Origin of the sequence: Halovenus anhuiensis (assembly GCF_037080055.1) — an archaeon.
Lineage (GTDB): Archaea > Halobacteriota > Halobacteria > Halobacteriales > Haloarculaceae > Halovenus.
Map to the genome: position 1 here is coordinate 557,749 of NZ_JBAOJI010000001.1, position 45,176 is coordinate 602,924.

The window sequence follows — 45,176 nt, forward strand, 5'->3', positions numbered from 1 at the left end:
TCCAAAGTCGTAGCGGGCACTCAGTTCACGGATGTCAGCTTCGACGGCATCGTCGTCGACGCTGAGTCCCCCGTGTTTGACCGGCTCCCAGCCGAGTGCGATGTTTTCGAGAACGGTCATCGGATCGACGAGGGTGAAGTGCTGGTGGATCATCCCGACACCGCGTTCGATAGCATCCTGTGGTGTCGCGAAGTCGACTGCGTTGCCGTCGATATGAACTGTCCCTGCTGTCGGCTCGTAGAGCCCGTACAGGACGTTCATCAGCGTGGTTTTCCCCGCGCCATTCTCGCCGAGCAGCGCGTGGACCGACCCGTGCTCGACTTCGATATCGATGTCGTCGTTCGCGAGGACGCCACCGGGGAACCGCTTCGTGATATTTTCGAGATGGATTGCAGTGCTCATACCAGGAGTCTCTCGGGTACAGCGAAGCTGTCGTACATGGTTACTCAGGCACGGCGGTTGTGGTCGGCCGGCAGCAACTGACGCGTTCAGGGCAGATCCGGAACGTCGATGTTACCGTCGGCAATTTCCTGAGTGGTGTTATCGGCTTGGTCTTTAACCTCTTGTGGAATCTCGTCGCCGATTTCGACACCCCAGGGGACCTCGAACCCACCCTGACCGGCACCGAGTTCGAAGGTCTCTCCACCCTCGAACTCGCCGTTGACGACGCGTTCGACCGCGTCGATGACACTCTGGTCGACGCCTTTGATGATACTGCCAAGAATCACGTCGGAGAAATCTGAGGCCGTCTCTGACTGGCGAGCGTCGGCACCGAAGGCGAATACGCCACGGTCCTGACAGGCCTGGAACATTCCAGACCCGCCAGCGCCTGCCCCGTGCAGGAGTACGTCAGCCCCGTCATCGATCATCGACCGGGCGGTTTCCTCGACATCGCCAGGGTTGGAGAAGCCGCCAACGTACGCTGTCAACAGCTCGAACTCTTCGTCGACGCTTTTCATGCCGGCCTCGAACCCGGCCTCGAACGTCTGGACCGGCGGAACCTCGATGCCGCCGATGAATCCGAGCGTCTTCTCCGAGGGATCCGTCGAGCCAGCACCGGCAGCGAACTCCTGAGAGGAGAGCGTCGCAGCGGCTTCTCCGGCGACGTAGGCACCCTCGTTGGCCGCGTACACCCAGCTCTCGACGTTCGACTTGTCGACCGTCGCGTCGAGTAGGGCCCAGTTCTGGTCCGGGAACTCGTCGGCGTTCCCTTCCGCATCCTCGCTCCCCGCAAGCGGTGGCACCTGCTCGAATCCCAGACAGATAATGAGGTCGTAATCCGGATTCTCCGACCGGGCAAACTGCGTCTGGAAATCGTCGAACTCCCCGTTATTTTGCGGGCCAGCGTCCTCGAAAGCGATATCGTACATCTCGGCCGCTTCGTTGAGTCCGGCGTTGGCCGCGTCGCTGAACGACTCGTCACCGGTCCCACCAAGCGCGTACACCATCGCAATATGGTATTCCGCATCTTCACTGTCGCGGCTCTGGGTCGAACACCCGGCGACACTGATCGTCACGCCAACACCGCTTGCTTTCAGTACGTCTCGACGTGTGGGCATACGAAAAACTGCAATCGTAATCTCTTATAAGTTGCCTTCTCAACAGATGATACTGTCAATCGCACCTAAATTTTACACAATGCCGTCGCCTCGTGGCTTGAGCTCTGGAACTGCTGTACACGTGTTCACTCTGTTCGCCCCGGCCAGTTCGTACGTCACGAAACGGCTGTAATGCGGAGGTGCCAACCAACCCGATGCGCATGTGAACAACCCACACTATTTTGACGCATCGCCGGGGAGTATCAGACGGGCGAGAGAAACATGACAAAGTTTGAATACGAATACGAGACCGTGCTCGTGACGGGGTCGCTCGGGGGAGTTGGCCGATGGGTCGTTGATCGACTGGCCGACAACGGGACCCGTGTCGTCGGGGTCGATCTCGACCGGCCCGACGGGACCCGCCCAAACGCCGAGTTCTGGGCGGTCGATCTGACGGACAGGGGGTTAGCCCGGGAGACCGTCGACGAGGTCGATCCCGATGCAGTCGTCCACCTCGCCGCGGTCTCGGACCCGGTCTGTAATCCTGATGGCTACGTCTTCGACAACAACATTGCGAGTACGTACAACGTGTTGACCGCCGCCGGTCGTTCCGGGATTGATGTCGTTTGGACCTCCTCGCAAGCGGCCTACGGCGCGCTGTTCGCCGAATCGACGTGGACGCCGGCGTACCTGCCAATCGACGAAGCCCACGAGCGTCGTCCCGAGGATATCTACGGACTCTCGAAGGTCTGTGGCGAGGAGATCGCCCAGACGGTCGTGCGGCGGGACGGGATCTCGGTGACGACGATCCGCCCGGCGACGATCTTCGGTCCCGACAGGACGAGACAACGGCCACACCGTGACGACACGGACCTCTCGGCCGACGCCGCCGGCAGAAACTTCGGCTCGTACGTCGACGTACGCGACGTTGCCCGGATGGTCGAGGCCGCACTCGCAACCGATCACGCTGGACACGAAACCGTCCTCTGTGTGGCCGACGAGAACTACCTCGGACAGCCGACAGCGGAGATCGTCGAGGCGGTGTGTGGCACGCTCCCCGAGGAGTGTGCGCTGGAGGGGAAACAGGCCGCGCTCTCGAACGCGAAGGCCGCCGAGCTACTCGATTGGCGGCCCGAGTACACCTCTACGACTCCCGAGGCCGACGCCACCGGGCCGGACTGGCTGTGACTCGCGAGCCGGCATCCGCTACAGCAGCGTCTCCTGAATTGTCTCGATCACGTCGACGCCGTTCTGTATAAGGACGTACAGCAGCACGGCGATGACCGGAATCCGGAGGACCCAGATCCAGACAGTCGGCAGCGTGCCGTCGCCGCCCAGCCCCTTGCGCAGTTCCCGTACTGCACCTTCGGAGTAGACCCAACCGGCAAAGATAGCGAGCAAGAGACCGCCGAGGATCAACAGAACGTTGTTCGCAATCGCATCGTAGACCGTGAGATAATCGAGATCCAGTGCCGTCGGGATGCCGACGACGAAGATGAGCGCCGCCGAGCCAGCGGTGGCGTACTCCCGGCGGATACCGAAGGTATCGATGACGAAGGAGACAATCACTTCGAGGATGCTGAACGCGCTCGTCAGCGCCGCCAGCAGAAGCATCACGAAGAAGACGGCACCGACGAACTCGCCGGCGGGCAGCCCCGCGAATGCACCGGCCAGCCCGACGAACGTCGTGCCGATCCCACCCGTACCAGGGTCGACGCCCCGTGCGAACAGAATCGGGAAGACGACCAGTCCCGCGAGGATAGCGATGAACGTATCCACGACGACGATGACGAGACTATCTCTGAGCAGGCTCCGGTCTTCGTCAAGATACGAACCGTAGGTGATCATGATCCCCATCCCCAGCGAGAGGGTGAAAAACGCCTGTCCCGCCGCTGCTGGCAGGATGGAAATCGCGTCGCTGGCCAGCGTATCGAGATTGGGCGAGAGATAGTATTCGTAGCCCGCGCCAGCGCCCGAGAGCGTCGCGCCGTAGATCGCAAGGAGAATCATCAGTCCGACGACGCTCGGGATCATGACTTTGGCCGCGCGTTCGAGCCCATCGCGCACCCCGAAGGCAACGATAGCGGCCACGAGCACGACGAAGAGCAGATCGAAGGCGACAGCGTCCATCCCGGTCGAAATCTCGCCGAAGTATGCGGGCGCGTCACCGGTGTACGCGCCGGTCAGGCTTCCAATGATGTACCGGATCACCCAGCCGCCGACGACGCTGTAGTACGAGAGAATCACGAACCCCGTGAACGCTCCGATGACGCCGATAAACTTCCAGGCCCCCTGTCCGATCGTCGGGAACGCATCGACGACGTTCTGTTTCGATTCCCGGCCGACGACGAACTCGACGAGCATCACCGGCAACCCGATGAAGACGACGAGCAACAGATACACCAGGACGAAAGCAGCGCCGCCAGATTCGGCGGTGATGAAGGGGAACCGCCAGATGTTCCCCAACCCGACTGCGCTCCCGACCGCCGCGAGGATGAATCCAATACGCGTCGCCCACGTCTCACGTTTGACCATGTCCGTGGCTGAACTACCCTGACACAAATACATTACTCAAAAAGAGTGGATCTGGGAACGTGTACCGAACCTGAACGGTGATCTGCTGTGAGGAGGGCGACGATAATTCTTTTCAAGCTACCGGACGCGGGGAGAGTATGGCATTCACAGGACCACTGGCCGTCGAACAAGCCTTCGACGAAGTGTTCCGGGGGATCGAGACAGCGATTCCAAAACTGATCACGGGCGCTATCTTCGCGGTCGTGGCGTATGTCCTCATCAAGCTCGCGCTGGGCGTTCTCAGATCGGTCTTCCGGCGCTACTATTCGAGACGGGAGGCACTGGTTGTCCAGTTGCTGGTGACCGTCGTCGGGATCTTTCTGTGGTTCGGGGCGGCGCTGGCCTTTCTGTCGATTGTCGGTTTCGGCGACATTGCGGCGAGTCTCGGAACGGCGGTCGGGTTCATCGCGCTCGGCATCTCCTACGCGCTCTCTGAGATGATCGAGGATACCGTCGCCGGTGTCTACCTCCTGCAAGATCCGGATTTCGAAGTCGGTGATCGAGTCGTCGTCGACAAGACAGAAGGAACCGTCGCGGCGATCGAACTCAGAAAGAGCCGGTTCACGATGGACAACGGCGATACCGTCGTCCTCGCGAACAGAGATGTCGAAGCGGAGTGGACCAAGCGAGCCAAACAGAGCGAAGCGAGCGAGGAGGTCGAGGAGACGGGCTAGCGCGGCCAGTTGCAGTTCCCGCATTTCGTTCCGCTACTTCGCTCGACGCGATCCCTGATTTTCGGCCACTGCGCCTCGATCTGTTCTCCGTCGGGACTGGCACCGCACCCGCGCGCGCCGAGGAGATGCCAGATGTCGGATTTGTCGGTTCGGGCGACTCGCATACCGTGGGTTGGTGAGCCATCAGTAAAACCCCCACCGCTCGGTCCGCACCAACCCGGCGGACCGACAGCCGAAAAGATCGGTTATCCGCGCGTCGAGCGTGCTTCTCGAATCTCCGCCCCTTCCCTGAGTTTATCCTCACAGTTCGGACAGACTCGCGGCCGGTCGAACTGCTCCGGCGTAAATACCCTGACGTACCGTTCTGTCACGAACGACTCGCAGTTCTGGCAGTTTGGCATTCTTTCATAGGCTCTTTTCACGGATTATAAACCTTCTGTACAGGTAGGTAACCGGCAAGAATCGGCCTGCAGATGAAACGAAGGGCAATGGGGCGGACGGAAAGCGCTGAACCGCCGGCCAGCGCGGCCGTGGGCGGGACTCTCGTCGACCGACGACGGGTGGCGGACGCCGGAAAACGAATATAAAACAGTAGCTTTATCACTCGTAGAAGGCCAAGATTCATCGAGATTACTCCCGAGATGACATCGAACAAGCGACCGGAGGTAAATATCGGACTCGTCGGTCACGTCGATCATGGAAAGACGACACTCGTCCAGGCGTTGAGTGGTGAGTGGACGGATCAACACTCCGAAGAGATGAAGCGGGGGATTTCGATCCGGCTCGGGTACGCCGATGCAACGTTCAGACAGTGCCCGGGGCTGGACGAACCCGACTGTTACACCGTCGACGAGGAGTGTCCAGACGGCTCGGAGAGTGAATACCTCCGAACGGTCTCCTTCGTCGACGCACCGGGTCACGAGACGCTGATGGCGACGATGCTCTCGGGGGCATCACTGATGGACGGCGCAGTGCTGGTCGTCTCGGCCAGTGAGGAGGTCCCGCAGGCCCAGACCGAAGAACACCTGATGGCGCTGGATATCATCGGCATCGAGAACATCGTCATCGCCCAGAACAAGATCGATCTGGTCGACCGCGAGCAAGCAGAGGAGAACTACCAGCAAATCAAGGAGTTCGTCTCCGGCACAGTGGCCGAAGACGCGCCGATCGTTCCGATCAGCGCCCAGCAGGGCGTCAACATGGATCTACTGATGCAGGCGGTCGAAGAAGAAATTCCGACTCCCGACCGCGACCCCGACGCGGACGCCGAACTGCTCGTCGCCCGGAGTTTCGACATCAACCGGCCGGGGACGACGTGGGACTCGCTGGTCGGTGGCGTGCTCGGTGGCTCGCTGTCGCAGGGCCAACTCACGGCGGGCGAGGAGATCGAACTCCGACCCGGCCGCGAGGTCGAAGAAGGCGGCCAGACCGAGTGGGAGCCACTGACGACGACGGTTCGCTCGCTGCAGGCCGGCGGCGAAGATGTCGAGACGGCGACGCCGGGCGGGCTGCTCGGCGTCGGGACCGGACTCGATCCCTCCGTCACCAAAGGCGACGCGTTAGCCGGGCAGGTCGCCGGACCGCCGGGGACGCTTCCGCCGGTGCAGGAATCGTTCACGATGGGCGTCAGTCTGCTGGACCGGCTGGTGGGCAGCGAGGAAGGTGCCGGCGAGATCGAAGACATTTCGACGGGCGAACCGCTCATGCTCACCATCGGGACGGCGACGACCGTCGGCTCGGTCACCAGCGCCCGCGAGGGAGAGTGTGAGGTCACGCTCAAACGACCGGTCTGTGCCGAACCGGGCGATAAGATCGCGATCAACCGTCGAGTCGGCGCGCGGTGGCGGTTGATCGGCTACGGAACGCTACAGTGACTGTCGTTCTGGATACGAACGCGCTCATGATGCCCGTCGAATGTAACGTTCGTGTCTTCGACGAACTCGACCGACTGCTCGACGGGCCGGCGTGTCTCACCGCCCAGTCGGTGGTGACAGAACTAGAGAAGCTTGCAGACGGAGCAGGCGAGGAAGCGAAAGCCGCGAGCGTCGGATACGATCTCGCGACCGACCGCTGTGAGATCCGCTCGACCGACGCGGATTACGCCGACGATGCCGTCCTCGAACTCGCGGTCGACGAGGGGGCACACCTGCTCACCAACGACAAGCCGCTTGTAGACAGGGCACACGAAGCGGGCGTATCGGTAATTAGTTTACGCGGGAAGAATAAACTAGGTATCACTCAGTAATCGTCTCAACGGGTATCAGATATGTACAAACGGGTCACACTACGCGATACAGTCGAGGTACCGCCGGAGCATCTGGCGGAGGTCACGCCGGATCTCGTCAAGAAACTACTACAGGATAAACTCGAAGGCCGCGTCGACGAAGAAGTCGGCTCGGTCGTCTCCGTTGTCAACGTTCACGAAATCGGCGAAGGAGCCGTCATACCGAACGAACCTGGCGTCTACTACGAGGCCGAGTTCGACGCGGTCACCTTCGATCCGCAGATGCAGGAAGTCATCGACGGCGAAATCGTCGAGGTCGTCGACTTCGGTGCCTTCGTGGGTATCGGACCAGTCGACGGACTCCTGCACGTCTCCCAGATCTCCGACGAGTATCTGGCCTACGACGGCGAGAATCAGCAGCTCGCCTCGCGGGACACGAATCGAACGATCGGAACTGGCGATGCCGTCCGCGCACGAATCGTCACGAAGAGCATCGACGAGCGCAACCCCCGGGACTCGAAGATCGGGCTGACGGCCAAACAGATCGGGCTGGGCAAACACGGCTGGTTGCAGGAAGACCGGGAGAAACGACAGACACAGGCGGAAGCCGGTGAGAGCTGATGGCGGACCGACTCGTCTGCCGGGACTGTCACCGCATCCAGGACAGCGCAGAGATCGAAGCCTGCGTCGCCTGCGGATCGACCTCACTCACCGAGGACTGGGCGGGATACGTCGTCATCTCCCACCCGGAAGAATCCGACATCGCCGAGGAGATGGAAGTAACCGAACCGGGCCAGTACGCCCTGAAAGTCCGGTAATGGCCGATATCGTTGTCGAACTGCCGAAGGAACTCAGATTAGAACTCAAAGAGCCGCTGGGCCCGATTTACACTGATACCCCGACGCTCGTAGCCGATGCCAGTCAGCCGCTGATCGCCATCGGCGACGTGGTGACACACCATCTCATCAAGGGCGGTGAGACGCCGAAACTGGCGATGGTCGACGAGCGGACCGAGCGCTCGGCTGTCAGTCCCGAAATCGCTGAGACGATCAATTCTTTCGAGGGCTTCGGGACGGTCGAGCAGGTGTCGAATCCCGCTGGGACGCTCAGTGCGGAACTGCTCACCGCGTTGCGGACGGGACTCGAACGCGAGGGCTCGACGCTGCTCGATGTCGACGGCGAGGAGGATCTCGCTGCGCTGCCGACCATCCTCGTCGCGCCCGAGGGCACGAGTCTCGTCTACGGACAACCCGGAGAGGGAATGGTGTTGACAGCAGTCGAGGAGACGGCCCGACAGCGATGCCGGGACATTCTCTCGCGGATGGACGGCGATACCGCCCGCCTCTGGGACCTGCTCGGCGTCGACGCCTGAGTCAGTCCGACTCCCCCGACACCGTGATATCAGAGATTTTTGCCCCATTATCGGCGGACAGTATGACGGAGTCTTGACCGAGACGAGCAACAGCGAGGTAATCAGGATAATACGGTCCGACCCCGGGTCGGAGAGCCGTTTTCCGGGGCGAATGAATCGACACCTCACCGAGACCTGTCGACGTAGACAGCGAACTGTATCGAGCGTGCCCAGCATCCAGAACCAGCAGCAGACGAAGACAGTGAAAAAACCGGTCGCGAGTGTCACGTCTGAGGTAGCGGAAGTGGTTGCTGGTATTAGGGAGTAATGGTAGCGTTTACGGCTGTAGGCGTAGTTAAGAGGGTAGAGCGTCTATGGTGGGATAGGAAGTGTAGGCTACCTGGTCGTCGTTGGCCGGGTACGGTCGCACATATCGCACAATCATGACAGCGAGTTCAAAACATCAGGACGACGAGGAAGAGGAGATCAGAGAGCATCTGCAGGATGTCGAGGACGGATGTGGCTGTGCGGAGATCTGGGAGCACATGTCCGAAGAACGCGACGACTGAACGTGAACGGTCGCAGTCACTTGACGCGGGATGTTTTTGAATCCCCATCCCGTGTATACAGGTAATGACGGACGACGGCTCACGGAAATTTTTCAAAACAGACCGGCAGTCACCCGTCGGGAAGCCGGTTATCCGTGGCGATCCCTCGATCACCGGGCAGGATCCGGACGAGGCAGTGCAGTTCGATCCGGACGACCCGGAGAGCCTCTCGCTCGCCGCCGAGACTGTCGTGGCCTTCGCCTCGAACACAGCGGGGGCCGACGACAACGTCTTCATGCTCCGCGGAGCGGCGGCGTGTGCCGCGTTAGTTCGAGGCGAAGGCTCGTACAAGGCCGCAGCCGAGCGGGCAGGCGACGACGTGACAGTCTCCTTTATCCGCAAGTGGTCACGGGTCCACGATCTCCCGCAGTCGATTCGCCGACAGGTTGCCCGCGGACGGATCGCTCCGACCGCAGCGAAACACATCGCTCGTGTGTCGGGAGCAGCGCGACTGCATCTCGCGTGGGCCGTGCTCGATCACGATCTGACTGTGCGGGAGGTCCGCTCGATTGCCAGCGAGATCAACGACGGCACCGATGTCGCCGACGCGCTCGCAGCCCGAGAGATCACGCTCGGCGAAGTGACGGTGACGCTGGACCGGGATATCTACGGCGAACTGCGCCGCCGCGCCTCTATCGAAGACATCCCGCCCGGAGAAATCATCAACGAGGCGCTGCTCGCACAATTCCGGAATCGAAGAGAGTGATCGACCGATGACGGCCTTCTCCCTCACCCGTCGCCAGTTCGTGACCGCGACGGTCACAGGAGCCGCCGGCACGCTCGCTGGCTGTCTCTCGAACGGCCGTGATCCGGGCGAACAAGCCTCCGGCCAGCCGCTTTCCGTCCCGCTCAAAGGAGATCCCGAGGCGGCCGTGACCGTCAAAGTCTACGAGGATATCGCCTGTCCGCACTGTGCAACGTATCAGACCGAGATCCTCCCGCAGATCGAATCGAAGTATCTCGATTCGGACGAGATCCGCTACGAATTCCACGATATGGTCCTGCCCGTCGACAAGCAAGTCTCGTGGGAGGCGGCCAACGCCGCCCGCTCCGTTCAGAACCGCGCCGACGACTCGGTGTTTTTCCAGTATCTCGGCGCACTCTTCGAGAATCAGGGCGATCTTTCCCCCGAGATGTACGAACAGTTGGCTGCGGAGCTGACGGTCGAAGAGTCGGGGGTCCGGGAAGATGCCACCGAACAAGCTTACGACGAGACGGTCTCACACTACACATCGGAGGCCGAAGACGAGGGCATCGACAGCACGCCGACTGTCGTCGTGAACGGATCGACGGTCGAGTGGGGCGACGAGATTGCCTTCGATCCCGTCGCTGCAGCCATCGACGACGCCCTCCAGTAGCGCGAGATTTTCGAGGTCAGTCCTCTGTCGTATCGGCGGATTCGGCCACACTCAGCCCCGCGTCCGGGTCGCGTTCGAGAGCAGGGGAAACGTCTCGGTCGTCGGCGTAGCCGTCGAACCAGCGGACGATCCGTTCGATCCGGTCGACAATATGTCCCGGTTGTCCGCTCCGAGAGAGTTCGTGGCCCTCGTCGGGATACCTGACGAGGCGGGTGTCGACGCCGTGTTTGCGGAGGATGCGGTGGAACAGTTCGGCGGAACAGATCGGCGTCCGATAGTCGTCGTCGCTGTGCACGACGAGCGTCGGTGTGTCGATTTCGTGAGCGTGGCCCGTCGGCGAGTGCTCCTGCAGGAACGCAGGATCCTCCCACGGCGTCGTGTCGAACTCGTCTTCGACCAGTTTGTACGCCCAATCGGTCGAGCCGTAGAACCCGATCAGGTCGTAGACGCCCCGCTGTGAGACGGCGGCGGTGAACTGGTCAGTCTGACTCACCAGCCAGGCGGTCATGTAGCCGCCGAAACTGCCGCCGGTGAGAAAGCGTTGGTCCTCGTCGACGTACGGCCGCTCGGTCACTTCCTCGACGCCCGCGAGGACATCGCTGGCCGTCACCGCGCCCCAGTCGCGTTCGATGGCCTGCATATACTGTTGGCCGTAGCCCGACGACCCACGAGGGTTCGACCAGAAGACGACGTAGCCGGCAGCGGCGAGGCTCTGGAATTCGTGCCACATCGTCCCGCTCGTCGTCCACATTGCGTGGGGTCCGCCGTGGACCTCGACGACCAGGGGGTACTCCGCTTCGGGGTCGAACTCGGGCGGTGTCAGCACCCAGCCCTGCGCGGTCGCGTCGCTCGCCTGCTCGCCGGCGTCACCGACGAAGTAGCGAAGTTCCTCAGGTTCCTGAACGGCCCGATCAGAGAGATACTCGGCGTTGCACTCGGTGAGTCGGCGCTGTTCTCCGGAGTCGAGGTCAGCCGCGAACAGGTCGCCAGGGTGATCCCAACTGCTCTGGACGTACGCGATTTGCCCGTCCCGGACGTGAAAGCCAGAGATTTCGGACCACTCCTCGCGGACGACCTGCTCCGGTTCGGTCTCGACTGGCTGTGGTGTCTCCGCTGGCTCGGATCGCTCGGGCGCGTCGATGCCCCACAGTGCCGTCGCGCCCTCGTCGGGAGTGCTGAAATACAGCGTCTCGTCGTCCCAGACCGGGGCCGTTTGCCCGACCGAACGGTCGAGCGCGGCGGTCAAGACGTGCACACCGCCCTCGCCGTCGAGAAGGTGCAGTTCCGTCTGGGCCATCGTCCCCTCGTCTGGATCGGTGTAGGCGAATGCGACTCGGTCTCCGCTGGCTGCGAGTTGTGGCTGGAACGCTGCCGTCTCGTGAACGACCGCGGTGTCGCCGCCGTCGAGGTCGTACCGCCGGATTTCGGTCGCCAGCGAGTCGTCGGGGTCTGGCACGTCCCCGTCGCAGGCGAAATACAGCGTCTCGCTGTCCCCCCAGGCTGGGCTGACGTGGTCGCGGTCGGCGGTGGTCACGCGCTCGATGTCGCCGCCATCGGGATCGACGAGATACACCTGGCTGCGTTTGCCGTCGTGATAGCGTTCTGCGCTCCGGTAGACTGTCCGATCGACGACTCGGGGATCCGGCGTTGCTGGCTCGAACTCCTCGGGAACCTCGATATCCCGGTCTTGCTCGCGGTCTTCCTCGGTGACCTGCTGGACGACGGCGATTCGTTCGCCGTCGGGTGACCAGGCGATATCTCCGACGCCGCCGACGACGCTGGTCACCTGTGTGGCTTCGCCGCCGTTGGTCGGCAGGACCCACAACTGCTGGCGGTCGTCGTCGGCCCCGCGAGTCGAGGTGAAGGCGAGGCGGTCGCCGCTGGGACTCCAGCGCGGTTCGGCGTCGACCCCCTCTGCGAGCGTGAACCGCCGCGGTTCTCCCCCGTTGGCGTCGACAATGTGGATGGTCGCCTCGTATTCGTCGTCGTCTTTCGGTGTCTGGTGAAGGTACGCCACACGAGTCCCGTCGGGTGAGAGTCGTGGCGACGCGGCCTGCGTCAGTTCGTGAAAATCCGCAGCCTCGATCCGAGCCATACCTCCCTGTGCTACCGAACACCGAAAATTCTAGCGGATAGCTGTCGTCGAGACAGAACATAGGACACTCTCCATTTCGTCTGCCGGGAAGGCGGTAGGGCGATAGGTTAGATATTTGGTTTATTCAGAGACCACCTGCTGGCAGGGATATGAGCGGTGAACGGGCCTGTCAGTACGCGACTACTACCTGATCACATGTCGGGGGGCATCGTCTCTCGGTCCTCGCCCCTCAACAATTATTTCTCGTCCTCGGTGGGTCGCGCCTGAGAACGTAATGCCCCACGAGAAGAACGTTTCAAAATCAGCAGGGTCGTTTTCGTCTACGACATCTGCAGCAGCCTCTGAACTCGGATACTGTAATCGGTTCGTCACTGAGACGTCTTCTGAACTCGTTTCTCCGGTGTGTGTGATAGTCCGCTCCGGAGAACGCGACAGGGTCGCGCCGTCTGGGAGGCCGACCTGTGCTGATCCAAACGCTGGATTATCGAGATAGGAGAGCATCTCGTTCCAGTCGTGTTCGACGTCACCGAGATATCCGAGTTCATCTTCGATCACGTCGATCACTTGCTCCACGTTATCCGCGACGATGACGAGAGACTCACCAACGGCGGTATCGCCGCGATCATCGTTCCGGAATAGATCGTACCCGCGATATTCCTCCTCCGGAGCCTGTTGGTGTGATTCAAGGATCGCCTCCCGGTCGACACCCCCAGTGAAGACTGAGAAATTGCGATTTTCCTCAGACGTGGTCAAGAAACCAGTCAACTCCGCTGGATCGATCCCGAGGGAGTCTGCCGTCTCTGAAACGCTGAGTTGGTCGTAAAACCCGGAGAAGCGATCTCGTGCCCAGTGAGTGTTTATGTGAATGAGGGAAGCGTCGCTATCAGTGACGATTTCTGCGGGGATCCACTGCTGCCAATACGGGGGGACAGGCCTGACGGGTTCGTCGAGGTCAGAGACACCGCACCCTGCGGCCACGACCGCGAGTGCACCAGCAGAGGTCGCGAGAACATTTCTCCGAGTACGAGCCATGAATTCACGTAGAGTGCTAGTGAAAATAAAACCCACGGCAGCGACGGCACGGTATGAGCAAAGTGGAAGCGTTTACGAGGGTCGGGCGGTACTGCGCGTCTCCGGGGCGTTTTCACTGCTCACTGTCGTTCGCAGAAAACCGGGCCGGGAGTGACCGAGCAAACGTGAAACGTCTGGGAGGGTCGGAAGACGCGCCGCGTCTCCCGGGAGTTGAACTAGAATACGGCGACCGAAGGGAGCCGTTTCACCGGGCGCGAACGGTGCGAGACGCGACCAACGGGAGCGTCTCGAAAAGCGAGCGCCCGGCTTTTGGCTTCTAAAGTTTTCGAGGAGGGTTCCCGCAGCGAGGGCGAGGTCGAACGAAGTGAGACCTCGTTAGGCGAGCGGCGCAGCCGCGAGCCGAAGGCTCGCGAGGAAACCCGACGAGAAAAGTTTAGCGGGCCGGGAGGGAGTTGAACCCCCGACCATCTGGTTAAAAGCCAGACGCTCTCCCTAACTGAGCTACCGGCCCTCGAATACTCGTTGGGAGGTCAGTGGCTAAGTACTTACGGAACGCGATTACCGCCGCCGGCTGGCAACAAGCGCCAGTGCCAGCAGCGCTGCGACGGCCCCACCGACCGCGAAGCCGGGACCGGAGCCATCAGAACTCTCGGAGTTGTTCTGCTGGTTCTCGATCGCGTCGTCAGTGTCGTTGTCCGCTGGCGGGTCCTCGGCCTGTGAACGCGCGTCCTCCATCGCTTCGGGGTGGAGTTCCTCGGCGAGCGCTTCGAGCACGTCGACGGTCCGCGGCGCGTGCTGGCTGATGAGATCGCCGTTGAGTTGGATGACATCGGCACCCACTTGATCGACCAACCGCTGTTGGGCGAAGTCACTCAGCGGCCCCGGCGAGACGACAATATCGACACTCTTGTTGAGTACAGTCTCCTGGTTGATCTGCGGATAGCCGCTGCCGAACTGGCCTTCGACCTCGGCGGCGACGTTCTCCGCACCTGCGAAGTCGAGCAGTTCGTGCTCGAAGGCCGCGGCGTTGACGGTGTAGAGATCCTCGTCACCCTGACTGAGATCGTAGAAGACCGACGGTTCCTCGACGTTGGCCGTGGCCTGAGCCACGAAGTCGATCCGGTCGGACATCTGGGCGGTCCGGTTTGCCGCGCCGTCGCAGGCTCCGACGAGCCGACCTGTCTGGTCGACTAACGTCGTGATATCCCGAAAGCTGGTCGCTCGCGGGTAGTGATAGACCGTCACGCCCGCGTCACGGAGTTCCTGCACGGCGCTGCCGGGAATGACGTTCGGCGAGAGGACGAGGTCCGGGTCGAGATCGACGATGTGCTCAGTGTTCGGAACGTCGAATCCGCTCTGTCCTTCGACGAGAAGCTCCTCGTCGGCGGCCGCCTCACTGCCTTCCAGATAGTCGGTGTTGGCAGCAGGCATGCTGACGACCTTCTCCTGTGCGCCGATCTCCCACATGTGCTGAGCGACGTTCGGCGCGAGGACGACGACTTCTTCCGGTTCTTCTTCGACGGTGACGTTCTGTGGTCCGCCGGCCCGGTCCGGCGTGGCATCCTCGACTGTGTACGGGAAGTCACAGGCACCATCCTGCGTAACGCCGCTGCCGTGGCCCGGATGGGCGAGATCACCAGACGATTGTCCAACAGGCTGTGCACCGGCAGGCGCGGCGAGTGCCGGCCCGACCGCGAGAACGACGACCAGTGTCACGATAAGTGCGCGAATCTGCATATGCACCCCAAGACGATAGTGCAACAAGTATTTGGCTAAAGAAAATGGACTTGCAAAACAATGCGGATTGGGTTGCGGGTCCTCGTCTGGTCGGCGTCGCTGGCAGCGCTGCTGATCGGAGTGGTTCTCGCGAGCGCGACGGTCGGGCCGGTCGAGATCGGGTACTGGACCGTCGCGAAGGCGCTGGTCAACACCGTCGCGTATCCCTCCGAGGTCGGCCTGTCTTGGGCCCAGGCCGGGTTCGGGACCCACACCGTCGGGGTGCCGATCGCGGATCTGGGGTATAGCCAGCCGTTCGACCTCGCTGTTCCGGCGACCGATCAGATCATCATCCAGGAGATTCGCCTGCCGCGGATTCTGCTGGGAGCGATCGTCGGCTTTGGGCTGGCGACCGCCGGGACTGTCATGCAGGGGTTTTTCCGGAATCCGATGGCCGACCCCTCGATCATCGGCGTCTCCTCCGGAGCGGCCGTCGGTGCGGTGGCGACCATCGCCTTTCCGCTCGCACTGCCTTTCGGCCTGCAGACGGCGGCCTTCGTCGGCGCGCTGGTAGCGGCCTTCGGCGTCTATCTCATCGCGACCGAAAACGGTCAGACGCCGGTCGCGACGCTTCTGCTCGCCGGCCTCGCGATCCAGACGTTCCTCGGTGCAGTCGTCTCGTATATGCTGTTGTACTCCGGAGAGAATCTCGAAGAGGCGATCCTCTGGCTGATGGGTCACCTTCGTTTTAGCAGTTGGGGCGATGTCGAGGCGACGCTGCCGGTGACTGCCATCACGTTCGTGCTGCTGGTGGTCTACGCCCGGGATCTGAACGTCATGCTGTTGGGCGAGGAAGATGCCGACGCGCTCGGGATCGAAGTCGAGCGGACGAAACGGCTGCTGCTCGCTGGCGCGAGTATCATCACCGCCGCCGGCGTCGCCGTGACCGGCGTCATCGGCTTCGTCGGGCTGATCATCCCGCATATCATGCGGCTGATCGTCGGCCCGGACCACCGGATTCTGCTGCCGACGAGCGCGCTCGCCGGCGCGATCTTTCTCGTACTCGCCGACACCATCGCTCGTTCGGGCCCGGCAGAGGTCCCGGTCGGCATCGTCACCGCCGCCGTCGGCGCGCCCTTCTTCCTCTTCTTACTCCGCCGCAGAGAGGTGCACGCGCTATGATCGACGGCACTGATCTTCGCCACTCATTCGGCGACGTGTCGGTACTCGACGGCGTCGACATTACCGTCGAGCAAGGCGAATTCGTCGGCCTCGTCGGGCCAAACGGGGCAGGCAAGACGACGCTGTTGCGATTGTTAAACGGGCTACTCGAACCGGACAGCGGGACGGTGACACTCGACGGTACCGACATCTCGACGCTGTCTTCCAGGGAGGTGAGCCGCCAGGTGGCGACAGTTCCACAGGATAGTTCGATCGGCTTCTCGTTTACCGCCGAGCAGATCGTCGAGATGGGGCGGACGCCGCATCGCTCGCGACTGGACTGGAGCGATGAGACCGATCCCGTCGAAGAGGCCCTCGAACGGACGGAGATGCTCGACTTGCGGGAGCGAGCGGTCGACGACCTCTCCGGCGGGGAGCGCCAGCGTGTCCTCCTCGCCCGCGCGCTCGCGCAGGAACCCGACGTGCTCGTGTTGGACGAACCGACGGCGAGCCTGGATATCAACCACCAGATCCAGGTGCTGGGTCTCGTCGAGCAACTGGTCGACGAGGGGCGGGCCGCCGTCGCCGCGATTCACGACCTCGATCTGGCCGCCCGCTTCTGTGACCGACTCGTCTTGCTCGCCGACGGCGCGGTACAGGCACAGGGCGCCCCCGAGCGAGTGCTGGCCGACGGGGCGCTCGAAACGGCCTTCGAGACCCGAACAGCGGTGACGGACGATCCCGTGACCGGCACACCAAGAGTGACCGCGGTGGACGAGGAGTCGGCAACTGGGCGGATACACGTCGCCGGGCACGGACCGTCTGCCCGCCGGGTGCTTCGACGCTGCTGGCTGGCCGGCTACGACGTGACGCTCGGGCCAGTCCCCGAGGGCGACGTGGCCGCGGAACTGGCCGACAATCTCGGCTGTCCGGCGATCACGGTGCCGCCGTTCAGCGAACCCGACGCCCGCGCACGAGCAGACGCAGAGGAGTGCTGGCGCAATGCGGATGTCGTCGTCCAGACGGGCGAGAACGCTGGCGCGACAGCGCTCGACGACTCGGTGCCGACCGTTCGGACCGGCTTCGACGAGGCCGAGCAGATCCGGGCCGTTAGCGACGGCGGAACGGCGACGCTGGTCACGACCGAGGAGGAACTGCTGGCGACGGTTCGGGAACTCGGCAAATAGGGGGACGAGGACGCAGTCTCGGCCGGTCAGCCGTATCGACGAATCCCATCAGCCCCGCGAAAAGCGGGGAAGATAAGTACACGTGGGCAAAGTAGCATGTATGCGCTTTCGACGGCTCGTCGACGGCCCGTCAACAGCCCTCGCATCTGCGACCATTCTTGTCTATCTGCTAGTTGTCGTGGGTGCGACCGCCTCGCTCGCGGACGCAGCGGCGAGCTGTTCAGGCTGGCCACTCTGTACAGGCTCACTGACTGATCCCGCAGTTGCAATCGCCGTTACGCATCACGTGCTCGCGGCTGTGACCGGCATCGTCCTCTTGACAGCTGTCGTCGTCACGGCCCGCGCAGAGACGCCGCGACGGGTGACCGCGACTGCACTGCTCGCACTGCTAGTCTATCCGGCACAGATCGGATTCGGGGCACTGCTCGCGACGGGCGCTGGCTCGTCCGTCCCAGGGCTACATCTCGGCGTCGGGCTCGGGATCTTCGGCACGCTCGTACTCGCGCTGGCGTGGCAACTCGAACACGAGACCGGTGGCTCGGACGATCCAGTGTCGACCGAGGATGTCGACCCAATCGAGCAGGAAAAACCGTCCGAACCAGTGACACCGCTGGCCGAACAGCCGTTCGGTGCCCGGCTGAAAGCCCGAGTGAGTGCCTACTTCCGGCTGATGAAACCGCGACTGATGTGGCTGCTCTGTCTCGTCGCCGCCGCAGCGATGGCGCTGGCGGCCGGAACCAGCCTCGCGGTCGAAACCATCGTCTTCACGCTCGGCGGCGGCGTGCTCGCAATCGGTGCCAGCGGCACGTTCAATCACGTCCTCGAACGGGAGAAAGACAAGAAGATGTCCCGGACGAGCGACCGGCCGCTGGCGACCCACCAGATCCCGAAACGGAACGCAATCGCGTTCGGGCTGGGACTGGCCGTCCTGTCGGTGCTCGCGTTCCTGCAGTTGAACCCGCTCACTGCCGTCCTCGGGCTGACGGCAATTGTCTTCTACAGCGTCGTCTACACGCTCATCCTCAAGCCAAACACCGTCCAGAACACTGTCATCGGCGGCGCTGCAGGGTCGCTGCCGGCGCTGATCGGCTGGGCGGCCGTCACCGGACGGATCGGAGTCGCCGGGGTGCTGCTGGCCGGTGTGATCTTCGTCTGGACGCCAGCACACTTCTACAACCTCGCGCTGGCGTACAAGGAGGATTACGCCCGCGGTGGCTTCCCGATGATGCCCGTCGTCCGCGGCGAGACGACCACCCGCAAACACATTCTGCTGTGGGTCGGGGTAACCCTCGCAACGACGACGCTTTTGATCTGGTTCAGCCAACTCGGCTGGCTGGCGTCCATTACGACCGTCGCCGTCGGAGCCGTGTTCATCTGGGCGACGATCCGGCTCCACCACGAACAGACCGAGCAGGCAGCATTCCGAGCGTTCCACTCCTCGAACGCCTATCTCGGTCTGCTGTTGATCGCCATCGTTGTCGACACGCTGGCGGTCTGAGCCAACTGTTTTTTCCCGGGGGCCTGAAGAACAGGTATGACGACAGTCGAAATCGAATACTGCGTGCCGTGTGGATTTCGCGAGCGTGCGCTGGACGTACAGCGAGCGATTCTGACTGGCCTCGAAACCGAACTCGACGAACTGTCGCTCGTGATGGGCGGTCACGGAATCTTTCAGGTCCGGGCCGACGGTGACGTGATCTACGACAAAAGCGAGGACGATTTGGACGTGGACGGAATCGTCCGGGAAATCCGCGAGCGGACGCGGTAGGACATCGAACCGCCTTTTACTGGTCACGCAAAGCTGAGGTATGGACGTGGTCGCAGCCGACGGATTGACCCGAGAGTACGGCGAGACCGTCGCACTGGATGGAGTCTCGCTGTCGGTCTCGAAAGGCGAGGTGTTCGGACTCGTCGGCCCGAACGGCGCGGGGAAGACGACACTCGTTCGGGCACTAACTGGGACGACCGATGCCGAGGGCACCGTCGAGTTGTTCGGGGCCGATCCGCGCAACGTCGAGAAAGAGCGGATCGGATTGCTACCCCAGGAGTTCGACCCGCCGGATCGGCTCACCGCCCGTGAACTGATTACCTACTACCGCGGGCTGTACGACGACGGACGCGAAGTCGAGGAGCTACTGGCGGATGTCGGGATGACCGACAGCGCCGAGACCTACTACGAGAATCTCTCTGGCGGGCAGAAACGACGGACCTGTGTAGCGGCGACGCTGGTCAACGACCCCGAACTGCTGATCCTCGACGAGCCGACGACGGGGATCGATCCGGCCGGCCGTCGCCAGCTCTGGCGGCTGCTGACCGACCTCGCCGAGGCGGGCACGACGATTTTCATCACGACTCACTACATGGAGGAAGCCCAGCAACTCGCCGACCGGGTCGGACTGCTCGCCGGCGGCGAACTCGTCGCGCTGGACACGCCGAGCGAACTGATCGCCGAATACGGCGGCGACAGTCTCCTCTATATCGACGGAGAGTTCGAGGAGTCGGTTCAGTCGCTGCTCGACTACGAGACGAGTCTCGACGACGACCGCCTCACCGTTCGCAACGTCCGGCCGGAAGCGATCGGTTCGATCACCGCGACCCTCGACGAGGCGGGCGTCGAATACGAGTCGTTGACGTGGACCGAGCCTGACCTCGAAGACGTGTACCTCAAACTGACCGGGCAGACAGTCACGGCCAGTGGACAGATTCTGGAGGACAGAATATGAGCCGGGCAGGACGACTCCTCGCGACGACGCGAGCCGGCTGGCACAGCTTTCTCCGCCGCCGAACAGCCGTCTTCTTCACGTTCTTTTTCCCGGCGATCATCGTCTTGATCTTCGGGGTATTGGTCCAGACACAGCCGGCCAGCGGCGGACTGTTCACCGAACCCGCCGGCTGGTACATCGCTGGCTATCTCGCGGTCGTCGTGCTCTTTACGCCGCTGTCCCGGGTCGGCAGCGAGGTGGCGCGACACCGCTCGGGCAGCCAGTTCGAGAAGCTTGCGACGACGCCGCTCCGTCGGTGGGAGTGGCTACTCGCCCAGACCATCGTCAACACCATCGTGATCGGGATTGCCGCAATCTTGCTGCTCGGCTTGCTCTTTACCGCGACCGACGCTTCGGTGAAGGGATCAGCCGACGTGGTGCTGGTCGTGCCCTTCGTGGGAGTCGGCGTCGGGCTGTTCTGTGCAATCGGCGCGCTGCTCGGCAGTCTCGTCGACTCACAGGACGGCGTAATCGCCGCGAGCAACGGGATCGCGATTCCGCTGGTCTTTCTCTCGGAGGCCTTCGTCCCCAGAGAACTACTGCCCGCGTGGCTCCCGCTCGAACTCTCGCCACTGACCTACTTCACCCGCGGCGTCCGGGCGGTCACCTACCCCGAACCGGCCGACAGCGCCATCACGGCGGCCCCGGTCGGAACGCCGCTGCTCGACCTGCTCGTGTTGACTGGGTTCGCCGTCGTCGCCTTCGTCCTCGCGGCCTACCTGCTCCCGCGGACGGACTAGCGGTCGAGCGGTGCGCCCGCGAGGACGAGCGTCGCGCGCTCCTCGCCGTTGTTTTCGATCTGACGCTGCTGGTCAGAGTCGAGTCTGATCGCCTCCTCGGCTCCGACGGTGACGGTCTCTTCGCCGAGGTGTACGTCAACGGCCCCGGAGACCACGTAGTAGACCTCCTCCTGTCCGCCCTCGCCGTGGTCGTGTGCTTTCCCCTTGCCGCCGGGTTCGAGTTCGAGCACCGTGACGCCGAGTTCACTCGTCCCGAGTTCGTCTTTGAGAAACCACATTCCGCCGAATTCCTCTGGAACGACGGATTCTACGTCGGTTTTGTGGGCTGTATCGTATCCCATGCGAGATGCTTCGAGCGCAACCGAAATCAATCCCCGCGGTCGGCCCAGATCGTAGCATAATTTCCCTCGAGGGACATGATACTCAGGAAGGAATTTTAGATGAGAAGTATTAATATGATGCAGCAATCGTTATGCAATAGCATGACAGAGACCCGCGAACGGTTACAGGAGTGCCCGGACTGTAGCCGTCTGTTCAACACGCAGGTCAACCACGGGAAGTGTCCCGAATGTGGGGCGGAACTCACGCAGACACTGTAGGAGTCGAGGTGTTTTTTGCGCCCGGACCGTACGGACAGTCGATGGAGAGACGCGGCGGAGTGGACTACGGACTCGCCTTGTACGTAGTTGGAGTCTTCGGACTCTCGGGACTCGCAATCGGGTTGCTCGGGGGGTTGTACGTATCCCGCGTCCCGGAGTTCACCGACGCTGTCGTCGAGAATCCGCTGCTGGCAAGTCGGGAGGATCCAGTCGCAGTAGCGCTCATTCTGGGGACGCTGCTGGCAACGGTGCTGCTCGTGGGGCTGATCGTCGGCTTCGGCGCGCGGTACGGCCCCGACCCCGAGAACCGGGAGTGAACAGTCAGATCTTTGCGCCGTCTCGCCGTATCTTCTTCTGTGCAGATCGTCGGCTACGAGACGGCGGCAGTCAGCGACGACGAGGGAGCACTGCTCATCGCCGAAGACGGTGACATACGCCCCGAATCGCTCGCTCCGGGGACCGAACTCTCCTACCGTCTCGGTCGGCGTCACTGCGCCGGGACAATCGATTACGAGACGAACAGTCACACCGCCTGCGACCGCGAGCAGGCCCCGTACTGCGACCGACACACGACGCGGTGGGCGTGTGCCCGCTGTACCGGCGACTGTGACCTGCCGCTGGAAAGCTGTCGGGAGGAACATGCCATCTATCTCGCTGCCTTCGCGCCCGCGACGTTCAAAGTAGGTGTCACGCGGTCGTGGAGACTCGAAACCCGACTTCGGGAGCAGGGTGCAGACCGGGCCGCACACATCCGCACGGTCGGGAACGGCCGGATCGCCCGCCAGACCGAAGCCGAGATTGCGACCGAAATCGGCGACCGAGTTCGGGTCCCCACGAAGCGACGCGGCCTCCACAGAACGGTCGATACCGACCAGTGGGAGGCGTTGCTCGCGGAGTACGAGCCACTTGCGACGTACGACTTCGAGTACGGGCTTGCTCTCTCAGAACAGCCGATGGGCGAGACCATCGCGTCGGGGACCGTCAGAGGAACTCAGGGACGCGTGCTCGTCCTCGACTGCGACGGATCGACCTACGCCGTCGACCTGCGTGATCTCGTCGGCTACGAACTCACGACTGGCGAGACTGATCGCGCCCTGCAATCGAGTTTTTCTGCCTTCGAGTGAATTACCAGAACTTGACGCCGAGGTCGTGCATCTCCTCGTTGTTCGCTGCGAGGTTGATGAGCAGCGGCGTCAGTGATTCGACTTCCGAGGCGTTGGCGAGCGGCCCGGCGTCGAGTGCGCGCAGCGTCTCCAGTTCGGCGGTCAGGTCGACGACGGTGGATTTCGCGTCGTCATCGTCGCCGATGACCGGAACGTCCCAGTTCAGTTCGGCGTCGAGGTCGGCGAGTTTCGCCGCCGCGAGGTTGTGAAAGGCACCGACGACCGGAACATGATCCGGCGCGGCCTGTGCCGCCAGTGCGGTGACGCTGCCGACACCCGGCGGATTGTAGTGGAGTCCGTCCTCGTCGCGTTGCATCCCGACGGCGGGCGAGACGAGAACCGAGTCGTCGAGTTCGTCGCTGACTGCTTCGATCGTATCCGACAGATAGTACGCGGGGACAGCGGCGATAACGATACCCGCCCCGGCGGCGGCCTCGGGATTCTCGTGGCCGGTGACGGTGGCGTCGGCACCGCGCTCGTCGAGTTCCTCGCGGTACTCCGCGGCAGCGGATTCGGCCTTTTCGGCCTTTCGCGAGCCGATCCGTACCTCGTGGTCGGTATCGCGTGCGATCCGCAGTGCAAGTCCTTCGCCGATGTCGCCAGTTCCGCCCAAGAGTGCGATCTGCATACTCGTAGGTTGGCCGAATGGCGAATAAGCGTTGTGCGTTCGGGTGGCGTGCGTTTTATGCGGAGGGGTGGCCAAAGGACGGATATGGTCCAGTGTGAGATGTGCGGGACGGAGACGGCGAATCCAAACCGCGTCAAAATCGAAGGTGCAGAGCTCGACGTCTGTGACGAGTGCACCGATTTCGGGACGGAGATCGATACCGGCTCCTCGTCGAGTTCCTCGACGAAATACTCGACCGACAGTTCCTCCGATTCGAGTTCGTCGACAGGAGCGGGCGCCACCAATACTGGCGCGTCGACGACGAGTAGTTCCTCCGGCGGCGGCGGCCGCCAACAGGACATGTTCGACGACATCGAGGAACTCGCCCAGGATTACGACGACAAGATCAGGCAGGCCCGCGAGAGCGCCGGCATGAGTCAGGAAGACCTCGCGAAAGATCTCAACGAGAAAGCGAGTCTCATCCGCAAACTCGAACAGGGCGAGATGCTGCCGACCGACGAGACCCAGGAGAAACTCGAACGGACGCTCGGGCTCGATCTCACCGCCGGCGGCAGCACGGACGACGCCGACTGGGAGAGCGATTCCTCGACAGGCGAGTACACGCTGGGCGACGTTGTCGAACGAAAAGACTCCTAAACGCGTCTCAGGCGGTATCGGGATCTTCGACATCCAGTTCCGCGGCGAGGCTATCCAGTTCAGATTCCAGCGCAGAGATTTCTGACTGCAACTGCTCGAACTCGTCGCTTTCGGACAGTTCCGCCCGCGTCTTCTCAACTTGCAAGACGTTTCGCTTGAGCTTTTTCGAGGTGAGATCCTGCATCCGCTCGTTGTACTCCTCGAGTTTCAGCAGTCGGTCGACTGTTCCGCGCAGTTCCGCCCGCGTGACTGGTTTGACGACGTAATCGTCGATCCGCAGATCGATGATATCGAAATCCGGATTGACAGCCGTGACCATCGCCACCCGACAGTCCAGTTTCTGCTCTTCGATGGCTGCGAGCACCTCGGTGCCGGAGACGACCGGCATCCGACGGTCGAGCAGGATTACGTCGTACTCCTCGGACAGCGCGTCAAGCGCCTCTTCGCCGCCGTAGGCAATCGACGTGTCGTACTCCGGGAGATACTCGGCGTACATATCGGCGAGGTCGGTCTCGTCTTCGACGATCAGCACCCGGATCTGTTCGCTGTCCTGCACATCGTGGTCAGATGTCTCCTGGGTCACAGCTCTCGTCTACCAGACGGTTGTGTACGATCCCATATAATACCCCTGAGAGTTCCCGCGGTGGTCACGTCCAGTTGTCCAGTCCGGTCTGGACGACGGCGTCCTCGATGCGCTCGAAGCCCCGTTCGACCTCGTCGGGATCGACGCCCCACTGGTTGACGACGTACTCCCGGGCGGCGTCGACATCCGGTTCGATTGTCGTCTCGGGGTCGACATCGACCACGGCGGGATCAAGGAAGAGTTGCTGAATCCGGTCGGCGTGTTCGATCTCTTCGCCGCGAGCCTCCAAGGCAGCGAACAGATCGCCGTGTTCGGTGAGCAGTGAGACAGCCGTCTTCGGTCCGATTCCCGAGACTCCTTCGTTGAAATCAGTGCCGCAGAGAATCGCCACGTCGACGAACTGCTCCCACGTCAAGCCGTGCCGGTCGAGCGTCGCGTCGAGATCCATCCGCTCGGGGTCGCCCTTGCTGGTCAGTTGCCGCAGGGTGAGCGGCGCGCCAAAGAGCAGGGCGTCGTAATCCTCCGTCCCGGCGTAGTCGACGACTTCCTGCCGGGCCATGTGGGCACACTGGGCCTCGCCCTCGGCGGGGGCGTCGACGACGGGCACGTCCAGCAGTTCGAGCAGTTCTCGGGTGGTGTCGATGATCGTCTCGGTGAGGCGTTGCGTGCGAGATTCGAGTCGGGCGACAGCGATGGAGTCGCCACGCTCGCGGGCAGCTTCCAGATCGTCTTCGTACTGTTCGCGCTGCTCGCGGCGTTTCTCGACCTCGTCGTCTTTGAGTTCGGTGACCGCGCCGTCGAAGACGAAGATAGGGGTGAGATCGTGTTCGAAGAACTTGGGTAGGCCCTGCACGACGCCGATCAGGTTGGCGACTTCGGTGCCGTCGGCGGTCGTGTAGGCGTCCTCGTTGGTCCACTTGACCGTCGTCGTGAGATACCGATAGAGCCAGTTGTGGGCGTCGACGGCGACGGTCGACCCCGAGAGTTCGTCGAAAGGAACCTCCTCGATAACCGCGAGGTCGCGTAAATCTGCGTTTCCCATACCCGCTGTTGGGGCGTTGGTTGCTTGAATCTCCCGGGACTCATTCAGTTGGAGTCAGATTACAGAAAGTAGGTGTGCTCATCGAGACTGACAACCAGAAAGCCCCCCGAGTCGAGAGCCTCGGGCTTTCTGGTTCCTCGAAGGTAACGAGTCACAAAAACCAGAACCAGCAAACTCACAAAGCGAGAATCGGGCGATGTTTGTACACAGCGTCCGAGATATCGCGCATGGATGTCTACGGACTGATCGGGAATCCGGTCGGCCACTCGCTGTCGCCGCCGATGCACGAGGCCGGCTACGAGCAGTTGGGAATCGACGCCCGCTACGTCACCTTCGAGCCACCCGAAGATGGCGGGGCGGAGGCCGTCAGAAGCGCCGCAAACCTCGGCGTCAGCGGTCTCAACGTGACAATCCCATTCAAGCAGGACGTACTCGATGCGGTCGAACCCGACGACCTCGCGGCCAGAATCGGCGCGGTCAATACCATCGATTTCAGCACCGATCCGCCGACGGGCCACAACACCGACGCGGTCGGTCTCGTTCGCGCACTCGAACACCACGACGTGTCGATCAGCGGCCGAGCAGTCGTCGTCGGGGCCGGCGGGGCGGGACGGGCCGCTGCCTTCGGCCTCGCGGACCGGAGTGTGACCGTCGATATCGCGAACCGAACGACGGAGAAAGCGACGGCCCTCGCCGAAGAGGTGACTTCAGCAGACGCAGTCTCGGGGACAGCAACGGGACACGGACTCGACGCCATCGAGGAGATACTCGCCGACGCCGACCTGCTGGTCAACGCGACGAGCGTGGGGATGGAGGAGGATCGTTCGCCCGTCCCCGCCGAGGCGTTGCACGGCGATCTAGCCGTTCTCGATGCGGTGTACTCCCCGCTGGAGACGCGGCTGCTGAAAGACGCGCAGGCGGCCGGCGCGACGACAGTCGATGGGGCGTGGATGTTACTATATCAAGGTGTGGAGGCGTTCGAGCGCTGGACCGGCGAATCCGCCCCAGTCGGAGCGATGAATGACGCGTTACGCGGCGGCCTCGAATAGCGAGAGCGCCAGCGAGCGTCTCGAAGGAAGCTGTCGGGTCGAGGCCATCGAAATCATCACAAGAGAAACTAGTCCGTCGTTTTGAAATAATTAAGTAGTCTGCTACATAACACATCAGTATGAAAGTCTTGACGCAGATGATTCGGAGCCTGTTCGGCCTCTCCAACACGAAGAGTGAGAGCGACTCAGAACGGGAGAGCGAGATTACCGTCGAGCGCGAGCCCGACACGGAATCCGAAGACGCGGTCAAGGGCACAGACACCGCGACCGAACAGCCCAGCGACGCCGAAACGGAAACTGCTGTCGAGGAGACAGCAGACGAAAAAGAGTCTGTCGAGGAACCTGACGAGGCAGAAGACGCAGTCGAAGACACTGCGGAAGACGAAGCTGCCGTCGAAGAAACCGAAGACACGGAGACGGACACCGAGGAAGAAGCAGTCTCCGAGAAGGGCGACGAAGAAGCCGCCGAACCGGATGTCGCCGAGGACGAGGTCGAAGACGAGGAGACAACCGAGGAGGCGGGCTGGGAGTCCGTCGAAGAGATCAGCGGTATCGGCCCGACCTACAGCGAGCGCCTCGGCGAAGCCGGCATCGGAACGATCGCAGAACTGGCCGACAGCGACGCCGAGACGGTCGCCGAAGCCGCCGAGACATCCGAATCGCGCGCACAGGACTGGATCGACAAGGCGAACGACCGGCTCTGAGCGAAAACGACCGGCCCGCGCGGTCGGGAAACCACAAAGTCGTTAGTAGTTCCGCGACTACACGACGGTATGAAGCCGGAGGTTGTGACGACTGCTGCGGGCTTTGCGGCGACTGCCGCCGACGCCGCCCCGGGCGACCGGGTTCCGATCGAGGCCCGACTCACCGTCGACGATCCATTTCTTGCCTATCGCCGAGCACGGACCAACACCGGCGGCGCGTATCTCGACACCACCGGTGGACAGCGTGGCTGGGGGTATTTTGGTGTCGATCCCGGCGAGATCCACAGCGTCGACCCAGGGGAAGCATCCTCGCTCGACCGCCTCGCCGCGCTCGTCGACGGGGGAGGCCTGACACGCGGCGACTGTTCTGTCCCCTACCCCTGCGGAGCGATCGGCTGGCTCTCCTACGACATCGCCAGAGAACTCGAAGCGCTGCCTGAACACGCCGACCAAGACCGCGACCTCCCGCGGTTACAGGTGGCCCTCTACGAGACGCTCGTCGCGTGGGAAGAGCCCCGTGGGGAGACGGTCGATCTACACATCACCCACTGTCCAGTGATCGAGGATCCAGACGACGAGGACGCCATCGAGCAGGCGTACGAACAGGGGCGTGCGGAGATTCTCAGTCTGGCGGAGCAACTCCAGGACGGCGATCCAGCGGTGGGGCCAGCACCCGCCGACGCGGCGAGTGCCGCCTTCGAGAGCGACTGCGGGCGGGCAGCCTTCGGAGAGCGCGTCGAGCGAGTGAAAGCGTACATCCGCGACGGCGATACGTTTCAGGCGAACATCTCACAGCGCCTGCGCGCACCGGCAGCGGTCCACCCGGTCGCCGCCTTTGACGCGCTTCGAGCGGTGAACCCGGCCCCGTACTCGGCGCTTCTGGAGTTCCCCGGCGTCGATCTGGTCAGCGCCAGTCCCGAACTGTTGCTCGAACGCGAGCGGCGACGACTCGTCACCGAACCGATCGCCGGCACTCGACCCCGGGGAGCGACCGAGTCTGAAGACCAGCGACTGGAGACCGAACTGCGAACCGACGAAAAAGAGCGTGCAGAACACGCCATGCTGGTCGATCTCGAACGCAACGACCTCGGCAAGGTCTGTGAGTACGGCAGCGTCGAGGTCTCTGAGTATCGCCGCGTCGACCGCTACTCCGAGGTGATGCATCTCGTCTCGCTGGTCGAGGGACAGATGCGACCGGAGCACGACCTGGCCGATGCGATCGCCGCCGTCTTCCCCGGTGGGACGATCACCGGCGCCCCCAAGCCCCGAACGATGGAGATCATCGACGAACTCGAAGCAACCCGCCGGGGGCCCTACACCGGCAGCATCGGCATCTTCGGTTTCGACGAACGCGCGACGCTCAACATCATCATCCGAACGCTCGTCCGGTACGGTGAGGAGTATCACCTCCGGGTCGGGGCCGGCATCGTCCACGACTCTGATCCCGACGCGGAGTACGCGGAGACTCTCGACAAGGCCAGAGGATTGATCAACGCCGTCGACGCGGCGCTCGGCGAGCGGGCCGATCTGGAGGTGAGCAACCAGTGACTCGCGTACTCGTCGTCGATAACTACGACTCGTTCGCGTACAATCTCGTCCAGTACGTTGGGACGGTGGTCTCGGCGGAGGCGGAGGGAATCGACTCTACGGACGGCGAAGTCATCGTCCGTCGCAACGACGAGATCACCCTCGCTGAAGTCGACGAACTGGATCCGGACGCAATCGTCGTCTCGCCGGGGCCGGGAACGCCACAGGAAGCGGGCATCTCCATCCCGCTGTTCGCCGAGCGCTCGTATCCAACGCTGGGCGTCTGTCTCGGCCATCAGGCGCTCTGTGCCGCCCACGGGATCCCTGTCCGACACGCCGACTCGGTCGTCCACGGGAAGCCATCGGTTATCTCCCACGACGGAACTGGAATCTTCGCGGGCCTCCCCGGCCAGTTCGAGGTCGGTCGGTATCACTCGCTGGCCGTCGAGCGCGGGGAGTTAAGCGAGGAGTTGGTAGAGACCGCCAGAACCGACGACGAGCGGACGGTCGTGATGGGCGTCCGCCACGAGGAGCGACCCCACGTCGGCGTGCAATTCCACCCCGAGAGCATTCTGACCGACGAAGGAATAAAGATCGTCGAGAATTTCCTCGACAGCGCGACGGAGGTCAGGGATGAGTGAGTTACAGTATCACGTCGACGGCGAACTTGTCCCCGAGTCAGAAGCGACGGTCAGCGTCCGCGACCGCGGGTTCATGTACGGTGACGCGGCCTTCGAGACGATGCGGGTCTACGGCGGCGAGATTTTCGAGTGGGAGGCCCACGCCGACCGACTCCGAGAAAGTTGCGAGATGCTCGGCTTCGCCGACGCACTCCCCGGAGAGGAGGATCTCCGCAGCAGGATCGAGGAGACGCTGGCAGCGAACGAACTGACCGACGCGTACACGAAACTGTCGGTCACGCGTGGCGTCCAGCCCGGCAAACTGACCCCCAATCCCGCTGTCGACCCGACGATTGTCGTCTTCGTCTCCCCGCTGCCCCGGGGCGGAATCGACGGATCGCGCGTCTGGGACGACCCGGCGACGCTCCGGACCGTCGAGCAACGAAAAGTGCCGGATAGCGCACTGCCAGCAGGCGCAAAAACGCACAACTACCTCAACAGCATCCTCGCGCGACTCGAACTCCGCGAAAGTGATGCCGACGAGGCAATCGTCCAGTCAGTCGACGGCCTGCTCGCCGAAGGAGCGACGAGTAACCTCTTTTTCGTCGAGGGGGAGACGCTGCACACACCCAGCGAGTCAGTGCCGCTACTTCCGGGAATAACACGGAACATCGTCCTCGAACTCGCCGACGAGGCAGGGATTCCAGTCGAAACGGGGGCGTATGAACCCGACCGGCTTGCGGACGCGACGGAACTGTTCGTCACAAACTCGACGTGGGAGATTCGCCCGGTCACGAGTGTCGACGGGCGGGCGTACGAAATCGGACCAGTGACGCGGAAGTTACAGCGTCGGTTCGATGAACGCATCGAGCAGTTGTACGACTGAATCCCGGCGAGGCACGGGAACAAACAGCAGACTTTTCGTCGCTAGCACAAAGGTACGAGTGATGGAATGGCGGTGTGAGTGGTGTGGAAAGCCTCACGAAGAGAACGATCCACCGTGTGACAACTGTGGGCACGGAAAATTCGAGAAAGCGGTCGTTCGCCAGGGGAGCGCGGGCGATGCGAACTCGACGGTCGTCTGGGTCTGTACAGACTGCGGCCGAGAGCACACGAAACACTCCCCGCCGTGCAGTCGCTGTAACAACGGAACCTTAGAGCGACAGGAGAAGACGATCAGTGACGAGGATCTCACGAAGTACCCGGGAGAGGGCTCCAGCGGCGAGCGCGTGGCCCGGGAGACGACAACTGTCTGGACCTGTACCCAGTGCGGCCGAGAACACGCCAGACACACCGCGACCTGCAACAACTGTGGCAACGCCGACCTCGAAGAGACCGAAAAGCGAATCAGCGAGTCCGAGACGGCGATTCCGAGCTATCTTGATCTCGTCACGCCACAGTACGCACTCGCGCTCGGGGCGGTCTTGCTGATCGCAGCCGTGGCAATCCTCGGCTTTGCTGGCGTTATCGACGTGCCATTCATCTCGAACGGCATTCCCGACGTGGAGAACGTCCCGGGCAGCGCCGAGGAAACAGAGAGCGGGATCGAACTCGCCGAGGTCGAGACGGCGTACGTCGATGCGGTCAACGAACAGCGCGAGGCCGAAAATGTCGGTACACTCAGCCGAGGTGACCGGTTGGACGAGGTCGCGCGATTCAACAATCAGCAGCGGGTCAAAGCAGAAATCAGTGGGGACGGGCAAGTCGACGAGGAACGTGTCCGTGAACTGGTGAACGAAGAGTGCCAAGGCCCCACGTGGAGGGTCCGCAATCAGGTTCCGATCCAACAAGGTGACACGGCCGATTCACTCGTGAATAAGCTTATCGTGAGCAATGAACTGTTCGACGATCCGACCTTCGAGAACGAAGAGATCGATACGATCGGCGTCGACACCCACGCTGCAGACGGTCAACTCTATCTGATTGCGTTTCTTTGCGCCGCCAGTTAGGCCGCCGCTTCGTAAGCGTCGCGCAGTCCGTCGGTTTTCTCGATAACGCGATCCGCGCCGTCTTCGAGCGCGTCGAGCGCGTCGACATCGGCTTCGGTCTTGATCGTCAGGACCGGTTCGGTCTGGCCACCGGACTGTTCGGGATTTACGTCGTACGTTGCGGCGGTGACACCCTCTGTCTCCAGCAGCGCACCCTTCAGGACGTTCATGAACGTGTGATCCTCGCCGGCAATCTCGATGGCGAGTTCCGTCTCCTCTTTGTCGATAACCCGGAGTTCCATACCCCCATTTAGGGCTGTTCGCGCACCTCAACCTTTCGACTCGGAGATTTCCGGACAGCGAGCGTGAATACCAGCGTTCTTGTCTCCTCAACACCCCGAAAGGAATGTGAGTGAACCCGCCGTGGATTCCGAACTCGCCGTCAAACTCGCCGGGGCAGCCTTTCTCCTCCTCGGAGCGGTCTTTGCTGGCTTCGGTCTCTGGGCCGAGGAGTTTCTGATCACGGTTGCCGGTGGCTTCACCGGTGCGGCCGGAATCGTGTTGCTCGGACTGTCGCCGCGGCTGGAGGGGTGAAGACTTTTCGAGTCCCGGCGTGAAAGCGAGATATGGAGCAACTGGACATCTCCGGCGAGTTCGATGTCCACGAATATCGCCACGGACTCAAACTCATCCGGGAGGACCGCGAGACGATGCAACTGGAAAACCGGGACGGCTTCGGCTGTCCGGCCTGCGGCGAACCCTTCGAGAAACTGTTCGTCAGCGAAGCGCGAACGAACAGTTTCGGGAAGCCGACGGCCCCGTTCTGTCTCGCTCGCACCGACAGCCAACTGCTCTTGCTTACGCACTAAAACAGCAGACTTACCGCGGCCCGTCTCTCAGTGCTGAGTATGACGGTCCCCTGTGTCCGGGTTCCGCGCGAGGACGGCGAGGCGACGCGGCAGGCGCTCGCCGAGTCCGAACTCATCGACCAGCGCCGCGAAATCGTCCACGAGGACGGCCAGCTATACATTCCCGTCAGCGACCCGGATGCAGTTCCCGAGGAGTACGCCATCGTCGACTACGACGCCCCCCAGCGGGAAACACAGACCACGCCGGACGAGTTAGTCGAGTTCACCGCCTCCTACGAGCGACTCGGTGAGGTGGTCATCATCGACGAAGACGACCCCGACCGGGCGCGGGCGCTCGCCGACGCGATTGTCGAGTCGGACCTGCCCGTAAAGACGGTGCTCAACCGCGCCTCGAAGATTCAAGGCGAACAGCGGATCCGCGACTGGGACGTGCTGTTCGGTGAGGAGACCGAGGCGGTCCACCGGGAGTACGGCTGCGAGTTCGCACTGGATCTGGCCGCCGTCTACTTTTCACCCCGGCTGGCGACCGAACGCCACCGGGTGACCGAGCAGGTCGAGACCGGCGAGCAGGTGATCGACATGTTCGCCGGCGTCGGGCCCTTCGCGATTCCGATGGCCAAACGCGGTGCAGACGTGGTCGGAGTCGATATCAACGAGACGGCAATCGAGTATCTCCGCGAGAACGCCCAGCGCAACAACGTAGACGAGCGCGTGACGGCCATCCACGGCGACGTGCGGGAACTGACCGCGGAGTACGAGGGTTGGGCGGATCGGCTGGTGATGAACCTCCCACACTCTGCAAACGAGTTCGTCGAGACGGCAGTTGCGCTCGCTGGCGAGCATTGCGTGGTTCATTACTACGATATCCAGCACGAGGACGATCTGTTCGGCCCCGGCGAACGGGCGATTCGCGAGGCTGCGGGACCGGAATACGACGTGACAGTCCAGAACCGGCACACAGTCCGGTCGTACGCTCCCCACGAGTACAACATCGTGCTGGATGTCGAACTCACCCGGGCGTGAGCGGTCGGTCGTGGGCGGGCGGATTCGCAACGCTTATTGGTCGTATCGGTACTACGTGAATGTGCGTGCCGGTGTAGCTCAGACTGGCAGAGCGATTCCTTCGTAAGGAATAGGCCGAGGGTTCAAATCCCTCCACCGGCTCTTTCTGCCGAACGAAGTGAGGCTGAAGAGCCGAGCGTGTGGGATTTGAACGAGACCGAGGTTCTGCGAGCGTAGCGAGCAGGTTCTCGGGCGTCGTTCACAATCCCTCCACCGGCTTTCTGCTGCGAACAACGTGAGCAGCGAAAGCCACAGCGAGGGATTTGAAGCAGGGAGGAGCTTTGCTCCGACCGAGGTTCACAATCCCTCCATCGGCTCTTTTGTCTGAACGTCAGTGAGGACAGAGAACCGAACGTGTGGGGTTTGAACGAGACCGGACGAGCGAAGCGAGTCCGGGCGTCGTTCACAATCCGCTCCACCGGCTTTCTGCTGCCGAAAAGGCTTGACGAAGAGTAATAAGCGCTTGGAGCAGGCACTACTGGGTCGCTACGGTTCGAGCAGTTCGATCAGATTGTCGTCTGGATCCCGAACGAACAGGATCCGCGTTCCGCTTTCGGTCGTCTGTGGCTCGCTCACCGTCTCGACATCGTCCGGAAGGCTCTCGTAGGCCGCGTCGAGGTCGTCGACCTCAAGACCCAGATGCTTCGCGCCGGCCTGGTTGATCGCACCACCGGTGGCGTCGTCGCCTTCGGGATCGTACTCGACCAGTTCGACGCGGGCCGTGCCGGCGTCGAGGTGGGCAAAGGTTCCAGCAGCGCCCTCGACGCCGACGCCCGTCGCGAACTCCTCGCCCGACACCGAAAAGCGGGATCGCACGTCGAGTCCGAGCACGTCGCGGTAGAACTCGATCGATCGGTCGAGGTCAGTCACCGTCACGCCGAAGTGGTGTGCACTGGGGTCGGTCATATCGGAAAAGCGGGAGGGACCCGAAAAACGACTTCGACTCAGAGCTGACGGTTGCCACACCGATCGTGAAAGAAGGCCCAGCGCGAACAACTGTCTTCACGTCGTTCACAGTCCGCATCGCCGGCGAACCGACTGGCAAAATACCAGACCTTACTGCTGCTGTCGTTGCGGACTCTGTTGCATCGGCTGCTGGTCGATAATCTCGTCGGCGCCGAGTTGCTGTTTCAGGTTATATTCGTGATAGAGCAGTCCGATGCCGACAGCGATCGAAAGGAGCGCAATCGCGCCGGTGACCGCGGAGAGTTCGAGGAGGTAGAGAATGCCAGCCCCGAGGACGATGCCACCGAGTCCAGCAGCGAGCTTTCGCACGTCGAACTCGTGAGTGTCGGTACAGTCCGGGCAGTGCATCTGGATGCGTTCGTTGTTTTCCCGCTGGATGCGGTTGTACTTGATGAGCTGTGGTTGGTGACGGATGCCGACAGCGCAGTTCTGGCAGAGGTTCTTGCCACACTGGTGGCAGGTGAACTCGACCGGATCGAAGCGGCAGTCTTTCTGGTTGACGTCACACTCCGGTTCTGGTGGATACTCGCCGTCGAGTTGGTCTGTGTCGATGTGCATGTTACATCTCCTCCGAAATCGATTTCAAGGTGACATTCAGTTCGTCGCGCAGATCCGCGACGTACGATTCGACGACGCTCCGGTTGGCACCGCGGCCCCGGACCGTGAGGTTCGTGTCGCCGTACGCCCGGGAGACCGACCGGCGTTCTGCCGGGAGATTCTCGTCTTCCTCGCGGCTCCGCTCGACATCTGCCGAGCGAACGCTCCCCTCGACGCTGATGTTGATCTCGATTCGCGTGTCGTTTTCGAGGACGTAGCCGTTACGTAGGTGACCACTGTAGACTTCTGCTTCCTTGCCTTCCTGCAGTTGGCGTTCTTTTTCTGGCTGTTTCGCGTCCAGTCCATCGATGCCCCGGTCGTCCAACACTTCCTCGATACGACTGAACGCCTGAATCGGTGTGACCCCCTCGACGGTGACTTTCTTCGTAATCTCCGCGGTCGAACTGACAGCCACGTCTTCGGTCGGTGTGTGGAAGGTCGCGTCGATGCGGCCAGTCGCGTCGATATCCACCACGTCGGCGTCCATCCATCGGTCGTATCGGCCGAATTTCCCGATGCAGTGACCGCCAGCGTCGAACAGCGCCACGGGGGTGAGATTCGAGAACGGCCGGTCTCTGGTGAAATGAACCCGGCCGGCGATCTCCTGGAGGTCCTTTTGCGATCTGGACGGAACGTGGAACCGGACCTGTCGCGTCGAAGACCGCTGCTCTGCGGATGGAAGTGCGTAGTTGTCTCTGGATCTGATTTCGACCGTGTAGACGTTGTCTTCGGGATCGTACGAGCCATCGACGAGGTCCGACCCGGACCAGTTGTCCTCTTCTTCGTCGAATTCGTGGCCCAGTTTCACCTCACGACCGACCTCCGGATCCATCTTCAACTGGAGTGTGATTCGATGGATCGGAACGAACTCGTTGTTGTCCAGTTCGATGGTGTAATCCGTCCCGTCAACGGCAGGGTGTGCACGGGCCTGCATGTGGACCGGTGCCGAAAACGACGGGTTAGCCGTGATCCCCTCGCGTTCGAGATACTCACCAATATCCTGTGCGAGTTGGTCGTAACTCGTCTCGTACTCCCACTCTTTCCGGAGGTCACGTTTGAGTTCGTCGGGAGATTTCGACTGGAGTTCCGATGCGTGAATGGTATCGTTCAGTTCGACGGTCGGAGTCATCCCAATCGGCTCTGCGCCTTTGAACAGTAATCGACCGTAATTGAGATTGATTTCCTGTGCACTGATGCCATCTGTCGACCAATCCTCCAGAATCGCTCTGAGTTTGTCGATGATCGACGGTGAATCTGCTCTCTCGACGTACTCCAACAGTTCGGAGCGGTTCACCTCGAAGTCGATCTGGGTCTGCCCTTCGACCGCACCCGTCTCGACGTACTCCGCGCTGTTGCTCATATCAAAGTCGAGAGACATCGTCTCGTCAATTTTCACCTGTATGACATCCCGTTCACGAACGTTGGCGACGGCGTCGTCACCGACTGGGACATACATACGTATTTACTCAATAGATACTGATAAGAAACTACTGATTTAGACAATATATCCGGATAACTAAGTGCTTATCCATTTTGTTATTCGAATCATAAAATTTGAATTCGTTTAGTCACCAGAACATGGCATTCCACAGATACTTCTCCGGGAATGCGCCGGTCAATCTGTGAAATTAGACACTCACCAGACAATTCTCGCCCGGGCACCAACCGCGAGACAGAGAGGCGGCCGATTCAGCATGTGGCGGTTATCGGGAGGGGAGATCGACGCCCACGAACTCGAACCGCGCACCGTCGTGGTCGCTATCGCTCACGTCGATGGCCCAGCCGTGTGCGTCGGCGATTTCCTCGACGATCGAGAGCCCGAATCCAGTTCCGTCGGGAGTGGTCGAGTAGCCGGACTCGAAGATGTCTGTCCGCTTTTCGTCGGGGATACCTGGGCCATCATCTGCGATATAGAACCCCTCGTCGCCGGGTAACGCACCGACACAGACGGTGGCAGTCGGCCCGGCGTGTGTGATGGCGTTCCGATACAAATTCTCGAACAGTTGTTCGAGTCGAGAGTCGTCAGCGAGCAGCGTGAGTGGACTCTCGATATCGAGGGTCGCATCGGCCGTATCGACTGCCGCCCACGCTGTCGTCGCGAGATGCTTTAGCGAGACCGGCCCTGGCTCGTCGATAGTCTGGCCTTGCTGGGCGAGTGCGAGCAGTTCTTCGAGCAGTCGCTCCATCCGGTCGAGAGCGGTACCGATCTCGTCGAGTTGCTCGCTGTCGGCCTCCGTTCTGGCAAGTTCGAGTCGCGTCTGGGCGACATCGAGAGGATTGCGCAGATCGTGGGAGACGATACTCGCGAACTCTTCGAGGCGCTCGTTGGTCTCCCGGAGAGATTGCTCGCGGGCGACCCGCTCGGAGACATCCCGAATCACCCCCGCCCGGTCGAAGGCGTCCCCGTCTGGCACGGAGGTGAATCGTAGTTCTGCTGGGAACGTCTCGCCGTCCGCGGTGAGAAAGTCGTACTCGAGGACGCCGACAGCGCGGTCGCCGCTGGCGACTCGCTTCCGGATCTGTGCGACCTTCTGTTTTGTCTCCCGGGAGATCCAGCGGTCGATGTCGGTGCCGAGAAGCTCCGAGCGGTCGACGCCTTTCATCTGGGCGTACCGCTCGTTGACGTAGACAATCGTCCTGTCGGGTTCGATCGCGTAGACAGCGTCGTCGAGTGATTCGAGAATCTGTTCGTACCGCGTGACCCGTTGTTCGAGATCCAAGCGGTGCCCGACGCTTTCGACGATGTTCGTCGCCAGCCGTTCGGCAGCTGTCTCGCGTGGGAGATATCTGCTGACACCGTGTTCGGTTGCGACGCTGGCGATCGATTCGTCCCCGTCTGCAGGAACGAGGATGAACGGGAGATTTGAGTCGATCTCTCGAACGGACTGTAGGAACGTGAGACCGTCCGACTCCGGAAGTTCGTACTCGCTGACCACACAGTCGACGGATTCAGAGCGGATCGTGTCGAGAGCATCTGCCGCGGTCTGCTCGGTATCGAGCGTGTACGAATCGATCTGTTCGTCGAGCGCAGCCCTGATCTCGGAATCGGGCCGCTCACCGGCGACAAAGAGGAGACGTAACGGGCTTGCTGAAGCGGTCATCGAGAGTTGTTCTCAGCATATACCAATGAGTGCTATATAAAACTCCGTGAACCAGAGATAACGGCGGAAATCGGAAGAGACTCCACACCCGCCAGCAGTCGCCAGAAGCGGTCCGTCGACAGGAACCAAAGTGTAGACCGGCCTCTCCACGTCCCGGGTGACGAGAATGTTGTCAGCAGGGCCACTGTCCCAGACGGATTGGTTTCTACTCACTCCGACAGGAGGTCGCGGGTGATCGTCATCGCTGCCTCGGTGCAGAAACATTAGCCAGTCGGCCAATACATGCCAAAACGGTGCACCATGTCTCAGTGTGAGTTGCCTGCGGACGAATGTAGCCAGAGCGTGAATCTGGATCGTGTATAGTCTGCGTTCCCAGTACGCATACCAACGGAGACAGGTGGGAGAACAAATCACCCCGATCAGAGCCAGATCGGAGATCACTCCGGAAACTGCTTGGGGCCACCACCCGCCCACGCGAAATACTGTCAGATCAGTTGGCGAGCGAGCCTCGATCACCAGACCGCGTCGATCTAACGTCGTCAGCAGAGCCCGCGCTAGCGACCGATAGTACTGTTCGATATATCGTTATATAATATAGCGCTAACGTAGCTGTATAACGAAATCGACCGCCATATGGCGGTTGCTGTGGAGGATTATAATAGCAGTGCCCAGAGAGGGTCGAACCGCGAGCCGGTCGATATTTTACGACGTCACCACTCCCTGTCGGTCGTGGTTTCGTGGAAAATAGCCGGGGAGGGCTCCGAACCTCGGGAAGAGCAAGCTCTTTCCTGCTGCAGGTTCGCGGTGCTCACCTGCAACCTACGGGTTCGTCGCCTCCGGCGGGCATATCAGACTCATCGCTCACGATGTTCGCTCTTCGTCAGAATATGCCCGGGGAGGGCTCCGAACCCTCGATCTCCGCATGTCCCAGGTCCGAGGCGAACCTCGGGGAACGTGCCGGAGTGTGCCGCGTCCGTTAGTACCCTATGAGTGCGGCGCTATGTCCAGCTAAGCCACCCGGGCGCATGCTTCCATAATCGGGTCGTTGTCTTTAACATTCTCATTCAAACCGACCGTGTGAGGAAACTGTCAGCTACGCCAGCGCGACACCCAACCCGAAGACGACGAAAAGCCCCACGACCAGGACAGCGAATCCGATGGCGACCTGTCCGTTCGTATAGGCACTCTGCGGGGCGGTGCTCCGCCGTGGCGGTTCGCGTTCGGGTGGGGTCGGCTCTGTCGGGTCGTACTCGCCCGAATCCGTATCGTCGCTCATAATCGGACGTGGACGCCCCGAATACTTCGGTGTATCGGCTGGGCATAGAAACGCATAGGTGGCCGACTCTCCTATCGGACGGTAACCCGACATGACCCTCACCAAGCGAATTATCCCCTGTATCGATGTCGATGTCGACGACGACGGCAACGCCGCCGTATACACGGGTGTCAACTTCGAGGACCTCGAATACACCGGCGATCCTGTCGAGATGGCAAAGGAGTACAACGAGGCCGGCGCCGACGAGTTCGTCTTTCTGGACATCACCGCCTCCGCAGAGGGCCGGGAGACGATGCTCGACACCGTCCGCTCGGTGGCCGACGAGGTGTTCATCCCGCTGACCGTGGGCGGCGGCATCCGCACGCGCGAGGACATCAAGGAGACGCTCCGGGCAGGGGCGGACAAAGTCTCGATCAACACCGGCGCACTCGAACGACCGGAACTGATCGGTGAGGGCGCACAATCCTTTGGCAGTCAGTGTATCGTCATCTCCGTCGACGCCCGCCGCCGCTTCGACGAGGAAGGTGAGTATTACGCGGAGGTCGACGGCGAGTCCTGCTGGTTCGAGTGCACCGTCAAAGGGGGACGTGAGGGGACTGGAACGGACGCAGTCGAGTGGGCCGAAGAGGCCGAACGCCGTGGTGCGGGCGAGTTGTTCATCAACTCCATCGACGCCGACGGCACCAAGGACGGCTACGATATCCCACTGATGAAAGCTGTCTGTGATTCCGTCTCGACACCCGTCATCGCTTCCTCTGGTTGTGGCAGCCCCGAAGACGCCTACGAGGTGTTCACAGAAGCGAACGCCGACGCGGCACTGGCGGCCTCGATTTTCCACTTCGGCGAGTACTCCATCGAGGAGACCAAACAATATCTGGACGAGCGCGGGATTCCGGTCCGACTCTAATCGGCAGACTGCGAGAGCGGATCGAGTGACTCAGTGAGATCGAAGCCCTCGTAATCGTTTTCGACGACGCGTTCGCACTCCCGCCGGTACGTCTCGACACCGCCCGGATACGGCGTGAATACGCGGGGTTTGCCCGGCACGTTCGCGCCGCGATACCACGAGTCCGCTTCCGAGAACAGCATCGACCCAGCGAGGGTGTTCGTCTGGGAAACCCACTGCTCTGCGGCCTCAGATTGCGGTTCGATATACTCGTAGCCCTCCGCTTGCATGTACTCGATACAGTCGGTAATCCAGTCGACGTGTTGTTCGATGGAGACCGGCATGTTGCTCAGGACGGCCGGACTCTGCGGACCCGTGATGGTGAACAGGTTCGGGAACCCGTCGACGCCGAGGCCGAGATACGTCCGCGGCCCGCCCTCCCACTCCTCTTCGAGCACGTAGTCGTCCCGTCCGCGGATATCCATCGCCAGCAGCGCGCCGGTCATCGCGTCGAATCCGGTGGCAAAGATGATCGTATCGAGGTCGTACAGCGAGTCGGTCGTCCGGACGCCCTCAGGGGTGAACTCGGTGATCGGATGCTCGTCCACATCGGCAAGCGTCACGTCGTCACGGTTGAACGTCTCGTAGTAGCCGTTGTAATCCATCGGCGGCCGCTTGCTCCCGTAGGGGTGATCCGTCGGGACAAGTTTCTCCGCCGTCTCCGGATCGTCGACCTGCTCGCGAATCTTCTCACGAAGGAATTTGGAAACGATCTCGTTTGTTTCGGGATTGAGTAGCGTGTCCTCGAAGGTGTGGAGGAATCGGAAGCCGCCCTCCTGCCAGCGTTCTTCGAGGGCGGCCTGGATCTCCTCGTCGGAGAGGCCGGCCGTCGTCGGGTGTTTCATCTCGAAGGGCATCCCCAGCCACGAGAAGCGGGCGTCCTCCCAAATCTCGTCGTAATTGGCCTCGATCTCTGCCCACTTCTCGTCGGAGAGCGGGCGATTTCGCGCCGGGACGGCGTAGTTCGGCGTTCGCTGGAAGACCGTCAGGTGGCCGGCGCGTTCGGCAACCTCTGGGATGAGTTGGATCCCCGTGGAACCAGTGCCAATCACGCCGACCCGTTTGCCGTCGAGGTCGACGCCATCGTGGGGCCAGCGGGCCGTGTGATACCACTCGCCTTCGAAGGCATCGCGGTTCTTGAAGTCCGGAATGTACGGTTCGGAGAGACAGCCAACAGCACTGATGAAAAACTTGCTGTCGACGGTGGTGCCGTCGGCAGTCGTGACCGTCCACGAGCCATCGTCGAATTCGGCAGCGTCGACCTCGGTCTCGAACTCGATATGCTGGCGCAGGTCGAGGTGGTCGGCAGCGAAGCGGAGGTAGTCGAGGATTTCCGGCTGTTCGGGGTAGCGCTCAGACCACTGCCACTGCTCGCGAATCTCCTCGGAGAAGGAATAACAGTAGATGTGACTCTCGCTGTCACACCGCGCGCCCGGATAGCGGTTCCAGTACCACGTCCCCCCGACATCGTCGGCCTTCTCGAAGACCCGAACCGACAGGCCCAGTTCCCGCAGGCGATACGACATGTACAACCCGGAGAACCCGGCCCCGACGACGACTGCGTCGACGTCCAACTCGCCCCCCGTGGTATCTGATACATTCCCACACATTGATGCTCGACTGTCAGATTGGATCCGGGAAATAATAAACCTCTGGCCGAGGGGTAAGCGGACGTTCACCGGCCTGTAGTGGCCCGTGCGGCCGGAACTGGAAACAACGAAGCTTTAACATCCACTATCCTGAAAGATCAGTCAGGAGACAATGCCGGAGCGAGATCCACTATCCGGGGCGGACAATGCGTGGCGACGAATGGGGAAAACGGACAATCTGATGACGATAACCGGGATCCTCTGGTTCGACGAGAAAGTGAGTTACGAGGAGGTCTGTGACCGCCTCGAAGAGCGGTTGCTCCAGTTCGACCGCTTCAAGCAGAAAGTCGGCGGACGCAAGCGACGGGTTCGCCGACCGTACTGGGAAACCGTCGAGGACTTCGATATCGACTCACACGTCTACGATATTTCGCTGCCCGAACCCGCCACCGACGAGAAATTCCAGGAGTTTGTCGGCCGACTCATGAGCCGTCCGCTCGACGAGCGCCGGCCGCTGTGGGAGGCGTATCTGGTCGACGATGTCGACGACGGCGATGGCAACGCCATTGCGTTCCGAATCAATCACAGCCTCGGGGATGGGTTCGCGCTGTTGTACGTCCTGCTCGGGCTCGCGGACAATCCCGAAGAGATCGAGTTACCGATCGGAAACGTCCCGAGCCCACCGGGCAAAGAGGACACGGCGGCCGACGGTGGGGCCGCGACAGTACCGCCCGCGGCCGATAGCACAGTTGAGGGGGAAAATCCCAACAGTGACAGCGGACGGAGCGCCGACGAAGGCGCAGATCTCAGCGAGATTCGCTTCGGGAAGGCCGGACTGGCCGCGACGACGCTCAAAGAGATCGATTATCTGCTCAGGATGCCCGACGAGGCCGATACGTCACTTCGCGGCACGCTCGGCTCTCGGAAATGTGCCTCCTGGACCGACGAGATCGATATCGATCAGGTCAAACGGATCAAGCGAGACTACGATGCCACGGTCAACGACGTGTTGCTCGCCGTGACCGCAGGTGCGCTCCGTCGGGAACTCGAATCGCGTGGCGAGGACACCGAGGGGCTCCAACTCCGCTGTACTGTGCCGGTCAATCTCGTGCCGATGGCGGCGCGGGACGAACAGTTAGGAAACGGGTTCGGGCTGGCCTTCCTCCCGCTGCCTGTCGGCAAACGCGACCTCGGCGACCGAATCGAATTCATGCGTGAGAACGTCGGCGTCGGGAAACTCGGTGTCGAAGCCTTCCTGATGTACAGACTGCTCGAATTCGGCGGTCTACTGCCCGAATCCGGCCAAGAGAAACTCATGGAGATGTTCGAGAAGCGAGCGACCGGTATCGTCACGAACGTCCCCGGACCGCTCAATACGATCGATTTCGCCGGCACAGAAGTGACGGATATGGTCTTCTGGGTACCACAGGCCGTCGATCAGGGACTCGGAATCAGCCTGATCACCTACGGTGGAAACGTTCGGGTCGGCATCGCCGGAGACGCGAACGTGCTGCCCGACGCGGGTTCGCTCGCCGAACACTTCGAGGCAGAAATCGACATGCTCGAAGCGAAGCTCGAAGAGAAGTGACCACGCGGGCTGCAACAGATTAGCTGTCCTCGGTGGATTCGTCGGATTGTTCACCGCGGAATCGGCGGCGCTGGCGAGTGTGATCGACCGTCACCGGGAGACAGCTCTCACAGAAGTCGATCCCGAGTTCGGTGAGCTGGATGCTTCCGTAGACCGTCTTCGGCCGTTTGGCCTTCTCTATCGCAGCCTCGATGTGCGGCTGGGCGTCGAGCACCTGGTACCGCTTGAGGTTCTCGACCGGTTGCTCGGTAAAGCGGATCAGCCCGAGGCGTGCGAGATTCTGGAGATAGACGGGCGTCCGATCGGGGTGACGACAGCCGGCGTCGCTGCCGACCATCGAGAGATTTCGGGCGATGAGCCGCGAGGTGAACGGGATATACTGTTTGTCGTAGAGGTCAAGCGAGGCCTGCATCCCCTCCGTCGCCAGCAGCCGGAGAATACGGGCTTCGTCGGCGGCCAGCGCTTCGAGCATCGACGGATACGCCGGATGGAAGGCCTCGTCGCGACCGACTTCGGCCGATTTCGAGAGCAGGCGCTCCCCGCGCTGGCGGAGTTGGTCCGCGGTGACCGGCCGGTCGTTGACGACGGCGTCTTCGTGGGCGTCGAGCCACTCGGACTGTTCGTCGCCGATATCGACCCCCGATCGTCTGAGTTCGTCCAGCGTGATCGCACGGACCTCCGTCAACAGCTCCGCCGGGGAGGTCGCGTTCATCGCGGCGTACCCCATCCGCGTGCCGGTTCTGACTCCCGATTCGAGCGAGTAGCCCGTCGCCCGCTGTGTCATCGCGGTCGCCAGCCGGGCCAGCCGGACCGATTCCAGTTCGCCCTCGTCGATCTCCGCTGGATCGAGTCCCGTCGCCCGCGAGAGCCCGAATAGCTCGCCGAGCGGGCCGGTGTAGGGGTTGGTCATCTCGGTAATTGTTCCCTCGATAGCGGAGCGGAATTGCTCGACATCGGCAGGCTCGATACTCGTCGGATCGCGGACGGCTGCTTCGACGACCGAGAGCACGTCTTCTGTTCGTTCCTGATCTGAGCCGACCCCCGCGAGTGCCTGCTCGAAAATCGAGAGGATTCCGTCGACGTTCGCGTCTTCGAGTTCCCCGGGCCGGATGAGCAGTTCCTCGATCATCGAGACGAACTCGGCAATCGTCTCCGGGTCAGTCTGTGCCGGGGTGGCGATGGCCCGCTCGAAGAGTTCGATCAGCTGGTTGGTCTGCTCGCGGTCGAGCGTATCGCCCTGCAGCGCCCGCTCAACGACCGAAAAGATGCGATCGATCTCCTGCAGCGGAAGCGTCGGGGCACCGTCCTCGGCGTCGTCGCCGACAGCGGGGCCCCAGTCGTCGGCCGGCGGACCGCTCTCGCCGTCGGGGAGATCACGGCTCATGCTGCGGTCACCACCACGAGTTGAATCCAGCCCGCGGCGAAGCCGAGGACCGCGCCGAGGAGGATGAGCATCCACTCGTCTTCCTCGAAGGCAGGCCGGAGGAGTTCAACGAAGCCTTCCGGCGGCAGTTGGGTGATCCGCTCGGCCATCCAGCCCTCGATCGCGTCGCTCCGTTCGTCGTTGAATTCGGGGTCGTGCAACGGATCGATCGTCTGGTCGACGCTCTCCTCGGCGAAGGCCTCCCGGAGCCGTTCGTACTGTTCGTTGCCGGTAGTCATGCGGATTATCGGGGCTGCGAG

The 45,176-nt window shown here is 62.0% G+C and carries 50 protein-coding genes and 3 tRNA genes (1 of these 53 running past the window's edge); 31 read left to right on the plus strand and 22 right to left on the minus strand.

All coding sequences use genetic code 11. From position 1 onward, the window contains the following. Both V8P86_RS02865 and V8P86_RS02870 read right to left on the minus strand, forming a co-directional pair. Positions 1-402, minus strand: the beginning of a protein-coding gene (locus V8P86_RS02865) for an ABC transporter ATP-binding protein (RefSeq protein WP_336325732.1). 1,143 nt of this gene lie to the left of the window's left edge; the window shows 402 of its 1,545 coding nt (coding positions 1-402); its start codon is at positions 400-402; its stop codon lies beyond the left edge, outside the window. 86 nt (positions 403-488) lie between these two features. Continuing rightward, positions 489-1,559, minus strand: a complete 1,071-nt coding sequence (locus V8P86_RS02870; protein WP_336325733.1) for a BMP family lipoprotein — start codon at positions 1,557-1,559, stop codon at positions 489-491. 261 nt (positions 1,560-1,820) lie between these two features. Between V8P86_RS02870 and V8P86_RS02875 the strand changes: the two genes are divergently transcribed. Continuing rightward, entirely contained in the window at positions 1,821-2,726 is a 906-nt protein-coding gene (locus V8P86_RS02875; protein ID WP_336325734.1) for an NAD-dependent epimerase/dehydratase family protein, read from the plus strand. Positions 2,727-2,744: 18 nt separating this feature from the next. Here V8P86_RS02875 and V8P86_RS02880 read toward each other — a convergent pair whose 3' ends face one another. Then, on the minus strand, positions 2,745-4,073 hold the full coding sequence (locus tag V8P86_RS02880; protein WP_336325735.1) for a sodium-dependent transporter: 1,329 nt from the start codon (positions 4,071-4,073) through the stop codon (positions 2,745-2,747). Between the two features lie 137 nt (positions 4,074-4,210). Between V8P86_RS02880 and V8P86_RS02885 the strand changes: the two genes are divergently transcribed. Then, positions 4,211-4,786 (plus strand): mechanosensitive ion channel domain-containing protein, encoded by a 576-nt coding sequence (locus V8P86_RS02885; protein ID WP_336325736.1) that lies wholly within the window; start codon positions 4,211-4,213, stop codon positions 4,784-4,786. Here the strand turns inward: V8P86_RS02885 and V8P86_RS02890 are convergent. Both V8P86_RS02890 and V8P86_RS02895 read right to left on the minus strand, forming a co-directional pair. Continuing rightward, on the minus strand, positions 4,783-4,950 hold the full coding sequence (locus V8P86_RS02890) for a hypothetical protein (protein WP_336325737.1): 168 nt from the start codon (positions 4,948-4,950) through the stop codon (positions 4,783-4,785). The two genes, V8P86_RS02885 and V8P86_RS02890, sit on opposite strands and share 4 nt — an antisense overlap. 81 nt (positions 4,951-5,031) lie before the next feature. Further along, positions 5,032-5,187 carry a DUF7563 family protein gene (locus V8P86_RS02895; protein ID WP_336325738.1) on the minus strand — a complete coding sequence of 52 codons (156 nt, stop codon included), beginning with the start codon at positions 5,185-5,187 and terminating at the stop codon, positions 5,032-5,034. 240 nt (positions 5,188-5,427) lie between these two features. Between V8P86_RS02895 and V8P86_RS02900 the strand changes: the two genes are divergently transcribed. The 8 genes from V8P86_RS02900 to V8P86_RS02935 all read left to right on the plus strand — a co-directional run bounded on the left by V8P86_RS02900 (position 5,428) and on the right by V8P86_RS02935 (position 10,327). Further along, positions 5,428-6,660, plus strand: a complete 1,233-nt coding sequence (locus V8P86_RS02900; protein ID WP_336325739.1) for a translation initiation factor IF-2 subunit gamma — start codon at positions 5,428-5,430, stop codon at positions 6,658-6,660. Further along, positions 6,657-7,031, plus strand: coding sequence for a type II toxin-antitoxin system VapC family toxin (locus tag V8P86_RS02905; RefSeq protein ID WP_336325740.1), 375 nt, complete (start codon positions 6,657-6,659; stop codon positions 7,029-7,031). Before V8P86_RS02900 ends, V8P86_RS02905 begins: the two co-directional genes overlap by 4 nt. Positions 7,032-7,052: 21 nt before the next feature. Next, a complete protein-coding gene (locus V8P86_RS02910; RefSeq protein WP_336325741.1) occupies positions 7,053-7,631 on the plus strand; it encodes a DNA-directed RNA polymerase in 579 nt (192 codons plus the stop codon). Next, the gene (gene spt4 / locus V8P86_RS02915) at positions 7,631-7,828 is read left to right on the plus strand and encodes a transcription elongation factor subunit Spt4 (RefSeq protein WP_336325742.1); all 198 of its coding nucleotides are present in this window, start codon (positions 7,631-7,633) and stop codon (positions 7,826-7,828) included. The genes V8P86_RS02910 and spt4 overlap by 1 nt, the downstream gene beginning before the upstream one ends. Further along, positions 7,828-8,382, plus strand: coding sequence for a GTP-dependent dephospho-CoA kinase family protein (locus V8P86_RS02920; protein WP_336325743.1), 555 nt, complete (start codon positions 7,828-7,830; stop codon positions 8,380-8,382). The genes spt4 and V8P86_RS02920 overlap by 1 nt, the downstream gene beginning before the upstream one ends. Before the next feature lie 422 nt (positions 8,383-8,804). After that, complete coding sequence (locus V8P86_RS02925) at positions 8,805-8,930, plus strand: DUF8595 family protein (RefSeq protein ID WP_336325744.1); 126 nt, start codon at positions 8,805-8,807, stop codon at positions 8,928-8,930. 64 nt (positions 8,931-8,994) lie between these two features. Further along, complete coding sequence (locus V8P86_RS02930; RefSeq protein ID WP_336325745.1) at positions 8,995-9,675, plus strand: DUF7119 family protein; 681 nt, start codon at positions 8,995-8,997, stop codon at positions 9,673-9,675. Between the two features lie 7 nt (positions 9,676-9,682). Next, positions 9,683-10,327 carry a DsbA family protein gene (locus V8P86_RS02935; protein WP_336325746.1) on the plus strand — a complete coding sequence of 215 codons (645 nt, stop codon included), beginning with the start codon at positions 9,683-9,685 and terminating at the stop codon, positions 10,325-10,327. Positions 10,328-10,343: 16 nt separating this feature from the next. On the opposite strand, the gene V8P86_RS02940 is transcribed toward V8P86_RS02935, so the two are convergent. The 4 genes from V8P86_RS02940 to V8P86_RS02955 all read right to left on the minus strand — a co-directional run bounded on the left by V8P86_RS02940 (position 10,344) and on the right by V8P86_RS02955 (position 15,191). After that, positions 10,344-12,422, minus strand: coding sequence for a S9 family peptidase (locus V8P86_RS02940; RefSeq protein ID WP_336325747.1), 2,079 nt, complete (start codon positions 12,420-12,422; stop codon positions 10,344-10,346). A gap of 183 nt (positions 12,423-12,605) precedes the next feature. After that, the gene (locus V8P86_RS02945; protein WP_336325748.1) at positions 12,606-13,454 is read right to left on the minus strand and encodes a hypothetical protein; all 849 of its coding nucleotides are present in this window, start codon (positions 13,452-13,454) and stop codon (positions 12,606-12,608) included. Between the two features lie 437 nt (positions 13,455-13,891). After that, positions 13,892-13,965, minus strand: a tRNA-Lys gene (locus tag V8P86_RS02950). A 47-nt stretch (positions 13,966-14,012) separates the two neighbouring features. Beyond that, a complete protein-coding gene (locus tag V8P86_RS02955; RefSeq protein WP_336325749.1) occupies positions 14,013-15,191 on the minus strand; it encodes an ABC transporter substrate-binding protein in 1,179 nt (392 codons plus the stop codon). A 60-nt stretch (positions 15,192-15,251) separates the two neighbouring features. On the opposite strand from V8P86_RS02955, the gene btuC reads away from it, so the two are divergent. From btuC to V8P86_RS02985, 6 genes are all read left to right on the plus strand, one after another. After that, positions 15,252-16,352, plus strand: coding sequence for a vitamin B12 ABC transporter permease BtuC (gene btuC, locus V8P86_RS02960; protein WP_336325750.1), 1,101 nt, complete (start codon positions 15,252-15,254; stop codon positions 16,350-16,352). Further along, positions 16,349-17,518, plus strand: a complete 1,170-nt coding sequence (locus V8P86_RS02965; RefSeq protein ID WP_336325751.1) for a heme ABC transporter ATP-binding protein — start codon at positions 16,349-16,351, stop codon at positions 17,516-17,518. Before btuC ends, V8P86_RS02965 begins: the two co-directional genes overlap by 4 nt. Before the next feature lie 100 nt (positions 17,519-17,618). Next, positions 17,619-19,016, plus strand: coding sequence for a heme o synthase (locus tag V8P86_RS02970; protein WP_336325752.1), 1,398 nt, complete (start codon positions 17,619-17,621; stop codon positions 19,014-19,016). Positions 19,017-19,052: 36 nt separating this feature from the next. Beyond that, on the plus strand, positions 19,053-19,286 hold the full coding sequence (locus V8P86_RS02975; protein ID WP_336325753.1) for an Rdx family protein: 234 nt from the start codon (positions 19,053-19,055) through the stop codon (positions 19,284-19,286). A gap of 40 nt (positions 19,287-19,326) precedes the next feature. After that, complete coding sequence (locus tag V8P86_RS02980; protein ID WP_336325754.1) at positions 19,327-20,241, plus strand: ABC transporter ATP-binding protein; 915 nt, start codon at positions 19,327-19,329, stop codon at positions 20,239-20,241. Next, on the plus strand, positions 20,238-21,020 hold the full coding sequence (locus V8P86_RS02985) for an ABC transporter permease (RefSeq protein WP_336325755.1): 783 nt from the start codon (positions 20,238-20,240) through the stop codon (positions 21,018-21,020). Before V8P86_RS02980 ends, V8P86_RS02985 begins: the two co-directional genes overlap by 4 nt. Here V8P86_RS02985 and V8P86_RS02990 read toward each other — a convergent pair. Continuing rightward, complete coding sequence (locus V8P86_RS02990; RefSeq protein WP_336325756.1) at positions 21,017-21,361, minus strand: cupin domain-containing protein; 345 nt, start codon at positions 21,359-21,361, stop codon at positions 21,017-21,019. The genes V8P86_RS02985 and V8P86_RS02990 overlap by 4 nt on opposite strands. 299 nt (positions 21,362-21,660) lie before the next feature. Between V8P86_RS02990 and V8P86_RS02995 the strand changes: the two genes are divergently transcribed. Both V8P86_RS02995 and V8P86_RS03000 read left to right on the plus strand, forming a co-directional pair. Further along, complete coding sequence (locus tag V8P86_RS02995; RefSeq protein WP_336325757.1) at positions 21,661-21,936, plus strand: hypothetical protein; 276 nt, start codon at positions 21,661-21,663, stop codon at positions 21,934-21,936. Between the two features lie 39 nt (positions 21,937-21,975). Next, the gene (locus V8P86_RS03000) at positions 21,976-22,743 is read left to right on the plus strand and encodes a DUF2797 domain-containing protein (protein WP_336325758.1); all 768 of its coding nucleotides are present in this window, start codon (positions 21,976-21,978) and stop codon (positions 22,741-22,743) included. 1 nt (position 22,744) lies between these two features. Here the strand turns inward: V8P86_RS03000 and npdG are convergent, their stop codons facing one another. Further along, entirely contained in the window at positions 22,745-23,410 is a 666-nt protein-coding gene (gene npdG / locus V8P86_RS03005) for an NADPH-dependent F420 reductase (RefSeq protein WP_336325759.1), read from the minus strand. An 84-nt stretch (positions 23,411-23,494) separates the two neighbouring features. On the opposite strand from npdG, the gene V8P86_RS03010 reads away from it, so the two are divergent. Next, a complete protein-coding gene (locus V8P86_RS03010) occupies positions 23,495-24,046 on the plus strand; it encodes a multiprotein bridging factor aMBF1 (RefSeq protein ID WP_336325760.1) in 552 nt (183 codons plus the stop codon). A gap of 7 nt (positions 24,047-24,053) precedes the next feature. Here V8P86_RS03010 and V8P86_RS03015 read toward each other — a convergent pair whose 3' ends face one another. Then, positions 24,054-24,629, minus strand: a complete 576-nt coding sequence (locus tag V8P86_RS03015; protein WP_336325761.1) for a response regulator — start codon at positions 24,627-24,629, stop codon at positions 24,054-24,056. Between the two features lie 64 nt (positions 24,630-24,693). Then, positions 24,694-25,671 carry a flap endonuclease-1 gene (gene fen, locus V8P86_RS03020; RefSeq protein ID WP_336325762.1) on the minus strand — a complete coding sequence of 326 codons (978 nt, stop codon included), beginning with the start codon at positions 25,669-25,671 and terminating at the stop codon, positions 24,694-24,696. Positions 25,672-25,898: 227 nt separating this feature from the next. Between fen and V8P86_RS03025 the strand changes: the two genes are divergently transcribed. The 6 genes from V8P86_RS03025 to V8P86_RS03050 all read left to right on the plus strand — a co-directional run bounded on the left by V8P86_RS03025 (position 25,899) and on the right by V8P86_RS03050 (position 31,520). Further along, the gene (locus V8P86_RS03025) at positions 25,899-26,720 is read left to right on the plus strand and encodes a shikimate dehydrogenase (protein WP_336325763.1); all 822 of its coding nucleotides are present in this window, start codon (positions 25,899-25,901) and stop codon (positions 26,718-26,720) included. A gap of 119 nt (positions 26,721-26,839) precedes the next feature. Then, positions 26,840-27,424 carry a helix-hairpin-helix domain-containing protein gene (locus tag V8P86_RS03030; protein ID WP_336325764.1) on the plus strand — a complete coding sequence of 195 codons (585 nt, stop codon included), beginning with the start codon at positions 26,840-26,842 and terminating at the stop codon, positions 27,422-27,424. Positions 27,425-27,493: 69 nt separating this feature from the next. After that, positions 27,494-28,972, plus strand: coding sequence for an aminodeoxychorismate synthase, component I (pabB, locus tag V8P86_RS03035; protein ID WP_336325765.1), 1,479 nt, complete (start codon positions 27,494-27,496; stop codon positions 28,970-28,972). Further along, positions 28,969-29,592 carry an anthranilate synthase component II gene (locus tag V8P86_RS03040; RefSeq protein WP_336325766.1) on the plus strand — a complete coding sequence of 208 codons (624 nt, stop codon included), beginning with the start codon at positions 28,969-28,971 and terminating at the stop codon, positions 29,590-29,592. The genes pabB and V8P86_RS03040 overlap by 4 nt, the downstream gene beginning before the upstream one ends. Beyond that, a complete protein-coding gene (locus V8P86_RS03045) occupies positions 29,585-30,457 on the plus strand; it encodes an aminotransferase class IV (RefSeq protein WP_336325767.1) in 873 nt (290 codons plus the stop codon). Before V8P86_RS03040 ends, V8P86_RS03045 begins: the two co-directional genes overlap by 8 nt. Before the next feature lie 61 nt (positions 30,458-30,518). Beyond that, positions 30,519-31,520 carry a hypothetical protein gene (locus V8P86_RS03050; protein WP_336325768.1) on the plus strand — a complete coding sequence of 334 codons (1,002 nt, stop codon included), beginning with the start codon at positions 30,519-30,521 and terminating at the stop codon, positions 31,518-31,520. On the opposite strand, the gene V8P86_RS03055 is transcribed toward V8P86_RS03050, so the two are convergent. Beyond that, positions 31,517-31,801: a DNA-directed RNA polymerase subunit L gene (locus tag V8P86_RS03055; protein WP_336325769.1), complete on the minus strand. Its 285-nt coding sequence runs from the start codon at positions 31,799-31,801 to the stop codon at positions 31,517-31,519. The two genes, V8P86_RS03050 and V8P86_RS03055, sit on opposite strands and share 4 nt — an antisense overlap. Before the next feature lie 106 nt (positions 31,802-31,907). Between V8P86_RS03055 and V8P86_RS03060 the strand changes: the two genes are divergently transcribed. The 4 genes from V8P86_RS03060 to V8P86_RS03075 all read left to right on the plus strand — a co-directional run bounded on the left by V8P86_RS03060 (position 31,908) and on the right by V8P86_RS03075 (position 33,532). Further along, entirely contained in the window at positions 31,908-32,093 is a 186-nt protein-coding gene (locus V8P86_RS03060) for a hypothetical protein (RefSeq protein WP_336325770.1), read from the plus strand. A gap of 32 nt (positions 32,094-32,125) precedes the next feature. Then, positions 32,126-32,368 (plus strand): DUF7385 family protein, encoded by a 243-nt coding sequence (locus V8P86_RS03065; RefSeq protein WP_336325771.1) that lies wholly within the window; start codon positions 32,126-32,128, stop codon positions 32,366-32,368. A 39-nt stretch (positions 32,369-32,407) separates the two neighbouring features. After that, positions 32,408-33,391 carry a class I SAM-dependent methyltransferase gene (locus tag V8P86_RS03070; protein WP_336325772.1) on the plus strand — a complete coding sequence of 328 codons (984 nt, stop codon included), beginning with the start codon at positions 32,408-32,410 and terminating at the stop codon, positions 33,389-33,391. 67 nt (positions 33,392-33,458) lie between these two features. Next, a tRNA-Thr gene (locus V8P86_RS03075) sits at positions 33,459-33,532 on the plus strand. 384 nt (positions 33,533-33,916) lie between these two features. On the opposite strand, the gene V8P86_RS03080 is transcribed toward V8P86_RS03075, so the two are convergent. From V8P86_RS03080 to V8P86_RS03105, 6 genes are all read right to left on the minus strand, one after another. After that, the gene (locus tag V8P86_RS03080; RefSeq protein WP_336325773.1) at positions 33,917-34,336 is read right to left on the minus strand and encodes a VOC family protein; all 420 of its coding nucleotides are present in this window, start codon (positions 34,334-34,336) and stop codon (positions 33,917-33,919) included. Positions 34,337-34,486: 150 nt separating this feature from the next. Beyond that, a complete protein-coding gene (locus tag V8P86_RS03085) occupies positions 34,487-34,954 on the minus strand; it encodes a hypothetical protein (protein WP_336325774.1) in 468 nt (155 codons plus the stop codon). Position 34,955: 1 nt separating this feature from the next. Continuing rightward, complete coding sequence (locus V8P86_RS03090; protein ID WP_336325775.1) at positions 34,956-36,449, minus strand: hypothetical protein; 1,494 nt, start codon at positions 36,447-36,449, stop codon at positions 34,956-34,958. A 247-nt stretch (positions 36,450-36,696) separates the two neighbouring features. Further along, entirely contained in the window at positions 36,697-38,094 is a 1,398-nt protein-coding gene (locus V8P86_RS03095) for an ATP-binding protein (protein ID WP_336325776.1), read from the minus strand. 888 nt (positions 38,095-38,982) lie between these two features. Beyond that, positions 38,983-39,117 (minus strand) — tRNA-Met (locus V8P86_RS03100). A 70-nt stretch (positions 39,118-39,187) separates the two neighbouring features. Beyond that, positions 39,188-39,370, minus strand: coding sequence for a DUF7550 family protein (locus V8P86_RS03105; protein WP_336325777.1), 183 nt, complete (start codon positions 39,368-39,370; stop codon positions 39,188-39,190). 91 nt (positions 39,371-39,461) lie between these two features. Here V8P86_RS03105 and hisF point away from each other — a divergent pair, with 91 nt between their 5' ends. After that, a complete protein-coding gene (gene hisF / locus V8P86_RS03110) occupies positions 39,462-40,277 on the plus strand; it encodes an imidazole glycerol phosphate synthase subunit HisF (RefSeq protein ID WP_336325778.1) in 816 nt (271 codons plus the stop codon). Here hisF and V8P86_RS03115 read toward each other — a convergent pair. Next, a complete protein-coding gene (locus V8P86_RS03115; RefSeq protein ID WP_336325779.1) occupies positions 40,274-41,890 on the minus strand; it encodes a flavin-containing monooxygenase in 1,617 nt (538 codons plus the stop codon). The two genes, hisF and V8P86_RS03115, sit on opposite strands and share 4 nt — an antisense overlap. Positions 41,891-42,077: 187 nt before the next feature. Here V8P86_RS03115 and V8P86_RS03120 point away from each other — a divergent pair, with 187 nt between their 5' ends. After that, positions 42,078-43,493: a wax ester/triacylglycerol synthase family O-acyltransferase gene (locus V8P86_RS03120; protein WP_336325780.1), complete on the plus strand. Its 1,416-nt coding sequence runs from the start codon at positions 42,078-42,080 to the stop codon at positions 43,491-43,493. A 19-nt stretch (positions 43,494-43,512) separates the two neighbouring features. Here V8P86_RS03120 and V8P86_RS03125 read toward each other — a convergent pair whose 3' ends face one another. Then, positions 43,513-44,877: a DUF4393 domain-containing protein gene (locus V8P86_RS03125; protein WP_336325781.1), complete on the minus strand. Its 1,365-nt coding sequence runs from the start codon at positions 44,875-44,877 to the stop codon at positions 43,513-43,515. Positions 44,878-45,176: the final 299 nt, after the last annotated feature.

Coding starts and splice junctions, on each gene's coding strand:
- V8P86_RS02940 (WP_336325747.1), bottom strand. CDS start 12,422: ATGGCTCGGATCGAGGCTGCGGATTTTCACGAACTGACGCAGGCCGCG.
- V8P86_RS02935 (WP_336325746.1), top strand. CDS start 9,683: ATGACGGCCTTCTCCCTCACCCGTCGCCAGTTCGTGACCGCGACGGTC.
- V8P86_RS03085 (WP_336325774.1), bottom strand. CDS start 34,954: ATGCACATCGACACAGACCAACTCGACGGCGAGTATCCACCAGAACCG.
- V8P86_RS02995 (WP_336325757.1), top strand. CDS start 21,661: ATGGAGAGACGCGGCGGAGTGGACTACGGACTCGCCTTGTACGTAGTT.
- V8P86_RS02980 (WP_336325754.1), top strand. CDS start 19,327: ATGGACGTGGTCGCAGCCGACGGATTGACCCGAGAGTACGGCGAGACC.
- V8P86_RS02975 (WP_336325753.1), top strand. CDS start 19,053: ATGACGACAGTCGAAATCGAATACTGCGTGCCGTGTGGATTTCGCGAG.
- V8P86_RS03055 (WP_336325769.1), bottom strand. CDS start 31,801: ATGGAACTCCGGGTTATCGACAAAGAGGAGACGGAACTCGCCATCGAG.
- V8P86_RS02875 (WP_336325734.1), top strand. CDS start 1,821: ATGACAAAGTTTGAATACGAATACGAGACCGTGCTCGTGACGGGGTCG.
- V8P86_RS02880 (WP_336325735.1), bottom strand. CDS start 4,073: ATGGTCAAACGTGAGACGTGGGCGACGCGTATTGGATTCATCCTCGCG.
- V8P86_RS02930 (WP_336325745.1), top strand. CDS start 8,995: ATGACGGACGACGGCTCACGGAAATTTTTCAAAACAGACCGGCAGTCA.
- V8P86_RS02900 (WP_336325739.1), top strand. CDS start 5,428: ATGACATCGAACAAGCGACCGGAGGTAAATATCGGACTCGTCGGTCAC.
- pabB (WP_336325765.1), top strand. CDS start 27,494: ATGAAGCCGGAGGTTGTGACGACTGCTGCGGGCTTTGCGGCGACTGCC.
- V8P86_RS03010 (WP_336325760.1), top strand. CDS start 23,495: ATGGTCCAGTGTGAGATGTGCGGGACGGAGACGGCGAATCCAAACCGC.
- V8P86_RS02955 (WP_336325749.1), bottom strand. CDS start 15,191: ATGCAGATTCGCGCACTTATCGTGACACTGGTCGTCGTTCTCGCGGTC.
- fen (WP_336325762.1), bottom strand. CDS start 25,671: ATGGGAAACGCAGATTTACGCGACCTCGCGGTTATCGAGGAGGTTCCT.
- V8P86_RS02985 (WP_336325755.1), top strand. CDS start 20,238: ATGAGCCGGGCAGGACGACTCCTCGCGACGACGCGAGCCGGCTGGCAC.
- V8P86_RS03090 (WP_336325775.1), bottom strand. CDS start 36,449: ATGTATGTCCCAGTCGGTGACGACGCCGTCGCCAACGTTCGTGAACGG.
- V8P86_RS03125 (WP_336325781.1), bottom strand. CDS start 44,877: ATGAGCCGTGATCTCCCCGACGGCGAGAGCGGTCCGCCGGCCGACGAC.
- V8P86_RS03025 (WP_336325763.1), top strand. CDS start 25,899: ATGGATGTCTACGGACTGATCGGGAATCCGGTCGGCCACTCGCTGTCG.
- V8P86_RS03120 (WP_336325780.1), top strand. CDS start 42,078: ATGCCGGAGCGAGATCCACTATCCGGGGCGGACAATGCGTGGCGACGA.
- V8P86_RS03105 (WP_336325777.1), bottom strand. CDS start 39,370: ATGAGCGACGATACGGATTCGGGCGAGTACGACCCGACAGAGCCGACC.
- V8P86_RS02870 (WP_336325733.1), bottom strand. CDS start 1,559: ATGCCCACACGTCGAGACGTACTGAAAGCAAGCGGTGTTGGCGTGACG.
- V8P86_RS02885 (WP_336325736.1), top strand. CDS start 4,211: ATGGCATTCACAGGACCACTGGCCGTCGAACAAGCCTTCGACGAAGTG.
- V8P86_RS03050 (WP_336325768.1), top strand. CDS start 30,519: ATGGAATGGCGGTGTGAGTGGTGTGGAAAGCCTCACGAAGAGAACGAT.
- V8P86_RS02925 (WP_336325744.1), top strand. CDS start 8,805: ATGACAGCGAGTTCAAAACATCAGGACGACGAGGAAGAGGAGATCAGA.
- V8P86_RS02990 (WP_336325756.1), bottom strand. CDS start 21,361: ATGGGATACGATACAGCCCACAAAACCGACGTAGAATCCGTCGTTCCA.
- V8P86_RS02890 (WP_336325737.1), bottom strand. CDS start 4,950: ATGCGAGTCGCCCGAACCGACAAATCCGACATCTGGCATCTCCTCGGC.
- V8P86_RS03045 (WP_336325767.1), top strand. CDS start 29,585: ATGAGTGAGTTACAGTATCACGTCGACGGCGAACTTGTCCCCGAGTCA.
- V8P86_RS03065 (WP_336325771.1), top strand. CDS start 32,126: ATGGAGCAACTGGACATCTCCGGCGAGTTCGATGTCCACGAATATCGC.
- V8P86_RS03080 (WP_336325773.1), bottom strand. CDS start 34,336: ATGACCGACCCCAGTGCACACCACTTCGGCGTGACGGTGACTGACCTC.
- V8P86_RS02910 (WP_336325741.1), top strand. CDS start 7,053: ATGTACAAACGGGTCACACTACGCGATACAGTCGAGGTACCGCCGGAG.
- V8P86_RS03070 (WP_336325772.1), top strand. CDS start 32,408: ATGACGGTCCCCTGTGTCCGGGTTCCGCGCGAGGACGGCGAGGCGACG.
- btuC (WP_336325750.1), top strand. CDS start 15,252: ATGCGGATTGGGTTGCGGGTCCTCGTCTGGTCGGCGTCGCTGGCAGCG.
- V8P86_RS02895 (WP_336325738.1), bottom strand. CDS start 5,187: ATGCCAAACTGCCAGAACTGCGAGTCGTTCGTGACAGAACGGTACGTC.
- spt4 (WP_336325742.1), top strand. CDS start 7,631: ATGGCGGACCGACTCGTCTGCCGGGACTGTCACCGCATCCAGGACAGC.
- V8P86_RS02970 (WP_336325752.1), top strand. CDS start 17,619: ATGCGCTTTCGACGGCTCGTCGACGGCCCGTCAACAGCCCTCGCATCT.
- npdG (WP_336325759.1), bottom strand. CDS start 23,410: ATGCAGATCGCACTCTTGGGCGGAACTGGCGACATCGGCGAAGGACTT.
- hisF (WP_336325778.1), top strand. CDS start 39,462: ATGACCCTCACCAAGCGAATTATCCCCTGTATCGATGTCGATGTCGAC.
- V8P86_RS03095 (WP_336325776.1), bottom strand. CDS start 38,094: ATGACCGCTTCAGCAAGCCCGTTACGTCTCCTCTTTGTCGCCGGTGAG.
- V8P86_RS03030 (WP_336325764.1), top strand. CDS start 26,840: ATGAAAGTCTTGACGCAGATGATTCGGAGCCTGTTCGGCCTCTCCAAC.
- V8P86_RS02920 (WP_336325743.1), top strand. CDS start 7,828: ATGGCCGATATCGTTGTCGAACTGCCGAAGGAACTCAGATTAGAACTC.
- V8P86_RS02965 (WP_336325751.1), top strand. CDS start 16,349: ATGATCGACGGCACTGATCTTCGCCACTCATTCGGCGACGTGTCGGTA.
- V8P86_RS02945 (WP_336325748.1), bottom strand. CDS start 13,454: ATGGCTCGTACTCGGAGAAATGTTCTCGCGACCTCTGCTGGTGCACTC.